Raw genomic sequence first — 57,671 nt, forward strand, 5'->3', positions numbered from 1 at the left:
AAGGCCGTGATCCCCGAGCCGTCCGACCAGCAAGGCCACCGCAAGCGCCGCGGCTCACGCGGCGGACGCCCCGTCGGCCTCGACGCCGCCGACTACAAGGGCCGCAACGTCATCGAGCGCCGCTACTGCCACATCAAGCAATGGCGAGGACTCGCCACCCGCTACGACAAACTCGCGATCACCTACCGGGCCGCTGTCATCCTCAACGCCGTCATCGCCTGGACCCGGCAATTGTCAGACATGCCCTAGGCCCGCGCTCCCGGCGCGCGCGGGATCGGCGGCGCCCCTGGAACGGGCGGCGCACCGGGCACCGGCGGTGTGCCCGGGACCGGCGGCGCACCCGCAGCGGGCGGAACCGGCGCATCCGCGGGCGCCGGCGCCGCAGGCGTCAGCCGCTGCAGCGTGGCGTCGTAGGCGGCCGCGACCAGGGCGACCACGATCGGCTGGAGCAGGATCTCCGGGATCTCGCCCAGCGAGTTGCCGATCGCCAGCCAGAACGTCGCGAAGTCCTGCGGCCCGATGAGGCGCGTGATCGCCCACCACACCGGCACCTCGAGCGCCCCGACGATCGTGAACAGCAGGACGTATCCGCCGACGAGCACGGGGCCCGCGCGCCACATCAGCACGATCGCCTTCCAGATCGGCTCGAAGCGCGAGGTCGTGAGCTTCGACGCGTCACGCACCACGCGCCGGAACGGCGCCCGCAGTGATGCGTAGCGTCGCTTCACGCGGTCGAACCCCATGCCCGAGAGCTCGGGGGCCTTCGCGGCGACGGCGTGGCCGTAGATCGTGCCCGCGACGGTCAGCCAGGCGATCGGCAACAGCACGACGCCGCCCGTCTCGCCGACCAGCCAGACCAGCCCGTCCCACACCCACACGACCGGGAACAGCGCCTCGGCCAGCCACTCGCGCAGGTCGGCCAGCCACACCATCGCGACGCGTCCGGCGATCCACCCGCGCACCGCGTTCAGGATGTCGATCAGCAGCATGAAGGTGAACGTGACCCAGAGGCCCTCGAGGTACACCGTGACGGGGACCAGCCAGCGGCGCTTCTTCGCCCACTCGCGCCCGAGCAGCCACCGCACCGCGAACGCCGCCGCGACGATCGCGATCGACACCGGGGAGAGCACCATCTCGCCGGGGACGTAGTCCCACTCGCGCGGCGCCACGCCGGCCTCCGGTGGGGCGAAGGCCTCGACGGCCGTGATCTCCGTGCGCACCTCCAGCGCACGGAGGATGAACGCCCACATGTCGTCGGTCATGTAGCTGTACGCCGTGTACAGCGCGATGAACGGCAGCATGCCGCCGAGCATCATCCGCCCGAACTCGCGCCGGCGCTCGGCGCGGTCGACGGACCGCGGCACGAGCGCGTCGAGATGGCGCAGCCCGTCGCGCACGACCGCGAACATCGCCACGTACGCGACGAGGCGTGCGATGGGGGCGAGCGGCAGCAGCAGCGCGCCGCCGAGGTCGCTGAAGGCCCCCACCCAGCCCGCGAGCTGGATCGCCGCATAGTGCCCGATCGTGCCCGCGAGGTACCACGCGAGCAGCGCGGGCCAGTGGGCCGCGAGCAGCCGCCCCGTGGTGGCGAGGATCCCGAGCACGGGATCACGGTACCGCGCGGGATCCGGATGGACCGAGGACCGCGCATGGGCACCTCTGCGTCTCGAGACGGCGAGGCGTGCTCAGTCTCCCGTGACCTCGGCGACGAGGCGGCGGCTGCGCGACCCGTCGAGCTCGGCCCACGCGTCGGCGAAGCCGGCCCGGGCGGCCGCCTGCCGCTGCGCGAGCGCGCGATCGAGCTCCGTGCCGGCCGCCGCGGCGCCCGCGTGATCGGCGGCCTCGCGCACCAGGGCCCGCTGCGCCACCGCGTCCTGGTGCGCGCCGAGCACGTCCTGCGGGCGCTTGAGCATCTCGATCAGGGCGTCGCGCGCCTCGGGGTCGGTCAGCCCTCCGAGCCGGTCGAGCAGGTAGCGCAGCTCCTTCGCGCGCTTGCGGAGGGTGTGGAGGTGCTCGGCCGGCGAGGCGTCGTCGATCGCGCGGCCTGCGCGCGCGACCCGCTTCCAGGCGGTCGCGATGCGGCGTCCCGCCACCCGGCGCGCGGACCGCGCGGCGTCCGGGCCGTCGCCGGGCACGGCCAGGTCGCGCCGCCATCCGGCCATCAGCGCGGCGAAGCGCGCCGAGCGCAGGGTCCGCACGAGCGCGCCCCTCGCGCTCGCGCGGCGCCGCACCAGCCGAGCCCGCACGGCGGCGAGCGCGGCGGCGTCCTCGGTCTCCAGGTCGTCGAACCCGGCGAGCAGCACGTCGAGGTCGCGCAGCAGCGAGGTCCGGTCGGCGAGACGCCCCAGCTCGGCCCGGCAGCGGTCGCGCGCCTCCCTGGTCAGCACGCGGCGCCCGGCCCGGACCACCGCGCGGGCCTGGCGCACGGCCACCCGCAGGTCGTGCAGCAGCTCGGGATCCCCCGAGCGGCAGACGCCCTCCGCGGCATCGGCCACGGTGTCGTGCAGCCGCGCCAGGACGTCCGCGAAGGCCTCGCCCGCGGTCAGCGTGCTCGCCATGGGCCCGAAACTACCCGCGTGCCGGGCGGCGGCGCAGCACCCCGGGCCCGGTCGTCCGGAAGGGGTCAGCGCCAGTCGCTGGGCGCGGGACGGCGCGTCGACGGCAGCGCCGCGTGCTCCGCCCACTCGTGCAGCCACGCGGGCACCTCTGGCAGCTCGTCGGGCAGGTCCACCGCCGCGAGGACCTCCTCGAGCGGGACGGTCCCGCCGCTGCGCCGCAGCATCCGAGCCCGGATCACCGCGCTGGCGTAGATCTCGCCGCGCACGACGGCGCGGTGCTCGAGGTAGAGGGCGCGGTCGTCGTGGCCGATCCAGCGCGTCTGCACCTCGAACCGCTGCCAGAGGTTCAGCGACTTGCGGAAGGTCACCGTCTCGCTGCTGACGACGGGGTACCAGCCGCGCTCGTCCATGGTCGCCATGAGGTCGGTGCGGATCATCAGGTCCCAGCGGCCGAGGTCGAACAGGGACAGGTAGCGGCCGTTGTTCATGTGGCGCAGCACGTCGATGTCGGTCGGCAGGGTGGTGAGACGCACGCGTCCCACCGCGGTCATCGGAAGGGGCCCCTCGCGCCGGCGGCGCAGCCGCGCGCGGAGCATGACGATGAGGGTCCGCCAGATCACGTTCACAGGTCGCGATGCTGGCACATCCGACCCGGATCCGGGGCGTCCGTTGTCCGGCTCCGACAAGCGCCCCAGCCCGATCCGGTGGGCGCATGTCTCCGCTCGACGGCGCCGATTTCCGGCCGGGGCGGACGATGCGTAGAGTCTGGCCATGGCGACCGTCACCCCCACCGATCTGCTGATCCGACCGATCCGCGACGTGGACGCCGAGGCCATGGGCCGCGTGCACGCCAAGGTCTGGCACGAGACCTACGACGGCCTCATCTCGAGCGCGACCCTCGAGAACGTCTCACCCCGCCGCATGGCGGAGCTGTGGACGCACTACACCTCCCAGAGCGACGAGATCCGGCACGCCGCCGCGCTCGTGAACGGCGAGATCGTGGGCTTCGCGGCCTCGGGTCCCGCGCGCGATCAGGACGCCCCGGCGCCGCGCGAGTTCTACTTCGTCTACCTGCTGGACTCGTGGCACCGGAAGGGCATCGGCCGCGCGCTGTTCGACGCGGTCGTGGACGACGGCGAGCCGCTGTACCTGTGGCTGGCGGAGCGGTACCCCGGCGCGCGCGACTTCTACGAGAAGCGCGGCTTCCGCCTGGACGGCGCCCGGCGCGACGAGCCGTTCCTCGGTGAGACGCTCACCGAGGTGCGGTACGTGCGCCCCTGACCGTGCTCACGGTCTGGCCGCTGACGGGGATCCCCGAGATCACCGTCGGCACGGACCTGGTCGAGGTCATCGCGACCGCACTCGACGGCTCGGCTGAGCCGCTGCGGGACGGCGACATCCTCGTCGTGACCAGCAAGATCGTCTCCAAGGCGGAAGGCCGCTTCGTCGAGGCCGACGATCGCGAGGACGCGATCACGGCCGAGACGGTGCGCGTCGTCGCGACCCGCACGTCGGAGTCCGGGCACGTGACGAGGATCGTGGAGAACCGACTCGGCATCGTGTCGGCAGCCGCCGGCGTGGACGCGTCGAACACCCCCGAGGGGACGGTGCTGCTGCTCCCCGTGGATCCGGATGCGTCGGCGCGGGCGATCGCGGAGGGCCTGCGCGAGCGGCTCGGTGTGGGAGTGGGCGTGCTCGTCTCCGACACGCTCGGCCGCGCCTGGCGCGACGGCCAGACGGATCACGCCATCGGGGCCGGCGGCGTTCACGTGTTCGAGGACCTGCGCGGCACGACCGACGCGCAGGGCCGGCCGCTGCACGTCACGCTCCCCTGCGTGGCGGACGAGCTGTGCGCCGCGGCGGACCTCGTCAAGGGCAAGGCCACGGGCCTGCCGGTCGCGGTCGTCCGCGGACGCGGCGACCTGGTCGGCCCCCTCGACCTGCCCGGCGCGCGCATCATCCCGCGCACGGGCCCGCGGGACATGTTCCGGCTCGGGGCCGACGAGGCCTACGCGGAGGGCTACGCCGCCGGCTCGGCCGCCGCCGCGGGCGGCCGCTCGAACACCACGTCGACGAAGTAGCTGCTCGCACGGTACGAGCTCTGCGGGAAGCCGCCGCCGTACACGTACCGCCCGTTCGCGGCGCCCGCCGTCAGCGGGCCCGCGGACACGGCACCGCCCGCGAAGTAGTCGGTCGTGACCGCGTACCCGCCCGACGGGGCGAGGTAGGAGACGACGTACGACGTCCCGGCGGACACGGCCACGGGCGTGTCGAAGTACGCGGTCTGCCACCCGATCCCCGCGTCGGCCGGGAACGTGACGGTGGCCAGCGCCTCGCCGCCCGCGCTCCACAGCGTGCCGGTGTGGGGTCCGGTGTTGGCCTCGCCCCGGTAGAACCGCACGCCGGTCACGAGCCCCGCCTCTCCGGGCGTGAACTCGAGCCCGAGCTCGACGCGCGAGCGGTCGCCCGCCGAGGCTGTCGCCGGCCTCTGCCCCGCGAACAGCGTGCACGGGCACCCGTCCGGGGCCGCGGTCTCGAACGTCCAGGTCGCCGGCGGCCCGCCGGTGCCCGTGACGTCGACCGTGTACCGGGTCTTGGCCGCGAGGGGGCCGTCCGGGTCGAACGCGAGCACGCGGCCGTCCGCCGAGACCGAGGTCGCGCCGGGCACCGCTCCGGCGGCGGAGGTCACGGTCAGGGTCGCTCCCGCCGCGACGGGGATGTCGAAGCGCGCCGTCACGACCGCGTCGGCGGCCGCCCCCAGCGCGCCGGACTCGGGCGTCGCCTCGAGCAGCGCCGGGACGGGGTCGTCCGGGTGGAACAGCACGTCGACCAGGTACTGGCCCGCGCCGCGATCGCCCGGGAACCCGCTGCCGTACGTGTAGGCCCCGCCGTTCGCCGGCACGCTGAGGGGTCCGCGCGCGTATCCGGACGCGAAGGTGCCGGCCGTGTACGCGTACCGTCCCGCGGGCGCGCGGTAGGACGCGATGTACTCGACGCCCGGCTGGACGGCGACCGGCTGCGCGAACGTCACGGTCTGCCAGCCCTGCGTGCTCTCGTCCGCAAAGGCCGCCTCCGCGAGTCGCGTGCCGTCCGCCGCCCACAGCGCCCCCGTGTGCGCGCCCGTGTTCCCGGGCCCCTTGTAGAACCGGACCGCGCTGATCCGCCCCGGATCCCGGACCGTGAACCGCACCCCCAGCGTGACGGGACCGGGGTCGGGCACCTCGAGGATCGTCGGCTGCGCGCTCTCGGCGAAGAGCGAGCACGGGCACTCCCCCTCGGGCCGGTCCGCGGGCGCCGTCGTGAACGACCACCCGGCCTCCCCCTGGATGCCCTCGCCGCGCGAGTCCACGGCCTCGAGGGCGATCGTGTACCGGGTGCCGTGTGCGAGCGGCTGGGCCGGCGCGAAGGTCGCCCGGCGGGCGGTCGCGTCGTACGCGACCTGCCCGGCCACCGCGGTGCCGTCCTCGGCCGTCACGGCGATCCGAAGGGTCGCCGGATCCACCGGCTTCGACAGCGTCGCGCCGATCTCGGCGCTCACCGCCACGCTGCTCGAGCCCGGCGGCGGGGTGCGGGAGCCGAGGGTCAGCGGCAGGTCCTCGGGGGTGCTGAACAGCACGTCCACGAAGTAGTGGCTCGATCCGTAGCGGAGCGACGGGTACGCGCCCGGCCACGCGTACACGCCGGCGGCGGGGACCCCGAACCCGCCCGCGACGGTGAGCGGGGGCGCCTCGAGCCCGCGCGACCAGAACACGTCGGCGGCGGCCGAGTAGCGGCCGACGGGCGCGGTGTACGACACGACGTACGCGGCCCCGGCGGTCAGCGGGACGGGCGTCGCGAAGGTCGCGGTCTGCCATCCGGTGGCCGTCTCGTCGCGGAAGGTGACGGCGCTCAGCCGCTCCCCGTCGGCCGACCAGAGCGAGCCGACGTGGCTTCCGGTGTTGCCCGGGCCCTTGTAGAACCGCACGCCGGACGCGTACCCGTCGATGCGCGGCGAGAAGCGGAGACCCAGCTCGACGCCGGAGCTGTCGTCCAGCGCGGGCTGCGCCGGCACCGCGGAGCCGAAGACGCTGCACGGGCAGCGCACGTCCACGTCGACGCGGGCGGGCTCGCCGATGTTCGCGCTGTCGTCGACCGCCCGGGCGAGCAGCGGGACGACTCCGGCGCCCTGCTGGATGTACTCGTAGGTCCACCGGTCGCGGCCGGCCGCCGGGTGCCAGGTCGCGCCGCCGTCGGTCGAGACCTCGACGCCGGCGACGCGCCCGCCGCCCGTGTCGGCCGCGGTGCCCGTCGCGACCACGGCGGTGCCGTTCGCGACATCCTCCCCCGGCGCGGGCGCGGCGATCGCGACCGTCGGGGCGGTCGTGTCCGCGGACGCGGCGGCCCGGACCAGGCCGTCCTGGAGCGTGACGGGCTGGGCGCCCATGTCGGCGAGCAGATTCACGGTCGCCTGCTGCATGCGCGGATCGGCGGGCGCCCCGGCGCCGTCGTGCGTCTGATCCAGTCCCCACGCCCACTGCACGCTCGCGGACGAGAACACCAGGGCGCCGGAGGGCGCGCGGTACAGGGTCGTGTGATGCGTCGTGGATCCGGGCGCGACCCTGCTGCCGAAGTCCTGCAGGTACTCCGGCACGTCACCGACCGTGGTCGACAGGCGGATGAGCCCCTCGGGCCGGAACCCGTTGTCCAGGTCCTCGTTCGACTCGTACCCGACCGTGTGCGGCGCCAGCTGGGCGCTCGTCCCGGGTGGCAGGTCGGCCAGCGGCGTGTGGCGCCACAGCCGCAGGCGCCCCTCGCCCGCCGACACCGTCACCGGCAGGTCGGAGTAGTTGACCATGTAGGCCGTGCCGGTCAGGGCGTTCTCCGGCAGCCCGCCGCCACGCTCGGGCGGCGCGAACCGGGGATCGCGCCAGGTCCCCGTCCATTCCGGCGAGGGGTCGATCTTGCCGCCGCTCCACGTCTCCTTGTACGAGGTCATGGTGCGGTACGGCGGCGCGCCGCCGGGCGCCGCGCTCTCCCAGCGGATGCGCCAGTACGCCTCGTTGCCGGTGAAGAACGCGAGGTGGACGCCGGCGTCCCGCGCGGCCTCGATGTTCGCGCGCTGAGGCCCGGACCAGTACTCGTCGTGCCCGGTCGAGGTGAAGATCCTGTGGTTGCGGATGAGCTCGCCCCGCCGATCCGAGTCGACCCCCGTCGTGTAGCTCACGTCGTACCCGTTGCGCTCGAGGAAGCGGACCATCGCGTACTCGGAGGAGAAGTAGAAGTCGCGGCCGGACATCACGCCCCGCGTCGCGAACGGGCGGTTGTAGCTGACCTGGTACGCCCGGCCGTCCATGCCGCCCTGGTAGAAGCTGCGCCCGCCGTAGGTGTTGTAGGCGTGCCACGTGGTGTCGGAGGTCTGGAACAGGATGTCGGAATCGCTCGCGTCGTCGCGCACGACGAACGTGATGTGGCTCGCCCCGTCCGTGTCGGGCCGATGGAGCTTCGCGACGTACACCCCCGACACCGCGGTCGCGGGGACCTGCCACGTGGCGGAGACCGCCCATGTGCCGCAGTCGTAGAGGTCGGTGGTCTCGTCCGGCGCGCAGTCGGGCTGCCGCTGGGGCAGCGCGGCCGACGGCTCGACCGTCGCGATCTCGCGCGCGCCCCTGCCCTGGTACCACCCGGTCCGGTAGATCGTGATCGAGTAGTCGCGCGCGGTGGTGTCGATCTTGAAGTCGATGCTCCCGCCGACGTTCACGCTGATGTCGGTGGCGAACCCCTGGATGTCGTCGGAGCCCGCGCCGGAGATGTCCCAGACCTCGGGGTCGGTGCCGGGCTTGGAGTTCTCGCACGCGATCTCGTTGCCCTCGGGCCCGCACGGCCCCGATGCGGCCGCGGCGGGCGATGCGAACGGCAGCGCGATCGGCCCCAGGAGCAGGCCGACCGCCAGGATCGCCGCGAGTCGTCGTGACTGCGCTGGTCTCGTCATCGTTCCTCCGCTGTCGAGGGGCCGCGATGGGGCCCGGCCGCCGTGCGCGGCGTGTATCAGGAGCGGCCGCGGCGGCTCCTGATACACCGACATGCGCAGACGAGCCCGCGCCCGCGGGCCGCGCGGAGGGGATGACCGGGATGCCCGAGGCGGACGACGGCACGGCGCGCGGCGAGGCGCACCCGCGCCGCGCCGCCCTGATCCGGCTGGCGGCGGCCGTGGCGATCGGCGCCGCGATCGGCGTGGGGCTCTTCGTGTGGGCCGGCTCGCCCGGGGGCGGCGGCGATCGCCCCGCGGCCGAGGGAACGGGCGGCGCGGAGACGCGCACGGAGGCCCCCGCGGACGAGGGCCGGCCTGCGGACGCGCCTCCGGACGACGTCGCCGACGGTCCCTCGCCGGACGACGGCTCCGCGGATGGAGGCGATCCCGGGGATCCCGGGGACTCGGACGGGGACGAGCCGGGCGCGAACAGCCCGGGCATCGAGATGGCGCCCGAGCCGGATCCGTCCGCGCCCCCGCCCGGCAGCGTCGGCGAGCTGCCGCCGCGCCCGGACCTCGAGATCCCCGCCGGACCGGACATGCCGGTGTCGGAGGTCGACGGCCTGGTGGACGGCTTCCCGGTCGAGGTCATCGCGGTCGCCCGCACCGCCACGGTCCTGTCGTCGTCGGTGTCGAGCGACGGGAGCCGGCTGCACGCCTCGGTCGAGGCGACCGACTCGCGCTCGGTCGCGGAGGTGATGGACGGGTACACGGGACTGCTGGGAGAGCTGGGCTTCACCTGGACCGTGATCGGCGCGACCGACGGCGGCACCGCGATCTCCTTCACGCGCGAGGGCCACATGGTCGTGGTCAGCGCGCGGCCCGAGGCAGAGGGCTCGCTGTTCACCGTCCTGGGCATCCTGGACGAGGCGGGCTGACCCGCATGTACATCAGCCTGCGCGACCGACCGAAGGCGGAGCCCGTCGGGCGCGCCCGCCGCGGGCGCGTCTCGTCCACCGTCGTCACGCTCGGGGTCGTGTCGCTGCTCACGGACGTCTCGTCCGAGTCGGTGGCGGCGGTCCTGCCGCTGTACCTCACGAGCGCCATGGGGCTCTCGCTGCTGGCCTACGGCGTCGTGGACGGGATCTTCCAGGGGGCGAGCGCGGTGGTGCGCATCGGCGGCGGCTGGGTCTCCGACCGCACCGACCGGCCGAAGTGGGTGGCGTTCTGCGGCTACCTGCTGTCGGCGTTCAGCCGCGGCTGGCTCGTCGCGGCGCAGGGCTTCGCGGCGGTGGCCGCTCTCGTCACGATCGACCGGATCGGCAAGGGCATCCGCACCGCGCCCCGCGACGCGATCATCGCGGCGAGCGCCGATCCCGACGACCAGGCGCGCGCGTTCGGCGTGCACCGCGCCCTCGACACGGTCGGGGCGGCCCTGGGCCCGCTGCTCGCGTTCGTGATCCTCGCGGTCGTCCCGGGCGGATACACGGTCGTGTTCGTGCTGTCGCTGGGGTCCGCGGTCGTCGGCGTGACGATCCTGGGGCTGCTCGTCCCGGATCGCCGGCCGCGACGGGAGCGCGCGGCGACCGGCACGCGGCCCGCGCCGTTCCGCTGGCGGCACCTGGCCGAGCCGCGCCTGCGCCGGCTGCTCGTGGTCGTGGGCGCGCTCAGCCTGCTGACGATCGGCGACGGGTTCCTGTACCTGTCCCTGCAGGATCGCGACGACTTCGCCGCGCACTGGTTCCCCCTGCTCTACGTCGGGACGAACGCCGTGTACATCGCGCTCGCGGTCCCCCTCGGGCGGCTCGCCGACCGGTGGGGCCGCACCCGCGTGCTCGTGCTCGGCCACCTCGGCCTGCTCGGCGCGTACGCGTGCGCGCTCGTGCCTGCCCAGGGCGCCGGCCCGACGCTGGCGTGCCTCGCGCTGCTCGGGGCCTTCTACGCCGCCACCGATGGCGTGCTGGCCGCCGTGGCGGGCTCGCTCGTGGACCCGGCCGCGCGGGCGAGCGCGATCGGCGCCGCGCAGACCGTCGTCGCGGTGTGCCGGATGGTCGCCGCCACGGCGTTCGGCGCGCTCTGGTTCGCGCTGGGGCGCACGGAATCCCTGCTCGTGGTCGCGATCCTGCTGGCGCTCGCCGTGCCGTGCTGCCTGATCGCGCTCTCCCGCCTCGCCAGGCGGAGCCGCCCCGCGGAGGCGGCTCCGTGAGCGCGCGGACGCCGGGCGACCGGGTCCGCGGCCTGCTCGTGGCGGCGGTCGTCGTCGCGGCCACGGCCGGCGTCGTGGCGGTCGGCCTCGGCGCCTACGCCGACCACGTCGCGGTCCGCGACACGGCGGCGCCGGTCCCGCGGATGGAGGTCGCGGACGTCGAGGACGGTCCGCGCGTGGTGTTCCGCAGCACGGCGCCGGGGGCGGAGTACGGCAGGGTCGCCATGGTGCCGCTCGCCGATCCGGTCGGGCCCCGCGCATTCACCGACGTGACGTGCGAACGCGTCGACGTCGGCGGCGACCGCGTCGCCTGCCTGCGCACCGAGCGCGGCGTCGTGACGACGTTCGCGGCGCAGCTGCTGGACGAGGGGTGGCGGGTCGCGGGATCCTGGCCGCTCGCCGGCCTGCCCAGCCGCACCCGCCTGTCGGACGACGGCGCGCTCGTCGCGACGACGACCTTCGTGACGGGCCACTCGTACGCCGGATCCGGGTTCTCGACACGCACGGAGATCCGCTCGGCGAGGGACGGCGAGGTCGTGGCCGGCGATCTCGAGGAGCTCGCGCTGCTCGTCGACGGGCGTCCGCTCACGGCGGCCGACCGTAACCTGTGGGGCGTGACCTTCGCGGGCGGCGACGCGTTCTACGCGACCGCGGCCTCGGGCGGGCGGACCTGGCTGGTCCGCGGCGACCTCGCGGAGCGCACCCTCACGGCCGTGCGCCCGGACGCGGAGTGCCCCTCGATCTCGCCGGACGGGACCCGGCTCGCGTACAAGAAGGACCGCGGCGAGCGCGACTGGGGCATCGCGGTGCTCGACCTGGAGACCGGCGAGGAGCTCATCCTGCCGGAGGCCCGGTCCGTCGACGATCAGCTCGAGTGGCTGGACGACGAGACCCTCCTCTACGGCCTGCCGCGGCCCGACGAGCCGGGCGCCGCCGACGTCTGGTCGATCCGCGTGGATCCGTCGGCGGAGCCGCGGCTCTTCCTGCCGCACGCCTGGTCGCCCGCGGTCGTCCGCGGCTGAGCTGCCCGGGCGGGCGGCGGCGGGTGTCCGGGCACCGCACGGAGCACCTTCCCGCGCGCGCATCGCGCTGGATACGCTCGCCGCCATCGGCCGGCGGCGCGACGAGGCGTCCTCCCGCGAAGAGCGGGCCCGGCCGAGCCGGTCGAACCCGGCCGGCTTCGCCCTTCGAACGGAGACAGGGATGAATCGCGAGGTGATCGGAGCTGCGTGCGCCACCGCGCTCGCAGCCGGACTGCTCGGCCTGGCCGGAGCCCCGGCGAGCGCCGCGGGACCGGAGCAGAACTACCTCGTGGTCGGTCCGCAGAGCGGCGGCACCGCCTCGGCCCAGGCCCACGTCAAGGCCGCCGGCGGCACCGTCGTGGCCGCCTACGACCAGATCGGCGTCGTCGTGGCGACGTCCACCGCGCCGGACTTCGCGTCGCGCGTCGGCGGAGGCCTCCAGGTCGCGTCGACCGAGGGGCTCGGCACCCCGCTCGACGACGAGGAGACCACGGCGGTCGACCCGGCGGCGCTCACGCCCGGCGACCCGACGGCCGAGCCGCTGTGGGGCCTGCAGTGGGACATGACCCAGATCGACGTCGACGACGCGCACGCCGTGACCACCGGCGACTCGTCGATCGTGGTGGGCGTGCTCGACTCGGGCATCTCGCCCACGCACCCGGACCTCGCCTCGCAGATCGCGGCCGACCAGAGCGCCTCCTGCCTGGGCGGCGTGGTCGACACGAGCGTCGCCGCGTGGAGCCCGACGACCTCGGATCACGGCACGCACGTCGCCGGCACCATCGCGGCCGCGATCAACGGCGTCGGGATGGCGGGCGTCGCGCCCGGCGTGAAGGTCGCGTCGGTGAAGGTCGTGAACGACGACGGCTTCATCTACCCGGAGGCCGCGATCTGCGGGTTCCTGTGGGCGGCCGACCACGGCATGCCGATCACCAACAACAGCTACTTCATCGATCCGTGGGAGTTCAACTGCGTGAACGACCCGCGCCAGCGCCCGGTGTGGCTCGCGGTGCAGCGCGCGATCGCGTACTCGACCGCGAAGGGCACGCTGACGATCGCGTCGGCCGGCAACAGCAACGTCGACCTCGCGCACACGTTCACCGACTCGCACAGCCCGAACGACGGCAGCTACCCCGTCGAGGACCGCACCATCACCGGCGCGTGCCGCGACCTCCCCGCCGAGGCGCCCGGCGTCATGACGGTGTCGGCCGTCGGACCCGCCGAGCTGAAGAGCTACTACTCGTCGTAAGGCATCGGCGTGGTCGACGTGGCCGCGCCCGGCGGCGACAGCCGCTGGCGCAACCCGGCGGTGTCGAACCCGGCGGACGCCATCCTGTCGACCACGTACAACGCGGCGACCGGCGTCAACGGCTGGGGCTACAAGCAGGGCACGTCGATGGCGAGCCCGCACGCCGCCGGCGTCGCGGCGCTCGCGCTGTCGGCGAACCCCGGGCTGTCGGCCGGACAGCTCAGCGCGCTGGTGGAGAGCCAGGCGACGCCGCTGCCGTGCCCCGAGGGCGTGTACGACCCGCGCCCGGGCCTGCCGCAGTACCAGGCCGAGTGCCAGGGCGGGGCCCGCAACGGCTTCTACGGAGCCGGCAACGTCGACGCCCTCGCGGTCGTCGACTGATCCCCGCTGCGGAGGCGCCGGGCGCGCGATGCCCGGCCCCTCCGTCGTCCCCGGGCGGCGTCGGCGCCCCCGAACGAGACTGGTCCCGGGCGACGAGACTGGTGTCGGCGACACCAGTCTCGGGCCCCGGGACCAGTCAACGCACGTGCGCCGAGCGACCGCGCGCCCCGGACCTCAGCGGTGCCTGAACTCGGGAGCGCGCTTCTCGCGGAAGGCGGCCATGCCCTCCTTCTGGTCCTCCGTGTCGAACATCGCCGCGAACAGGTGCTTCTCGAGCCGCAGCCCCTCGCGCAGCGGCACCTCGAGAGCTCCGTCGAGCGCCTCCTTCGCCGCGTAGACCGCGGTCAGCGGCTTGCCGGCGATCGCCTCGGCGAGCTTCCCGGCCTCGGCGAGCAGCTCCGCGGCCGGCACGATGCGCGACACCAGGCCGATGCGCTCGGCCTCGGTCGCGTCGATGATGCGCCCCGACAGCACGAGCTCCGCCGCCTTGAAGTAGCCGACCGCGCGCACGAGGCGCTGCGTGCCGCCCATGCCCGGGATGACGCCCAGCGTGATCTCCGGCTGGCCGAACTTCGCGGTGTCGGCCGCGAGGATGACGTCGCACATCATGGCGAGCTCGCACCCGCCGCCGAGCGCGTATCCGGAGACGGCGGCGATCACGGGCGTGCGGACGTCGGCGAACGTCTGCCAGCCCTGGAAGTGATGGCCCACGGCGACGTCGCGGCCGTGCAGGCCCTCCATCTCCTTGATGTCGGCGCCGGCGGCGAACGCGCGCTCGGAGCCGGTCACGACGATCGCGCCGATGCCCTCGTCGGCGTCGAACGCGAGCGACGCGTGCACGATGTCGCGCATCACCTGCGCGTTCAGGGCGTTCAGGGCCTCGGGACGGTGGACCGTGATCCATCCGACGCGGCCGCGCGTCTCGACCCGGATCGTCTCGTACGGGGTGTCGGTCATCGTGCCTCCTCGCTGAGTGTGCGAGTCCAGCATGCCCCACGGACCGCCCGCCCGGATCCGTGCCGTGTCGCGTCGTTCACCTCGACGAAACCTCCGGGACGTAAGACTGGACACGCGCGTCCGATCGGTCGCGCGTCACCCCACCCCCGGAGGACCGCGATGCCATCTTCCCTCAGCCGCCGATCGCCTCTCGGCCGCCGCCTGCTCGCCACCACGGCCGCCGCCGCGACCGCCGGCGCCCTTGCGCTCGTGCCGTTCGCCGCGCACGGTGCGACCGGCGAGGACGACATCACCGAGGTGAAGGTCCTCACCATCAACGACTTCCACGGCCGCATCCAGGCCAACCGCGACGAGGCCGGCGCCGCCGTGCTCGCCGGCGCGGTCGCCCAGTACCGCGCCGCGAACCCGAACACGCTGTTCGTGTCGGCGGGCGACAACATCGGCGCCTCGACGTTCACGTCGTTCATCGCCGACGACGAGCCCACGATCGACGCGCTGTCGGCCGCGGGGCTCGACCTCAGCGCGGTGGGCAACCACGAGTTCGACCAGGGCTACGACGACCTGATCGACCGGGTCATCCCGAGCTACGGCGGCGGGGACTACGCGCTCGGCGCGAACGTGTACCACCGCGGCACGACCGACCCGGCGCTGCCCGAGTACGCGATCCGCGAGGTCGACGGCGTGCGGATCGGATTCATCGGCACCGTCACGTCCGACACCGGCACGCTGGTGAGCCCCGCCGGGGTCGCCGACATCGAGTTCGGCAGCCAGCTGGAGGCGGCGAACCGCGTCGCCAAGGAGATCGACAAGCAGACCGACGTCATCGTGCTGCTGTCGCACTCGGGCGCCGAGAGCACGGACTGCGCGGGCATCGCGACCGAGCAGTCGGATTACGGCGACCTGGTGCGCGAGGCGTCGCACCGCATCGACGCGATCGTGTCGGGCCACACGCACCAGCTGTACGCGTGCGAGATCGGCGACCGCCCGGTCATCCAGGCGCACCAGTACGGCACGACGCTCGGCGCTCTCGACATCGTCGTGGACGCGAAGAAGAACAAGAACAAGCTCGTCTCGATCACGGGATCGACGATCGATCTGGTCGGCGGCGGCACCGTGTACCCGGCCGACCCCGAGGTGCAGGCGATCGTCGACGCGGCCGTGGCCGAGGCCGAGGTGCTCGGCTCGGTCGAGGTCGGGAAGATCTCGGCGGACATCCTGCGCGGCGGCGACCCCGCCGGCTCGGACCGCGGCGTCGAGTCGACCATGGGCAACCTGGTCGCCGACATCTACCTGTGGGCCACGAGCGAGTACGAGAACTACGGCGGCACCGTGCCCGCGCAGATCGCGCTCATGAACCCGGGCGGCCTGCGCGACGACCTGCGGTTCGAGGGCGACGGGACCGTCACCTACGCGGACGTCGCGGCCGTGCAGCCGTTCGGCAACACGCTCGTGACGCTCACCCTCACGGGCGCGCAGCTCGAGCAGGTGCTCGAGGAGCAGTGGCAGCCGGGCAGCGAGCGGCCGAAGCTGCACCTGGGCGTCTCCGAGGGCTTCTCCTACGAGTACGTCGAGGACGCGCCCGCGGGCGAGCACATCGTGTCGATGAGCTACCAGGGTGCGCCGATCGCGCCGACCGACGAGTTCGTGATCGTCACCAACTCGTTCCTCGCGGCGGGCGGCGACGGCTTCGCGACCCTCGCGGACGGCGCCGGCACCGCCGACTCGGGCCTGGTCGACCTGTCGGCCACGGTCGACTACTTCGAGGCGAAGCAGGTCGTCGACCCGGCGCCGCTCGGTCGCGCGATCGTCAGCGGGACCACGGCCCCGTGACACCGCTCCTGCGTCGTCGACAGGGGGTCGCGCCTTCGGCGCGCTGACGACGCAGTGGTCCGGGTGAGGCACTCCCCGGACGATGAGGCCCCCGCCGTTTTCGGGTGACGGCGGGGGCCTTTCCCTGTCCTGCGGCTCGGCCCGTCAGCGGGTGGGGCGCATCCGGACGTCGCCGAAGCGCTGCGCGATCGGGGCGATCAGCCGGTCCCGCGCAGCGATCCATCCGGCGGCCATCGCGAGCAGCGACAGCACGAAGATCCAGAAGCCGGTCCAGTTCACGGCGTCCTGGCCGCCGTACATGGTGTTGAGGTTGCGCAGCGCGTCGGTCGCGAGCACCAGCCCGACGTGCACGATCACGAAACCGACGAAGAACAGCATCACCGGGAAGTGCAGCGCCTTGGCGAGGTCGAACGGGATCGCCCGGTTGAGCCTCTCGGCATCGCGCGGCCAGAACGCGCTCAGGCGGAAGCCCGTGATGATCGCGAGCGGCGACGCCACGAACACGATCGCGAAGTAGAAGAGCTGCTGCAGGCCGTTGTAGCCGGTCCATCCGCTGTGCGTCGGCCAGTCCAGCGACGTGTACTGGATGAGCGCCGACAGCGCGTGCGGGAAGACGTCCCAGCTGGTCGGGATCACGCGCACCCAGGCCCCGGTCGCGAACAGCAGCACGACGTACAAGAGCCCATTGGCGATCCAGAGCAGGTCGATCATGATGTGGAACCACATCGTCAGGCTCATCCGGCGCTTCTTCACGCGGCGAGACGTCCACAGCCCGCTCGGGGTCTTCTCGCCGCGGATCCGGATGCCGGACCGGATGATCAGCAGCAGGAAGAACCCGTTCAGGAAGTGCGTCCACGACAGCCAGGCCGGGATGCCGACGCCCATCCCCTCGGGCATCGGCGCCGTGCCGGGGTACGCGGCGAGGAACGCCTCGACCGGCTCGAGCGAGGCGATCCAGCGGGTGAGGAACACGACGACGAAGGCGCCGAGCGCGAGCGTCGCGGCCCCGAAGAGCCCGTAGACGACACGCAGCGGCATCGGAAGGCGGACGAGGGTCACCAGAGCATCATGCCAAGCCGCGCCCGTGAGCACGGTGCGACCGCGACACAGGACGACACAACGTGGTTCAGGCGGCGCGGGGCTCAGGCCGTGGTGGCGGCCGCGGCGGCGGCCTGGTCCTCCTCCGTGGCGACCAGCTGGCCGCAGGCGCCGTCGATCTCCTTGCCGCGTGTGTCGCGGATCGTGGTGGGCACACCGGCGTCGTTGAGGCGGCGCACGAACTCCTGCTGCACCGAGCGCTCCGACGCATCCCACACCGAGCCCGGCGTCGGGTTCAGCGGGATCGGGTTGACGTGCACCCAGCCGCGGCCGCGCGCGTTGAGCTTCTCGGCGAGCAGGTCGGCGCGCCACGCGTGGTCGTTCATGTCGCGGATCAGCGCGTACTCGATCGAGACGCGACGCCCGGTCTTGTCGAAGTACTCGCGCGCGGCGTCGAGCACCTCGTCGACCTTCCAGCGCGAGTTCACCGGGATCAGCTCGTCGCGCAGCTCGTCGTCGGGAGCGTGCAGCGACAGCGCGAACGTCACGGGGATCTGCTCGTCCGAGAGCTTCCGGATGGCCGGGGCCAGGCCCACGGTCGACACCGTGATGCCGCGCGCGCTCATCCCGAGCCCGTCCTTCTTGTCGACCATGACCCGCACGGCGTGCATAACGCGCGCGTAATTGGCGAGGGGCTCGCCCATGCCCATGAACACGATGTTGGTGACGCGCTCGTCCGCGTGCTCGCGGCGCCCGAGCTCGCCGTTCGCGATCGCCCGGTTGGCGCGCACGATCTGCTCGATGATCTCGGCCGACGACATGTTGCGCGTCAGCCCCGCCTGGCCGGTGGCGCAGAACGGGCAGTTCATGCCGCATCCGGCCTGCGACGACACGCACAGCGTGATGCGGCCGGGATAGCGCATGAGAACGGACTCGACCAGCGCGCCGTCGTGCAGGCGCCACAGGAACTTGATCGTGTCGCCCTTGTCGGTCTCGAGCCGGCGCACCTCGGTGAGCAGGTTCGGCAGCATCCCGGCGACGAACTCCTCGCGGCCCGCGGCCGGCAGGTCGGTCATGTCGGCCGGGTCGCTCGTCCAGTGCTGGAAGTAGTGCTTCGCCAGCTGCTTGGCGCGGAAGCCGGGCAGGCCGAGCTCCTTCACCTTCTCGACGCGGGCCTCGGGCGTGAGGTCGGCGAGGTGCACCGGCGGCTTGCCGCGCTTGGGGCTCGCGAACTGCAGCAGCGGGCGGCCGGTCTCGTCCTTCTTCTGCTGCCAGCCCTCCGTCTGCGGCCGGACCTGACGGACGCCCGTGGCGCGCACGGCCGTGTTCGCGGGGCGGATGGGGGCGTCGCTCATGCGTCCAGCGTAGAGCGACGCCCCTGCGAAGCGCCTGCGCCCGGCGTCAGGACCCGACGGGCCGCCAGCCCGCGCCGCCGGCGGCGCTGCGCTCGACGGCCTCGAGCACGCGCTGCACGTACAGGCCGTCCTCGAACGACGGCAGCGGGTCGGATCCCTGGGCCACGGCGCGGGCGAACGTCACAACCTCGTGCGTGAACGTGTGCTCGTACCCGAGCCCGTGCCCCGCCGGCCACCAGGCGTCGACGAACGGATGGTCCGGCTCGGTCGCGAGGACGCGGCGGAAGCCCGCCTCGGCACCGGGCAGCGTGTGATCGTGGAACTCGAACTCGTTCATCCGCTCGAAGTCGAACGCCACCGAGCCGCGCGACCCGTTCACCTCGATGCGGATCGCGTTCTTCCGCCCCGCGGCGAAGCGGGTGGCCTCGAAGGTCGCGAGCGCGCCGCCGTCCGTGCGCCCGATGAACACGGCCGCGTCGTCCACGTCCACGGTGCCCGTGCCGGTCCCCGCGGTCGCCGCCAGGGCGCCCGAGGCCGCGGGAAGCGGCCGCTCCTTGACGAACGTCTCGGTCAGCGCGCTCACGCCCGTCAGCCGCTGGCCCGTGAGGAACACGGCCATGTCGATCACGTGCGCGCCGATGTCCCCCAGGGCCCCCGAACCCGCCTTCTCGCGCTGCAGCCGCCAGACCAGCGGGAACTGCTCGTCGGTGATCCAGTCCTGCAGGTAGGTCGCCCGCACGTGCCGGATGGTCCCGAGCCGCCCGTCGTCGATCAGCGCCTTCATGGCGCCCAGCGCCGGCGTGCCGCGGTAGCTGAACCCCACCATGGACCGCACTCCGCGCGAGCGCGCCTCGACCGCCGCGTCGGTCATCCGCTCCGCGTCGGGGACCGAGTTCGCGAGCGGCTTCTCGCAGAGCACGTGCTTGCCCGCGGCGAGCGCCGCCAGCGTGATCTCGGCGTGCAGGTCGCCGGGCACGCAGATGTCGACCGCGTCGATCTCGGGGTCGTCGACGGCGGAGCGCCAGTCGGTCGTCGTGCGGCGGATCCCGAACCGCCGCGCGAAGTCGCCGAGCGCGGCCGCGTCGCGGCCGACGGCGAGGTCCACCCGCGCGTCGACGTCGAAGAACCGCGCCGCGGTCTGCCAGGCCTGGGCGTGGATCCGCCCCATGAACGAGTATCCGATCAGCGCGACGCGCATCCCCTGTCCTCTCCGTGGCTCCATCAGCGCGCCCCCAGATCCGTCAGCGGCACCGGCTCCGGGCGCTCGCACGTGCTGCCGACCGCGACGGCCTGCCCCTCCCGCGCGGCGCGCAGCAGCGACTCCATGACGTCGAGGGCGTGGAACGCGAGCTCCCCGCTCGCCCGTGGCCGGCCGCGCGTCGCGGCGAGGTCCTGCAGGCCGATGCCGCGACCGCCCTCCAGGTAGCCCGCGGACGCGGCCAGCGGCTCCCACGCCTCGCCGCCCAGCCGCCACAGCGCGACCTCGCCGTCGAAGCGGTTGGGGTCGGGCACCACGAGGGATCCGTCGGTGCCGTGCACCTCGATGTTCGACGCCCGCGACGCGACCGCGTCGAACGACATCACGAGCGTCGACAGGGCGCCGGACGCGTGCACGAGCACCCCGGTGACGTGCGTGTCCACGTCGACCACGGGGATGACCTCGCCCGCTCGGGCACCCGATCCGATCGTGCGCGCGTCGCGCAGCGCGCTCGCGGCGCCCACGGCCGACACCACGGGCCCCAGCAGCGTGATGAGCGCCGACACGTAGTACGGCCCCATGTCGAGCAGCGGCCCGCCGCCGGGCCGGTAGTAGAAGTCGGGGTTCGGGTGCCAGCGCTCGTGACCCGCGGTCACCATCGTGGCCGACGCGGCCACGGGCCGCCCGATGAGCCCGTCGTCGATCGCGCGCCGCGCGGTCTGCGTCCCGGCGCCCAGCACCGTGTCGGGCGCGCACCCCACCGCGACGCCCGCGGCGGCGGCCGCCTCGAGCACCTCGCGCCCCGATGCCGTGTCGGCCGTGAGCGGCTTCTCGCCGTACACGTGCTTGCCCGCGCGGATCGCCCGCATCGCGATCTCGTGGTGCGCCGCGGGGATCGTCAGGTTCAGCACGACGTCGACGTCCTCCGCCGCCATCAGCTCGTCGACCGAGAGAGACCGCGCGCCCGGCACCCGCGCGGCCACGGCCGCGGCGCGCTCCGCGTCGAGGTCCGCCGCGGCGACGAAGCTCACGTCGTCCAGCCGCGGCAGGGTCTGCAGGTACTGCTCCACGATGTGGCCGCAGCCCACCACCCCCACGCGGATCGGCCCCTCGATCCGGTTCACCGGCTCGCCCACAGCATCCCCCGCTCGATGATCGTGCGGACGTTCGGGTCCTCGAGCACGTCGACCGAGTGACCCGGCGTGGCGACGAAGATCCTCCCCCGGCCCCACAGCCGCGTCCACACGGCCGGCGACGTGATGGGGCGATGCCAGGGGTGGTACGGCTGCGTCGGGTGGGTGGTCGTCGCGAGCACGTCGATCAGGTCGTCGTGCAGCACCCAGTACTGCTCGGTGTCCAGCTCGAAGTCGTCGATGCCGGCGGTGATCTCGTGCGCGCGCCCCAGGTCGGTGATCTCCACCGTGTACGGGAGGTAATTGTCCTCCTCGTTCCCGGGTCGCTCATCGGGGTGCCGGCCCGGGTGGGTCGCGAACTGCCCGCCGATGAGCTGCAGGTAGTCGGAGCTGCTGCGGTACGAGTCCGCGATGCCCCCGTGCCATCCGGCCATGCCCGTGCCCGCCTCGATCGCGGCGCGCAACCCCCGCAGCTCGTCCTTCTCGATCGTGTTCATGGTGTTGCACTGCACGATCAGGTCGGTCGCGGCCATCGCGTCGTCGTCGGCGTAGACCGCCGGCGACTCTTCGACGCGCACGTCGAAGCCCTGGTCGCGCAGGAAGGGGATGAACAGCTCGGTCGCCTCGACCGGGTGGTGTCCGTCCCACCCCCCGCGCACGATCAGGGCCCGGCGCTGTGCCGTCTGCGTCATGTCTTCTCCTCTTCCGTGGTCACTTGCTGAATCCGGCGGTGAGCCCGCTCAGGAGCTGACGGCGTCCCACCGCGTACAGCACGACGAGCGGCAGGGTCGCGAGCACGACGCACGCGAGGACCGCGGGGATGTTCACGCTGAACTCCCCCTGAAACGTCCACAGCGCCAGAGGCAGGACGCGCAGGTCGGGGCTCTGCGTGAGCACGAGCGGCAGCAGGAAGCCGTTCCACACGTGCAGGCCGTTGTAGATCGCGACCGTCACGATGGCGGGCTTGGTGAGCGGGAGGGCGAGGCGCCACAGCGTCTGCCACTCGGAGCAGCCGTCGAGCCGCATCGACTCGAACAGCTCGTTCGGGACGTCCCGGATGAAGTTCGCGAGGATCAGCACGCTCAGGGGGATCGCGAACGCGATCGACGGCAGGATGATCGCGAGCAGGCTGTCGTAGAGGTGCAGCCGGATGATGATCAGGTAGATCGGGATGATCGTCGCCTGCAGCGGGATCGCGAGCCCCATCAGGAAGACGCCGTTGACCATCCGGAGGAAGCGGCCGCGGCCGCGCACGATCGCGTACGCGGCCATGAACGAGATCGCGAGCGTCGGGATCACGGTTCCGACCGTGATGATCGCGCTGTTGAGGAAGTAGCGCGCGAAGTCCGCCTGGAGCACGGCCGCGTAGTTCTCGAAGGTGGGCTCGGCCGGCAGCGCGAGCGGGTTCTGGGCGAAGTACTCCGACTGGCGCTTCAGGCTCGTGATCACGACGTAGTAGACCGGCAGCACGATGATCGCGAGCCAGACCCAGCCCGCGAAGCCGCCGAGCAGGTTCGGGCTGCGGCGCGTGGTCACCGAGAGCTGCCGGCGACGGCGCGCGTCCGGCACGACGATGGCGGTGGTGGCGGTCATGTCAGGCCCCCTCGAGCTGGCTCGCGCTGCGATCCCGACCGCCCAGGCGCTGCAGCAGGAGCGCCAGCGCCAGCCCCAGCAGGACCAGGATCACCGCGATCACGCTGGCCGGCCCCATCAGGCTGGCCCGGAATCCGGTCAGGTACATCTCGAGCGCGAGGATCCGCGTCGCGTTGCCAGGGCCGCCGGCCGTGAGGACGAAGATCAGGTCGAAGTACGTCAGCGATCCGACCGTCATGAGGGTCGACGACGTGATGATCGTGTACTTCAGCTGCGGCAGGGTGATGTGGAAGAACTGCGCGACGCGACCTGCCCCGTCGATCTCGGCCGCCTCGTACATGCTGCGCGGGATCTGCCGCACGCCGCCCTGGTAGATGAGGGTGTGGAACGGCACGAACTGCCACGCGATCACGAACACGACCACGCCGAACGCGAGGGCGGGGTCCCCGAGCCAGTCCTGCGCGAGTGCCGGGATGCCCAGGCCCGCTGCGAGTCCGAAGTTCGGATCCAGCAGGGCCTTGTACGCCACCGCCACCGCGGCCGACGAGAGCAGCAGCGGCAGGAAGTACAGAACGGCCAGCACCGCGCGGTAGCGCTGCGACCCGGCCGTGAAGACGCCGAGCAGCAGGCTGATCGGCGTCTGGACCGCCCAGGAGAGCACCATCACGAGGAACGTCAGCCAGAGCGCCCGGCCCAGACCGGGGTCGGCCAGCGTTCCCAGCCAGTTGTCGAGGCCGGCGAACGTGATGGCGCCGATCCCGTCCCAGTCGGCGAAGCTGAGCGCGAACACCCCCGCGAGCGGGACGAGCGCGAAGGCGACGAAGTACACGAGGGCGGGCGCCGCGAGCCACGGGAGAGCTCCCGTGGCCCGCGCGCCCCGCGCCGTGGCGAGCGCGGGCGTCGTCACCGTCACTCCCCGATGGTCTCGTTCATGTTCGCGGCGAACTCCTCGGGCGTGATGGAGAGCGCGAAGAGCTGCTCGATGTTGTTCAGCAGCTCCTCGGCCGCGGCCGGGCTCAGCGCCTGATCCCACGACTGCTGGAAGTTCGGCGCATTCGACGCGAGGTCGTACACGAACGTCGTGTACTCGGCGTCGGGTGTCGAGGCCAGCTTGTCCTCGATGCCGTTGACGACCGGCACGGCGCCGCTGCCGATCAGGGCGTCGACCTCGGCCTCGGTCGAGAGGCCCTCGGCGAGGTAGGTCAGCGCGGCCTCCTTCGCCTCGTCCGAGGCGGCGGAGCTGACCGACAGGTACGCCGCGGGGTTGCCCACGGCGTTGGCCGGATCGCCCTTGCCGCCCTCCACGACGGGGAACGGCACCCACCCGAGGTCGCCGCTCGGGACGAAGTCGCCGCCGTCGGCCTTCATGCCGCCGTACGTCCACCCGCCGTGCAGCATCATGGCCGCCTTGCCGGTGTAGAGCAGCGCCTGATCGGCGTTGGAGTCGGCGGCGATCGATCCGAAGCCCTTGACGAAGCCGTCGGCCCGCACGAGGTCCTGCGCCATCTCGAGCGCCTGCAGCGCCGCGGGGTCGGACCAGGCATCCGGCTCGCCCGCGAAGATCGCGTCGAAGACCTCGGGCCCGCCGACGCGGTCGAACAGGTACTCGAGCCACATCATCGAGGTCCACCGCGACTGGCCGCCGAGCGAGAACGGGGCGATGCCCTCGGCGTTGAACACCTCGACGAGCGCCATGAGGTCGTCCCACGTCTCGGGCGGCTCGACGCCGGCCTCCTCGAACACCCTCTTGTTGTAGAACAGCACGATCGGGGTGACGTCCTCGTAGGGCATCGCGTAGATGCGGCCGTCGACCGTCGCCGCGCCGAAGGCGCCGGGGAACAGCCGGTCCTTCACGTCCGGGTTCTCGGCGAGCCAGTCCGTGAGGTCCTCGACCTGCCCGGCGTCCACATACGACTTCAGCGTGCCGCCGCCCCATCCGTAGATGAGCGTCGGCGCCTGCCTCGCTCCGATCGCGGTGCGGATCTTGGTCTTGTACGCGTCGTTCTGGAAGAACGTGAGCTCGAGCGCCTGGTCGGGATGCGCCTCGTTGAACGCGTCGACGCTGTCCTGCCGGATGCCCTCGACCGGCTGGCCGGAGAGCGCCCAGATCGACGCGACCGCGGCGCCGTCGCCGCCGGCCCCCTCCGCCGGGGCCGGGCCCGCCGTGCCGCATGCCGTCAGGGCGAGCGCCGTGGTGATCAAGCCGGCGAGCGCGGCCGTGCGGCGGCGGCCGATCCTGCGGGGTGTGCTGACGTCCATGTCCTGCCTCCTGTTCCCCGCTCACCGTTGAGCGGTCGGATGAAAGAAAGTTTTCTAGAAACTTATTCCCCGCGGCGAACATAGCCAGGCCCTGGTTCCGGTGTCAACACCGGGAATTGACACGGACAAGCACGGCATGCAGACTGAGCTGCTGAGAAAATTTTCGCGATCGGGAGACCGCAGATGAGCCGGACGGACCTCGCCGCCATCGCCTCGCAGGCGGGCGTCTCCATCTCGACCGTGTCGAAGGTCATCCACGGACGCGCGGGCGTCGCGACCGCGACGCGCGACCGGGTCCGCCGCCTGCTCGCGGAGACCGGCTACGTGTCTCCCATGCAGCGCCGCGCCAGGGAGACGGGGCCGACCATGGTCGACCTCGTGATCGGCGGCGTGAGCGCGGGGTACACCATGGAGGTGCTGCAGGGCATCCTGTCGGCCGCGCAGACGATCGACGTCGACGTCGTGGTGTCGAGCGCGACGCCGGGAGACCTGCATCGCATCGACGCCGACGCGTGGGCGACCCGGATGAACGACTCCGGACGCACCGGCCTCATCCTGGTGACGTCGCAGCTCACCGCGACGCAGCGCGCCGCCTTCCGCCAGCGCGGCCTCCCGGTGGTCGTGATCGACCCCCTCGGGCCGGCCACCAACGACCTGGCGAGCGTGGGATCCACCAACTGGGCGGGCGGCAAGGCCGCCGCCGAGCACCTGATCGCGCTGGGGCATCGGCGGATCGCCTACATCGGGGGCAGGACCGACGCGGAGTGCAACGTCGCGCGCCTTCACGGGCACCTCGCCGCGCTGATGGGCGCGGGCATCGACGCGCGCCCGGAGTACATCTACGACGGCGGAACGTTCGGACGCGAGGCGGGCGTCGCCGGGGCCACGGCGCTGCTCGAGCTGCCCGAGCCGCCCACGGCGATCTTCGCGTCGAGCGACTCGATCGCGCTCGGCGTGCTCGAGGTGGCGCGAGCGAAGGGCCTCGACGTCCCCCGCGACCTGAGCCTCGTGGGCTTCGACGGCCTGCCGCTGGCGGAGCAGACCCTGCCGCCGCTCACCTCGGTCGCCCAGCCGCTGCGCGACATGGGTCGTGCGGCGCTCCGCTCCGTGCTGCGCCTGGCCGCGGGCGAGCAGCTCGACTCCGCGCGCATCGAGCTCGCGACCGAGCTCGTCGTGCGCGGGTCGACCGGCGCCCCCGCCCGCTGACCGCTACCAGCGCCCGCCGTGCAGGCGGCGCGTGCGCTGCTCCTGTCCGAGCTCCCCGTACGGATAGTCGGCGACGCCGGGCTCGCTCGCCGCGTCCAGCGCCGCGCGCTCCTCGTCCTCCAGCACGAGCCCCACGGCCGCGAGGTTGTCGTCGAGGTGCGCGAGCGTGCGGGCGCCGAGGATCACCGAGCTCACGCCCGGCCGCCCGGCGAGCCAGGCCAGCGCCACGCGGCCCTGCGGCACGCCGCGCGCGGCCGCGATCTCGCCGAGCGCGTCGAGCACCGCCCAGGTCCGCTCCTCGGAGCGGCGACGCTCGAGCCCGTTCATGGCTCCGGGCGCCGCGCCGTGGCGCGCGTCCGCCGGAACCGTGTCGCGCGTGTATTTGCCCGTCAGCCATCCGCCGGCCAGGGGCGACCACGGCAGCAGCCCGAGGCCGTTCGCGAGCGCGGCGGGGACGACCTCCCACTCCACCTCGCGCGCCAGCAGGTTGTACTGCGGCTGGATCGTCACGGGGCGGATCAGCCGCAGGAACTCGGCCACGTCGACATAGCGCTGCAGCTGCCAGGCCGTCACGTTGGACAGGCCCACGTAGTGGATCCTGCCCGCCGCGCGGGCCTCCGTCAGGAACTCGAGGGTCTCCTCGATCGACGTGTGCGGGTCCCAGGAATGCAGCTGGTAGAGGTCGATCGTCTCGACGCCGAGCCGCGACAGCGAGCCCTCGAGCGCCGCCGCCAGGTGCTTGCGCGCCAGTCCCAGCTGGTTGGGCCCCGGCCCGGTGGGGAAGCGCGCCTTCGTCGCCACGACGAGGTTCTCTCGCGTGGCGGCGTCCGCCCGCGCGAGCCAGCGGCCGACGATCCGCTCGCTCTCGCCGTCGCCGTACATGTCGGCGGTGTCGATGAGGTTGCCGCCGGCCGCCACGTAGCGGTCGATCATCCGGTGGGACTCGTCCTCGGTCGCCTCGCGGCCGAAGGTCATCGTCCCGAGCGCGAACGCCGAGACCGATGCGCCGGACGAGCCGAGCGTGCCGTATTCCATGGGGTCTCCTTGTCAGGCGACGGTGCGCACCGCCGGGCGAACCCGACGGTGCGCACCTCCGACGCGGGCGCTCAGTGCGCGGGCGCCGGCGCCTCCAGCTTCTCTTCCTCGAGCAGGTCGTCCGCCTTGGCGCGGAAGAACTTCGTCCCGGCCATCATGGCCGCCGCGAGGAACGCGAACACGCCCAGGGACACGACGCCCCACACTCCGCTGTCCGTCGGCATCGCCTCGTTGAAGGCGGTGCGCATCAGCGGCGCGACGAAGCCGCCGAGGTTGCCGAGCGAGTTGATCAGGCCGATGCCGGCCGCGGCGGCCGTGCCCGTGAGGAACGCGGTCGGGAACGACCACGTGATCGGGCCGACCGAGAGGAAGCTCGCGACGGCGATCGTGATGCACAGGATGCCGAGCACCGGCTGCTGCGCCGCACCGGCCCACGCCGATCCGAGGATGAACACACCCGTGAGGATGTAGAAGAGCGCACCCCAGTTGCGACGCCGCTTGATGGTGTTCGCCTTGTTGCCGAAGTAGTAGCAGGCGAACAGGCCGACGAGCCACGGGATGGCCGCCACCAGGCCCACCTGCCAGCCGACGTCCTGGCCGATCAGGTTCGACACCTGCTGCGGCAGGTAGAAGGTCGTGCCGTATACGGCGATCTGGAGGCAGAAGTAGATGACCGTGAAGTACCAGACCTTCCAGTTCGCCATCGCGCGCCAGACTCCGGTGGGCCCGTCCTCCTGGCGCACCGCGTCCTCGCGTGCCATCACCTCGGTGAGCGCGGCCTTCTCGTCCGCGTCGAGCCACTTCGCCTTCTGCGGGCTGTCGGTCAGGAGGAAGATCGCCGCGATGCCGGCGACGACGGCGAGCATGCCCTCGACGAAGAACATGACCTGCCAGCCCGCCCACGGCGTGTACTGCTGGCCGAAGCTGATGAGCCCTCCCGAGAGCGGCGCGCCGAGCATCTGCGAGAACGGCTGCGCGAGGTAGAAGATGGCGAACATCCGCACGCGCACCTTGTTCGGGAACCACTCCGCCAGGAACATGATCACGCCCGGGAACAGGCCCGCCTCGGTCACGCCGAGCAGGAAGCGCAGGATGACGAACATCGTCTCGTCGGTCGTGAACGCGAACGCCGAGGCCACGAGGCCCCAGGTGATCGCGATGCGCGCGAGCCACCATCGCGCGCCGAACCTCTTGAGCATCAGGTTGCTCGGGATCTCGAAGATCGCGTAGCCGATGAAGAAGATGCCCGCGCCGAGCGCGAACGCGCCGGCCGAGATGCCGCGCTCCATCGCGAGCGCGTCCTCCGCGAAGCCGACGTTGGTGCGGTCGAGGAAGGCGACGAAGTACAGGATGACGAGCATCGGCATGAGGTGCCGAGTCGCCTTTCGGATGGCGCCGGCGAGCGGCTCCGTCCGCAGGGTCGTGGTGTCCGCCATGGCGGGAACTCTCCTTTGAGTCGGGGGATCGATGGGTGTGCGGTCAGGGGGTGGGTCGTGCTCAGCCGCCGACGAGGGCGGGCGCGATCTGCCAGATCCCGAAGCCGACCAGGACGATCCCGACGGCGAGGAACAGCAGACGGCTCTTGGACCAGGTGCGCATGTTCATCAGTGACTCCTCTCAGTGCATGTAGGTGCCGCCGTCGATGTTCAGGGTGTGGCCCGTCACATATCCGGCGTCTTCGCTGATGAGGTAGGCGATCCCCGCGGCCACGTCGCGCGGGGTGCCGATGCGGGGGAGCACGCCGTCGGCGGCCATGACCGCCTTGCGCTCCTCCGTGAGCGTGCCGCCCATGATGTCCGTGTCGATCGGCCCGGGGGCGATCGCGTTGACGGTCACGCCGTGGCGGCCCAGCTCGCGGGCCACGGACCGGGTGAAGCCGATGACCCCGGCCTTGGCAGCCGAGTACACGGTCTTCGAGAACGTGCCGCCGCCGCGCTGCGCCGAGATGGACGACAGGCTCACGACGCGGCCGACGCCGTTGCGCGTCATGGTCTCCACGGCGCGGCGCGTGGCGTAGTGCACGCCGTTGAGGTTCACGCCGATCACCCGGTTCCACTCGTCGGGCGTGACCTCGAGGTACGGGTCGGCCGACGAGACGCCCGCCAGGTTCACCAGCGCGACGAGCTGGGGCAGCTGCGGCTCGAGCGCGTCGAACGCCCCGCGCACCTGAGCCTCGTCGGCGACGTTCGCCCCGGCACCGGCCGCGGTCACGCCGTGCTGCGCGGCCACCTCGTCCGCGACGCCCTGGGCGGCGTCGGCGTCGAGGTCGATGATGCCGATGTTCCAGCCGCGCTCGGCGAGGTGGTGCGCGGTGGCGCGGCCGATGCCGCGCGGGGAGGCGGCGCCGGTCAGGATCGCGGTGCGCTGTGCGGGGAAGGCGGTCATCGGGCGGTCTCCTCTTCGAGTGCGGGGGCGGGGTGGATGGGTGCCGGGCCGAGCTCGTCGAGCAGCTTCTGCATCGCCACGTACGCCTTGTTGCGGTACGCGACGAGCTCGGGGGTGCGCTCGGCGGGCACATCGAGGTAGCCGGCGCCCGACTTGGTGCCGTACTTGCCGGCGTCCACGAGCTCCTGCAGCGAGGCCGGCGTCGCGAACCGCTCGGGCCAGCGCGTCTGGAGCGACGCGTAGCAGAACGCGTACACGTCCAGTCCCGCCATGTCGGCGATCGCAAACGGCCCGAAGAACGGCAGGCGGAAGCCGAACGTGGTGCGCACGATCGTGTCGATGTCCTCGGGGGAGGCGATGCCCTCCTCGACGATCTGCGAGGCCTCGTGGAACAGCGCGTACTGCAGGCGGTTGAGCACGAAGCCGGTCGCGTCCTTCACGACCGCGGTCTGCTTGCCCGTCGCGGCGACGATCTCCTCGACGAACGGGACGAGCGACAGGTCGGTGCCCTCGTGCGGGATGAGCTCCACGCCGGGGATGAACGGGGCCGGGTTCGAGAAGTGCACGCCCAGGAAGCGCTCGGGGCGCTCGACGGCCTCCGCGAGCGACGCGATCAGGATGGTCGAGGTGTTGGATCCGATCACCGCGTCGGGACGGGCGGCCTGCGAGATGCGGGCGAGCGTCGCGTGCTTGATCTCGATCTTCTCGGGCACCGCCTCCTCGATGAAGTCCGCGTCCACGACGGCGGCCTCGATCGACTCGGCGGCCGTGATCCGCTGGGTGACGCGCTCCACGGCGTCCTCGGGGAAGAGCCCGTCGGCCGCGAACTGGCCGGCCTCGGCGATGAGGCGCTGCAGGCTGCTCGCGGCGATCTCGGCCGAGACGTCGGCGATCCGCACGTCGTAGCCGGCAAGCGCGAGCACCTGGGCGATGCCGCCGCCCATGTATCCCGAGCCGACGATGGCGATGGTGGTCACAGGGTCACTCCCTCGAGCTGGTCGGACGTGGTCTGGGCGCGCTGCGGCAGCGGCTGCTCCGTCTTGGGCAGCAGCGTGCGCAGGTAGCGCTGGTTGGTGGCGCAGACGCCGAGCGAGTCGCCGCCGTACTGCTCCATCAGGAAGATGCCGCGGAAGCCGAGCGCGACCGCGTCGCGCACCACCTGGCGGTAGTTGATGAGGCCGAGCTCCATGGAAGTGGGCACCGAGGTCGCCCACGATCCGTCGCCTGCCTCGTCGCGCGTGTAGTTCTTGACGTGCCAGTAGTTCGCGTACGGCAGGGTCTTGGCGAACATCTCGCGCCAGTCCTCGATCTCGCGGTGCAGGCGGATCAGGTTGCCGATGTCGGGGTTGAGGCCGACGTTGTCGAGCCCGATGTCCTCGATCAGGCGCACGGCGCTGTCGGCGGTCCCGACGTACGTGTCCTCGTACATCTCGAGGGACATCTGCAGGCCGACCTCGGCGGCATGGCGGCCGAGCTCGCGCAGGCGCGTGACGGCGGCGTTCCACACCTCGGGGTCGTCGGGGTCCTTGGGGCCCTGTGCGGTCCAGAACCAGAGGGCCTTGCGCTGCGCCTCGGTGAACGGCTGGTGCAGGCCGGTCGAGAAGACCTCCATGCCCCACTCCGCTGCGGCGTCGATCGTGCGGTGCGCGTACGCGAGGTTCTCCTCCTCGCGACCGGGCCAGATCACGCTGCGACGCTGCAGGTGCACGCTCGGCAGCCGCACGCCGTGCGAGGCGGCGATCGACAGCAGCTCGTCGCGGCGACTCGGCTCCAGGTCGGCCGGACGGACGTGGCTGTCGGCGAGCTCCGCCAGCGTGAAGCCCACGTCCTCGATCTGCTCGAACATGTCGTCCCAGACCTCGGCCGCGGCGTCGTGCAGGGCCGTGCCGTCCTTGCCGACCACGGGGAAGCCGTGAAGGCAGGTCGCGATCGGCCACCCGTCCCGGGTGTACTCGTACGAGGCAGTCGCCATAGGTGTGTGCTCCGTTGCGTGTCATGCGCCGTCGTGGCGCTTCGTCGATCCTATAGGATCCATGGTTAGCGAAGTCAAGCGGCCGACCTGAACGGGGCGCCCCGCGTGGACGTCGCGGGCCGAGGCCCGCTGAGCGAGCGCGTGCCGCGGCTCAGCTGCGGTCGGTCGGGGCGGCGCTCTTGAGCGAGCGGCCGCGAACCTTCTCGATGTGGCTGCGCATGCACTCGACCGCTGCGTCGGCGTCGCCGCGCTCCACGGCGTGCAGCACCGCCTCGTGCTCCGAGACGGCCTCGCGCACGTCGTCGGGGCCGGCGAGCACGGCCTGGCGCATGCGGTGCGTCAGCGCGCCGAGTCCGTCGTACATGTCCAGCAGATAGTGGTTGCCGGCGGCGAGGAACAGCTGCCGGTGGAACTCGCCATCCGCCGCGAAATAGCTCTTGGTGACGCCGAGCGGAACGCCCTCGTCCGTGTGATCGTCGATCACCCGCTGCGCCGCCGCCTCGTGCGCGGCGTGGGCGGCGCGCAGCGCCTCGACCGCCCGTGGCCCGCCCTTCACGGCGCCGCCCGCCGCGGCGCTCTCGATCACGAGCCGCGCGTCGAACAGCTGCGCGAGCTCCTCGGGGCCGAGCGGCGGCGCGACGCGATAGCCGCGCAGCGCCTCGCGCGTGACGAGCCCGGTGCGCTCGAGCTGCACCATCGCCTCGCGCACGGGGGTCGGCGAGACGTCGAGCAGTCGCGCCATCGAGTCGATCGACAGCCGCGAGCCCGGCTCGACCTCGCCCGTGAGGAGCATCTCGAGGATGAGGTCGTACACGCGGTCGCGGAGCCCGCGACGCTCGATCTCGACGACGCGGCCGAGCGGAAGACTGGTCATGGCGCGCTCCTCTCGCAGCTCACTGCTTCGTCGAGGATACGGCCGAACGCCTCCGGATCATGCGCGAACCGACCCAGGAACAGGCCGTCGGCGGCGTCCGCGATCCGGGTCAGCAGCCCGGGCCCCGCGCTGCCGCCGTAGATGACCGCGGAGTCCTCCGCCACCCCCGGCCGACGCAGCGCCGCGCGCAGCGCGCGACACACCGCGCGGATGTGGTCGGCGCCCGCGGGGTCCGCCGCGCCGATGGCCCAGACGGGCTCGTAGGCGATCACGACCCGCCCCGTCAGCCCGGCCGCGAGCGCAGGCCCGATCGACGCCTCCAGCTGCCGCACGCAGGCCTCGGCCGCCGCCTCCGCAGGTCCCTCCGCCTCCTCGCCGACGCACACGAGCGGCACGAGTCCGGCTCGCAGCAGGGCCGCGACCTTCTTCGCCACGGTGTCGTCGGTCTCGCCGAACATCCTCCGGCGCTCGGCGTGACCCACCTCGGCCATCCGCACCCCGAACTCCGCCAGCTGCGTGGCGGAGACCTCGCCCGTGTACGCGCCCTCGTCCCAGAACACGTCCTGGGCGCCCACGAGCAGCGGTCCGTCGCCCGCCAGCTCGGCGACCTCGGGGATCGAGAGGAAGCTCGGGATCGCGAACGGCTCGACGAGACCCGACGTGACGGCCGGGTGCGCGCGGCAGAGCTCGTCGATCGCCCGTGACCAGGCCATCGTGCGCTCGCGCCCGAAATAGAGCTTCAGGCTCGCGCCGATGACGAACCGCGCCATGCGATCAGACGCCCTCGTACGCGCAGATGTCCTGCACCTTGTCGTTCGACGCGCTCGTCTCGTCGAACGTGTACGTCAGCCACTCCTTCGCCAGGCGGCGCGCGAGCTCGACGCCCACCACGCGCTGGCCCATGCAGAGGATCTGCGCGTTGTTCGACAGGATCGAGCGCTCCACCGAGAACGAGTCATGGGCCGTCACGGCACGGATTCCCGTGACCTTGTTCGCGGCGATCGCCACGCCGAGCCCGGTTCCGCAGATCAGGATCGCGCGGTCGGCCTCGCCGCGCGCGACCCGCTCGGCGGCCTCGATCGCGACCTTGGGGTACGACGTGTGGCCGTCGGCGTCGACACCGACGTCGAACACGCTCTCCACGAGGTCGTGCTGCTCGAGATCGGCCTTGATGATCTCCTTGTACTGGTAGCCGGCGTCGTCGCTGCCGACGATGAGGCGCAGGGCCATGACGTTCTCCTCCTACTCCGCGCTGACGCGGTTCTGATCGTGGTCCTCGGGCGCGACGCGCTCCGAGAGGATGCGGTGGACCGTGCGGCACACGAGGGCGAACGACACCGCGCCCGGGTCCGGCGTGCCGATGGACTTCTCGCCGTGCGAGCGGGCGCGGCCGAGCGTCGCGACGAGCGCCGCCGTGGCCTGCGCGGCCTGCTCGGACGCGGTGGTCGCGAGGTCCCAGGCCTCGGTGAGCGCGCGGCCTCCGGCGACGTGCTCGGCCAGGCCGTCGGCGAACGGCACGATCGCGTCGACCATGGTCTTGTCGCCGACCTTGGCCTTGCCGAACGCCATCACTGCGTCCTTGGCCGCGGTCACGCCGCGGGCCACTGCCTCCGCGTCCGCGGGCTGCTCATCGCCCAGCGCCGCGCCCACGGTGCGCAGGATCTGCGCCCAGATCGCGCCCGACGTGCCGCCGGCGCGGTCGCTCCACGCCTCGGCGGCGTGCTCGAGCACCGTGCGGGCGCCGGCGCCGCCGTCGACCGCGCGGCGCGCGGCCTCCTGGGCCGCGTGCGAGCCGCGCTGCATGCCGATGCCGTGGTCGCCGTCGCCGGCGATCCGGTCCATCCGGCCCAGCTCGTCGGCCGCGTCGTCGAGCGCGATCGCGACCGCGTCGAGCACGTCCGCGGCCAGGCGGCCCACGGCGCGCGAGTCGTCGCTCGCGGGGCCGATCGGGGCCTCCCGCTCCTCGAGCGCGTCGACGTCGACCTCGACGGGGCGCTGGGCGGCCACGGAGCCCTTGCGGTAGCCGGGGGTGTCCGCGGGCGCGGACCACAGCATCTCGAGCTCCTCGTCGAGCCACAGCAGGGTCAGCGAGCAGCCGGCCATGTCGAAGCTCGTGCAGAGCTCGCCGACCTCGGGCTCCACGATCACGAGCCCGCGCTCGCCGAGCAGGCGGTGCACGGCGCGGTAGACGACGAAGAGCTCCTCGTACTTGACGCTGCCGAGACCGTTCAGGATGGGCACGACGCGCGCGCCCTCGAGGTCGACGCCGTCGGGCAGCTCGTCGATGAGGCGATCGACGAACATCGCCGCGAGCTCGTCCGCGGTCGGGATGTCGACCTCGTCGATGCCCGGCTCGCCGTGGATGCCGAGGCCGACGGCCATCCGGCCCTCCGGCACGTCGAACAGAGGAGCGTCGGCGCCGGGCAGCGTGCAGCCCGAGAAGGCGACGCCGAACGAGCGCGTGCGGGCGTTCGCGAGGCGCGCCACGCGCTCGACGCCGTCGAGGTCGTAGCCGGCCTCGGCCGCCGCGCCCGCGATCTTGAACACGGCGAGGTCGCCCGCGATGCCGCGGCGCTGCTCGATGCGGTCCTTCGGCGCGCTCCAGATGTCGTCGGTGACGAGGACCGTGCGTACGTCGTGACCCTCGGCGTTCAGGCGGTCCTGCGCCTCGGTGAAGTGCAGCACGTCGCCCGCGTAGTTGCCGTAGCTGAGCAGCACGCCCTTGCCCTGATCGGCGGCCTTCGCGACCGAGTACACCTGGTGGGCGGAGGGCGACGCGAAGAGGTTGCCCATCGCCGCGCCGTGCGCGATGCCCGGGCCGACCAGCCCGCCGAACGCCGGGTAGTGGCCGCTGCCGCCGCCGATCACCAGCGCGACCGTCGTCTCCTCGGCCGCGGTGGATCGCACGACGCCGCCGGGCACGCGCTGGACCCAGCGGGATGCCGCCGCGGCGAAGCCGTCGATCATCTCGTCCGCGAACTGCGCGGGCTCATTGAACAGTCGCGTCATTGCGCCTTCTCCTCGAGGTCGTGGTTCCCACATCCTATAGGATCGAGTATCAACGGCGCGAGAGTGCCTCCAGGACGGGTCTCTGCCCCTTCACGAGCAGCGTGCGCGCCGCGCCGACGGCGACCCAGCGGGCCTCGTCCACCTCGGGGAACTCCTGCATGCGCCCGGATCGCGGCGGCCACTCGAGCGCGAACGTGCCGAACGACAGCGGGCCCGGCTCCCACCCGGCGCCGTCGAGCGCGAACACGCGGATGCGCTTGCCCGACGCGTACGCGAACTCGCCGAGATCCGCCACGTCTCCCCGAGGCGGGTCGACGCCCAGCTCCTCCACGAACTCGCGGCGCGCGGCCGCGAGCGGCTCCTCGGTCGCCGGGTCGCACTCGCCCTTCGGGATCGACCAGGCGCCCTCGACGCGGCGCGCCCAGAACGGCCCGCCCATGTGCGCGATGAACACCTCGACGCCACCGGGCGACGCCCGGTGCAGCAGGATCCCCGCGCTGAGGACCGGCATGTCAGCCCGCGGCCTCCTCCGGCCGGTCGATCGTCTCGTCGTGCGCGGCGTCGGGCACGTAGCCGGGGATGTGCCGCTCGTCGGGCCCACCGTACGCCGACAGCGGGCGGATGAGCGCGTTCGACGAGAGCTGCTCCATGACGTGCGCGGTCCATCCGGTCACGCGCGACGCCACGAACAGCGGCGTGAACGTGAGCGTGTCGAACCCGATCAGGCTGTACGCGGGGCCCGACGGGTAGTCCAGGTTCGGGTAGATGCCCTTGCGGCCCACGAACTCGCGCTCGAGCGTGTCGTACAGCTCGGCGAGGTCGGGGCGGTCGTAGTGCTCGACGAGCGTGTCGAGCGCGGCCTTCATGGTGGGCACGCGCGAGTCGCCGCGCTTGTACACACGGTGCCCGAAGCCCATGATCTTGCGCTTCTCGGCGAGGGCCGCGTCGAGCCACGGCACGACGTGCGCGGCGTCGCCGATCTCGTCGAGGATGTGCATGACGGCCTCGTTCGCGCCGCCGTGCAGCGGCCCCTTGAGCGCCCCGATCGCGCCGACGACCGCCGAATACAGGTCGCTGAGGGTCGAGGTGATCACGCGCGCCGTGAAGGTCGAGGCGTTGAACGAGTGCTCGGCGTACAGGATCATCGACCGATTGAACGCGTCGACCACGACCTCATGCGCCTCCTCGCCGAACGTCATCCAGAGGAAGTTGGCCGAGTAGTCGAGGTCGTCGCGCGGCGGGACGGGCTCCTGGCCGCGGCGGCGGCGCTGGCCGTACGCGACGATCGCCGGCAGCTGCGCGAACAGGCGGACGCTGCGCTCGAGGTTCTGCTCGGGCGTGCCGACCGCGTCGAGCACGTTGTCGATGCCGGCGGTCTCGATCGCGCCGATCACGCTGACGGCCGTGCGCACCTCGTCCATCGGATGCGCCTCCACCGGCATGAGGTCGATCGCGGCCTTCACCTCCGGGGCGAGGGCACGGTGCGCGCGCTCGGTCTCGCGCAGCTCGGCGAGCTGCGCGTCATCCGGCAGCTCCCCGTGCCAGAGCAGGTGCGCGACCGCCTCGAACGGCTGGGTCGCGGCGAGCTCCTGCACCGGGTAGCCGCGGTACAGAAGGCTGTTGGTCTCGGGGTTGACCTTCGAGATCGCGGTCGTGTCGACCACGACCCCGGCCAGTCCCTTGCGGATCTCCTCCGGCATGCGTGCTCCTTCGCGACGTGCGGCTTGTGGCCGATCCTGCCCGATCGCCGATCAGCGGTCGATGGTGAAGTCGAAGACGCCCTGGTCGAACCGGCTGTAGCCGGAGTAGTCGATCAGGTCGTAGAGGTCGGCGCGATGCTGCATCTCGCCCAGCTTGCCCGTGAGGCGGCCCTCGCCGATCAGCTCGTCGAGCCCGCGCTCGGCCGCCCCCATCGCGAGGCGCAGCAGCGAGACGGGCCAGATCACGATCCGCACGCCCGCGTCGCGCAGCTGGTCGACCGTGAACAGGTCGCTCTTGCCGAACTCGGTCATGTTGGCCAGGATCGGCACGTCCACGGCCTTCGCGACCGCCTCGAACTCGGCGAGGTCCGCCATGGCCTCGGGGAAGATCGCGTCGGCGCCGGCGTCGACCAGCGCCTTGGCGCGATCGACGGCCGCGTCGAGACCCTCGACCGCGCGGATGTCGGTGCGCGCCATGATCAGCAGGTTCGGGTCGCGCCGCGCGTCGGCCGCGGCCCGGATGCGCTGCAGCGCCGTGCCCTCGTCGACCACCTGCTTGCCGTCCAGGTGGCCGCACCGCTTCGGGTTGACCTGGTCCTCGATGTGCAGGCCCGCCAGCCCCGCGTCCTCGAGCGTCTGGACGGTGCGGGCGACGTTCATGGGCTCTCCGAAGCCCGTGTCGGCGTCGACGATCGCGGGCAGGTCGGTCATCCGCGCGATCTGCTGGGCGCGCGCCGCGACCTCGGTGAGCGTCGTGAGGCCGATGTCGGGAAGGCCGAGATCGGCCGACAGCACGGCGCCCGAGATGTAGACGCCCTCGAAGCCCTTCTGCGCGATCAGCCGCGCCGAGAGCGGGTTGAACGCTCCGGGGAACCGGAGCAGGTCGCCCGAGTCGAGCCGTTCGCGGAACAGGCGGCGCTTCTCGTGGGCCGGGACCTGGGAGTAGAGCATCGGGACGCCTTTCGGTCAGAACAGGCCGCGCGGCGCCGGGATCGCCTCGAGCAGGCCGGGCTTCGCGACGATCGTGAGCGCCGCGACCTCCTCGGCCGTGAGCTCGGGCAGGCGCTGCGCGAGGTCGAGGAACCGCTCGATCTCCGCGGCCTCGAGCACGGGCTCGGCCAGCACGCGGAACTTGCGCACGTAGTCCTCGCGCGCGAACGGGTGCGCGCCCAGCGGGTGGGCGTCGGCCACCGCGATCTCCTCGACGGTGCGGGTCCCGTCGGTCAGGGTGATCTCGGCGCGGCCGCCGAACGCCTTCTCGTCGGGGTCCTCGGAGTGGTAGCGGCGCGTCCACTCCGGGTCCTCGGCCGTCGTCACCTTGTGCCAGAGCGCCACGGTGTCGGTGCGGCCGGCGCGCTCGGGCGCGTACGAGTCGACGTGGTGCCACGCGCCGTCCTGCAACGCGACCGCGAAGATGTACGGGATCGAGTGGTCGAGCGTCTCGCGCGACGCGTTCGGGTCGTACTTCTGCGGGTCGTTCGCGCCGGAGCCGATCACGTAGTGCGTGTGGTGGCTCGTGTGCAGCACGATGCTCTCGACGTTCGCGGGGTCGCGCAGCTCGGGCCGCTCGGCGCCGAGGCGGCGGGCCAGGTCGATCCAGGCCTGCGCCTGGTACTCGGCCGAGTGCTCCTTCGTGTACGAGTCCAGGATGGCGCGCTTGGGCTCGCCGGCGGCGGGCAGCGGCACCTCGTAGCGGGCCTCGGGGCCGCCGAGCAGCCAGGCGATCACGCCGTCCTCGCCCTCGTAGATCGGCGACGGGCTGGTCTGGCCGCGCATCGCGCGGTCCACCGCCTCGACCGCCATCTTCCCGGCGAACGCCGGGGCGTGGGCCTTCCACGTCGAGATCTCGCCCTTGCGGCTCTGCCGCGTCGCGGTCGTGGTGTGCAGCGCCTGCGACACCGCCTGATAGATCACCTCGGGCTCCAGGCCGAGGAGCGTGCCGATGCCGGCCGCGGCGCTCGGGCCGAGGTGCGCCACGTGGTCGATCTTGTGGCGGTGCAGGCTGATCGCGCGCACGAGGTCCATCTGGATCTCGTAGCCGGTCGCGATGCCGCGCAGCAGCGCGCGGCCGTCGGCGCCGACGTGCTGCGCGACGGCGGTGACCGCCGGGATGTTGTCGCCGGGGTGGGAGTACTCCGCGGCGAGGAACGTGTCGTGGTAGTCCAGCTCGCGCACCGCGACGCCGTTCGCCCACGCGGCCCACTCGGGGCTGGTGTGCGCGTCGAGCGCGCAGCCGAACACCGTGGCGCCGGATCCGCCGCGCGAGACCGGGTGGTCGAGCGCCTGCGCGCGCGCCGAGACGACGGGGGCGCGCGTGAGCGAGGCGGCCGCGACCGCCGCGTTGTCGATCACGCGGTTGATCACCATGTCGGCGACGTCGGCCTCGACCTCGACCGGGTCGGCCGCGACCTGGGCGATCTTCCAGGCGAGCTGGTCCTCGCGGGCGAGGTTCTCGTCGCTGCGATAGGTGCGGACGGCGTGGACGACGGTCATCGGGGTCCTTCCGGGGTGGGGGCTTGTGGCCTGCGGTGAGTCTATTTCTTCAGGGAGGTGGGGACGGTCGTTCTCTCGTGGTCGTTGAGCGAGCGAAGCGAGTCGAAACGGACTGAGCGAGCGAAGCGAGTCGAAGCCTCGCCCCATCGGTCAGTCGAGGAACACGTCCGGGTACAGCTCCTCGTCGGGCGTTCCCGGCACGGCCGCGTAGCCCGACAGGTCGGTCACGCCGGCCTCGGCGAGCACGTCCTCGACGATCAGGGTCTGGCCGCTGCGCTCGGAGGCGGGCCGCGACAGCACGAGGTGCGCCGCATCCGCGTAGATCTCGGGCGTGCGGCTGCGGGCCATCAGCCGGTCGCCGCCGATCACGTTCTGCACCGCCGCGGTCGCGATCAGCGTGCGCGGCCAGAGCGTGTTCGCGGCGATCCCGTCCCCGGCGAGCTCGGCGGCGATCCCGAGCGTGGCCATGGTCATCCCGAACTTGGCGAGCGAGTAGCCGGGGTGGGCGCCGAGCCACCTCGGCGTGACGTTGAGCGGCGGCGCGAGCGACAGGATGTGCGGGTTCGGGCTCTCCCGCAGCACCGGGATGGCCGCGCGGCTGAGCATGAACGTGCCGCGCACGTTGACGTCCTGCATCAGGTCGTACTTCTTGGGCGAGAGCGCCTCGGTGCCGGACAGATCGATCACGCTGGCGTTGTTCACCACCGCGTCGATGCCGCCGAACTCCCCCACGGTGGCGAGCACCGCATGTGCGATCGCGTCGTCGTCGCGCACGTCGCCCACGATCGGCAGCGCGCGGCCGCCGGCCTCGCGGATCCACTCCGCGGCCGTGTGGATCGTGCCCTCGAGCTTCGGATGCGGGGTGTCGGTCTTCGCGAGCAGCGCGATGTTGGCGCCGTCGCGCGCCGCCCGGATCGCGATCGCCAGGCCGATGCCGCGGCTGCCGCCGGACATCAGGATCGTGCGCCCCTCCAGGGGTCGGGTCGCGTCGACGGGACGGTCCGCGGGGTGTGACATCCGTGCTCCTCCTGCCCGCGCGCCATCGCGGGGGCTCCCGAAAGCCTACGCGGGGCCGACCCGGGCACCGCCCGCACGTCCTCCGCCCCGGCGCGCGGGCACGCCCCTAGACTCGGGCCCGGGCCGCTCACAGCGGAATCCCAGGTTCCGATCGAGGAGGACGGATGAGCACGCAGGAGACCGAGAAGCCTCGCTGGAGGATCATCGGACCCGGCCTCGTCGTCGCCGCCACGGGCGTCGGCTCGGCCGACATGGTGGCCACGCTGGTCGCCGGCTCCAACTACGGGTACATGCTGCTGTGGGCGGTGATCCTGGGCGTGATCCTGAAGATCGTGCTCGTCGAGGGCGCCGGCCGCTACACGGTCGCGACCGGCAACACGATCTTCGAGGGCTGGCGCTCGCTCGGCCGCTGGCCGGTCTGGTACTTCGCGCCCTACATCGTGATCTGGGGCTTCGTGTACGCCGCCTCGGCCATGAGCTCGACCGCCCTGCCGATCGCGGCGCTGTTCCCCGAGGGGACGTTCTTCGCCCAGGTGTGGCCGTGGGCCATCGCGATGGGCCTGCTGGGCTTCGTGCTCGTGTGGTTCGGCCGGTACCGCTTCTTCGAGCGCATCACGGCGTTCCTCGTCGGCCTCATGTTCGTGACGATCGTCATCCTGGCGGTCATCGCCGCACCGAACTTCCTCGAGACGATCGGCGGCCTGGTGCCGATGATCCCCGAGGGCGGCGTGTTCAACACGCTCGCGCTCGCGGGCGGCGTCGGCGGCACCATCACGCTCGCGGCATACGGCTACTGGCTGCGCGAGAAGGGCTGGGACAAGCCGCGCTTCCTGCGCGTGATGCGCATCGACAACACCATGGCGTACGTCATGACCGGCATCTTCGTGATCTCGATGCTGATCGTCGGCGCCGAGGTCGTCCGCGCCGCCGGCGTCGCGCTCGCGGCCGGCGACCAGGGCCTGCTCGAGCTCGACGGCGTGCTGCGGGAGCGCTACGGCGACTTCATCGGCGTCTGGTTCCTGATCGGCTTCTGGGCCGCCGGCTTCTCATCCGTGCTCGGCGTGTGGAACGGCGTCTCGCTGATGTTCGCCGACTTCATGGGCAACGTCACGGGCAAGGGATCGGACCACCCCGACTCCCGCCTGAACGGCAAGTGGTTCAAGGTCTACCTGCTGTGGCTGACCTTCCCGCCGATGCTCATGCTGTTCCTGAACCAGCCGATCTTCCTCGTCCTGCTGTACGGGTTCCTCGGCGCGCTGTTCATGCCGTTCCTCGCGATCACGCTGCTGCCGATCCTGAACACGGATCGCGTCCCGCGCGAGTACCGCAACAAGTGGTACCTGAACGTCGCGCTCGGCATCACGGCGCTGCTGTTCATCGTCCTGGGCGTCTACCAGGCGGTGCAGGCGATCACCAAGGCGTTCGGCGGCTGACGGCCGTCCTCGCCGCGCGGGCCCCGACCTCCCGTCGGGGGCCCGCGTGCGTCGGGGCATGGACGGGGCATGCCTGTCCCCGCGAAGGAGACGCCCGGGCCGGCGCGGGTGCGCGGCCTGAGCCGACCTCAGGACGGGCCGACGATGAAGTTCCACGAGCCGGTCGCGATCGCCACGGCGACCGCGGTGAGGCCGATCCCGGCGCCGGCCGCGAGCAGCAGCCACTCGCGCGCGCCCCACGGCGAGACCCGCGCCCAGGTGCGCTCCGCGTGAGCGCCGAAGCCGCGCGCCTCCATGGACGTCGCGAGCGCCGAGCCGCGCCGGATGGCGAGCACGATCAGCGCGAAGGCCATTCCCAGCACGCGGCGCAGCCGTCCGGTGTCCGCGACCCCGCGCGCGCGGCGCGCGACCTCCAGCTCCCGCCAGTCGTCGACCAGCAGCCCCACCAGGCGCAGGCCGCCCAGCGCGCCGAGGACGAACCGCGCGGGCAGCCGCGCCCGCTGCGCCAGGCCGTCGGCCAGATCCGTCGGATCGACCGTCGCGAACAGCACGACGCTCGGCAGCGCGAGCGCCAGGATGCGCAGGACGGTGGCCGCGGCGAGCGCGAGAGAGCCGTCCGAGATGCGCACGAAGAGCCAGTCCAGGTGCACCGTGCCCGACGTCTCGCCGTAGAGCGCGATGGTCACCCCGGTGAGCGGAGCCGCGATCCACACGGGCGCCGTGCGCGCCCAGAAGCGACGCCATCCGAGACCCGACATCGCCAGCAGCGGCACGGACAGGAGCAGCGCGACGGCCGCCGACACCCAGTCGATCGTGAGCACCAGCGGGGCGGCCATGAGGAGCGCGGCGCCCAGCTTCGCGACCGGGTTGACGCGGGCGAGCGGGCCGGCGGGGACCAGCGGGGTCGGAAGGATCATGTCCCGACCGCGGCCGTGAGGCTGAGGCGGCGCGCGTGCAGCGCCTCGAGCACATCGGCGTCGTGCGTGATCGCGACGACGCCCGCCCCGGGCGCCCCGTCGCGGCCGTCGCGCAGCGACGCGATGATCGCGACCAGCTCGGCCCACGTGCGCGCATCCTGGCCGAACGTCGGCTCGTCGAGCACGACCACCCTCGGACGCGTCGCCAGCATCGCGGCGACGGTCAGCCTCCGCTTCTCGCCGCCGGAGAGCGTGTGGGGGTTGGCCTCGGCGAGATGCGCGAGCCGGAGCCGCTCGAGCAGCTCGTCGACCCGCGCCGCGATCTCGCCCTCGGGCAGGCGCAGGGCGCGGGGACCGACCTCGAGCTCGCGGCGGACGGTGGTGGAGAGCAGCTGGTGATCCGGGGACTGCAGCACGGTCCCGATGCGCGTGAGCAGCTGCCGCGACGACCAGCGGATCGGCGCCTCGCCGATCCCGCCCGCGAGCGCCGGCCCGGCGACGACCCGGCCTCCCGCCGGCGGAAGCAGCCCGGCCAGCGTGCGGCCGAGCGTCGACTTGCCCGCGCCGTTCGGCCCCACGACGCCGAGGACCTCGCCGGCGCGCACGTCCACGTCGAGCGGGCCCGCCACGCGGCGGCCGCGTACGCGCGCGACCTCGAGCGCGCGTCCCGACAGCAGGACCTCGCCGGGCGCCGCGGCCGGCGGCGCCGGGTGGCGCGGCGCGATCCCGGGCACCCAGACGCCGAGCGCGGCGAGCTCGGCGCCCCGGTCGCGCAGCACGTCGGCGACCGGGCCGTCCGCGATCACGCCCGCGTCCCCCGCGCCCAGCACGATGATCCGGTCGACGATCGGCAGCCACACGTCCACGCGATGCTCCACCACGACGAGGGTCGCGCCCGTGCGGTCCAGTACGCGGCCCACGGCGTCACGCACCGCGATCGCGCCCGCGGGATCGAGGTTGGCGGTGGGCTCGTCGAGCAGCAGCAGCCCGGGGCGCATGGCGAGCGCCCCGGCGAGCGCGAGGCGCTGCTTCTGTCCGCCGGACAGCGCGGTCGTGGACCGGTCGAGCGGCACGTCGAGGCCCACGAGGTCCAGCGCCTCGCCGACGCGCGGCCAGATGTCGTGCCGCGGCACCCCGAGGTTCTCGCAGCCGAACGCGACGTCGTCGCCGACGCGGTGCAGGACGGCCTGGGTGTCGGGATCCTGCTGCACCAGCCCGGCGCGACCGCGGACCGCCGCGGGCGGGTGCCCGTCGATCGTCAGGGTGCCGGCGTGCTCGCCCTCGTCGTCGCCGCCCAGCACGCCCGCGAGAGCGTGCAGCAGCGTGGACTTCCCCGAGCCGCTCGCGCCGAGCAGCAGGACGCGTTCGCCCGCGTCGATCCGCAGGTCGATGCCGGAGGCGGCCCACGCGCGGCGGCTGGCGTAGCGCCATCCCCAGCCGCGCGCCTCGACGGCGGCCGGGGACACGGCCCCGGTCGCCGGAGAGGCCGTCACGTCAGACGCGCCTGGCGACCGCGCGCCCGGCCGCGAACCGGTTCAGCGCGCCGGTCGCCGCGAGGCCGCGGACGATCGCCCAGCCGCCGAGCCCCGCGATGACCGCGCCCGACACCGTGGTCGAGGCGATGTACACGGTCGTGAACAGCGCGTCGGCGCCCGCGTACCAGAGGACGCGGTCGTTGATGCCGGCCGCGAGGCCCGCGCCGGCGCCCGCCAGCACCGCGACCGGCAGGCGGAACGACCTGTACAGGAAGATCGCGAGGATGATCTCGGCGCCGAGGCCCTGCACGAGGCCCGACACGATCGTCAGCGCGCCCCACTGGTTGCCGACGAGCGCGGAGATGACCGCGGCGAGCAGCTCGGTGTAGAGCGCGGCGCCCGGCTTGCGGATGACGAGGCCGCCGATCACCCCGGCGATGAGCCAGGGGCCGGTGAGCAGGCCGCCCAGACCGGGCAGCAGCGGCGCGAGCAGCTCGCTCGGGCCGATGTAGGCGACGTTCCAGACGAGGAACACCACGGCGCAGGCCACGGCGATGACGCTGGCGACGACGATGTCGACGACGCGCCAGGTGAAGCGGCGGGTGCCCGGGGTGGCGGGTGCGGACGTGTTCATCTCTCTCCTCCCTGCGCCGGCATGATCCGGATCAGGTTCGACGGTCGAAGCGCGGGTCGCTTCCTCTCAGCCCGGCTCGCCGGACTCCCGTGGTGTGTGAGGGACATTCTAGGGCGATCCGGCGGGTGAGGTTCGCCGCCGGGGCCCGCGATCTCCGGCTGGCTCCCGGCATCCGCGGGTACCGTAGGCGGGTGGCAATCGACGACTCCCCCCACGACGATCTCCGCGAGGATCTCCGCGGCTCGATCGACGATGCGTCCGTCGCCACGGTGCCGGTGGCAGCGACCCCCGTCGCCGAGGCGCCGCGTCGCCCGCGCCGCGCGGTGACGGCGCACGACATCGACCCCCTGCCCGAGACGCCCGTGGTGCCCGAGCAGCCCGCGATCCGTCGCGGCATCGGCTCGCTGTTCGACCAGCGCACCGCCGATGCGCCCGTGACCGAGGCGGCCACGGCCCTGGCGGGCGCCGCGCTGACGGATGCGCCCCCGGCGGATGCTCCGACCGGGGCCGAGGCGCTGGCCGTGCCCGCACCGGAGACCCCGACGTCGCTCGAGGAGGCCGCCGGCGCCGCGGTCGAGGCGCCGCACGCAGCGGTGGCGGACGCGCCCCGCACCGACACCGCCGCTCTGGCCTGGATCGACCCGGCCACCGTCGCCCCCAAGCCCGAGGCGGCCCCCGCGCCGTCGCCCGCGTTCGACCTGGTCCCCACCCGCCGCGAGAGGCGCCCCTCCGTCGCGGCCCCGCTGATCACAGCCGGCGTCCTCGCACTCGGCTACGTGGGCGGCTGCGCCTTCTGGCCGCTCGCGAACGTCGCCCCCGCGGTCTCGGCCGCGACGGTCGACCCGGCGCCCGGTCATCCGCTCGCCGTGACCTGGCCCGCGGACGGCTCCGCCGCCGTCGGCGCCGAGGGCCTCGGCACGGTCCCGGCCTCCAGCGCCGCGCGCGCGCCCATGGCCAGCATCGCCAAGGTCGTGACCGCGCTCATGATCCTCGAGAAGGCGCCGCTCGCGGTGGGCGAGCAGGGGCCGTCCTACGCGTTCGACTACGCCGACAGCCAGGAGTACTGGCAGTACCGCGTGGCGAACGAGTCGGCGCTCGACGTGCCCGTGGACGGCACGCTCACGCAGCGGCAGCTGCTCGAGGGCATCCTGATCGGCTCGGCCAACAACTACGTGGATCGCCTGACGACGGAGCTGTGGGGCTCGAAGGACGCGTTCGCCCTCGCCGTGCCGGAGTGGCTCCAGGCGCACGGCCTGTCGGGCATCACGATGGTCGACCCGAGCGGCATCGACCCGGACAACACGGCGACCCCCGCGTCGCTGGTCACCCTCGCGAGCCTGGCGCTGGCGAACCCCGTGATCGCGGAGATCGTGGCGATGCCCGAGACGGAACTCCCGGGCGCCGGCGTGGTCGAGAACAGCAATCCGCTGATCGGGGACCCCGGCGTCGTCGGCATCAAGACCGGCACCCTGTCCGAGTGGTGGATCGAGTCGTGGAACCTGCTCACGGCCAAGGACGTCACGATCGGCCAGACCACCGTGCGGCTGTACGCCTCGGTGCTCGGCCAGCCCGACGAGGAGACCCGCGCGAGCGTCAGCCGCACGCTGCTCGAGCAGGTGGAGCAGTCCCTGCAGCCCGCCCCGACCGTCGCATCCGGCACCACCGTCGCGAACGTCACGACCGAGTGGGGCGAGCCGGTCGAGGTGGTCACGGGCGACGACGCCGAGGTCGTGCTGTGGGACCGCGGCACCCCCGAGGTCCAGTCGGACTACGAGGTCGAGGTCGGCACCGCGTCGGGCGCGGAGGTCGGCACGCTCACCGCGACTGGGCCGTTCGACTCGGCCACGGTCCCCCTGGTGCTCGAGGGCGACCTCGAGGGCCCCAGCCTGCTCTGGCGGCTCTCGCACCCGCTCGACCTGCTCGGCCTGCAGTAGCGCGCCGCCGCACGCGCCCGACCCCGCCCTGGCGCGAGGAGAAATCCCCGATCCAGGACGAATGCCCATGAGATCGGCCTCGCGCGTGGATTTCTCCTCCGCGGAGGTCGGCGTTCAACGGCGGATGCGGTGCAGCCCCTGCGCGATGGCGGTCACCACGAGGTCCTGCACCGCGGCCCAGTCGTCCATGATCTGCCAATAGCCGATCCGGATGACGTGGTAGCCCATCAGGCGCAGGCGAGCGTCGTGCTCGTTGTCGCGCAGGCGCTGAGCGTCGACGTGATGACCGCCGTCGATCTGGATCACCAGCCGGTCGCCGATGAGGAGATCGACGGGCCGCGCGGCGATGACCACCTGGCGCCGGATCGGCAGCCCCAGCCGGAGGAGGCGCAGGCGCGAGAACACGATCGACTCGGTGCCCTCATCCGCGAGCGGCCGCGCATCCGCGAGCAGCCGTCGGGCGTCGGGCGGCAGCGGCAGGCCGCGCAGCACGTCGAGGTCGACGAGGTGCCTCCGGATGGCCGCCTCCCACGCCGCAAGGCCGGCCTCGTAGGGCTGGCACGTCGCGAGGATCACCAGCGCGTTGATCAGCGAATCCTCGAGAGCGTCGGGGTCGCGCGGGATGACCGGGGTCGCCCAGTGCACGTGCGCGGTCGTCTCGCGCTGCAGCTGTCCGTTCGGGCGGATGGCGACGTGCGGTTGCGTCACGGTATCGGTCCAGAGCCCGCGCCGCTGCGCGACCGTGACGCACGAGAGCACCACGCCGACCTCGACCGCCGAGCGCCAGGCCGGGTCGACGGAGGGCAGGCACATCCAGCCGTGGCGGGGTCGCTGCACCGCGCCGCTGTGCAGCGCGCCGCGCAGCGCGTGCCGCGTGACACCGAGCCTGTGGAGCGCGGGGGTGCGCGCGATGCCTCCGAAGCGGGCGAGCGCGGTGACGGGATCCATGCGCCCATGCTGGCCACCCGGCCCGGTCCCGCGGTCGGCCTGACTCGCCAAGATGAGCAACCGGGCCATCCCTGGGCCTGTGGACGACGCCGGCCGGAGTGGTGACCGCCTCCAGCCGAGGAGGAATCCACCTGCGAGGAGCGGAGCGCCGGGTTCCGCCCTCGGAGGTGGATCTCTCTTCGGCTCAGGTCGCGTCAGGCCGTGGGCTCCTCCGGCGCGCCCGCGGCCGCGGGCACCTCGACGGCCGCGGTGTCCGTGGCCGCCTCCTGCGCCTCGACCGCGTCGAGGTCGACCGCGGCATGCTCGAACTGCGACCGGTACAGGCGCCAGTAGGCGCCCTCGCGGGCGATCAGCTCCTCGTGCGTGCCCTGCTCCACGATGTCGCCGTGCTCCATCACGAGGATGAGGTCGGCGTCGCGGATGGTCGACAGGCGGTGCGCGATCACGAACGACGTGCGGCCCTTCCGCAGCGCCGCCATGGCGTGCTGCAGCAGCTGCTCGGTGCGGGTGTCGACCGAGCTGGTGGCCTCATCCAGGATCAGCACGCTCGGCTGCGACACGAACGCGCGCGCGATCGTGATCAGCTGACGCTCGCCGGCCGACACGTTGGCCGCGTCCTCCTCGAGCACCGTGTCGTACCCGTCGGGCAGGGTGTGCACGAACCGGTCGACGTAGGTCGCCTTGGCGGCCGCGATCACCTCGTCGTCCGTGGCGCTCTGCCGGCCGTAGCGGATGTTCTCCCGGATCGTCCCCGAGAACAGCCACGGGTCCTGCAGCACCATGCCCGCCCGCGCGCGCACGTCGTGGCGGGTCATCTCGGAGATGTCCTGGCCGTCGAGCAGGATGGCCCCGCCGTCGAGCTCGTAGAACCGCATGATCAGGTTCACCAGCGTGGTCTTGCCGGCGCCGGTCGGCCCCACGATCGCCACGGTCTGACCCGGCTCGACCCGGAAGGACAGGTCCCGGATGAGCGGGCTCTCGGGCGTGTACGAGAACGACACGTTGCGGAACTCGATCACGCCGCGCCCGTCGGGCGCCGCGGGGGCGTCCTCGGCGTCGGGCTCCTGCTCGGGCTCGTCGAGCAGCTCGAAGACCCGCTCGGCCGAGGCCGTGCCGGACATGACCGCGCTGGTCATGCCGCCGAGCTCCATGAGCGGCTGGGTGAACTGCTGCGAGTACTGCACGAACGCCTGCACGTCACCGATCCGGAGCTGCCCGCTCGCGACCATGACGCCGCCGAGCACCGCGATGCCCGCGTAGGTGAGCGAGCCGATGAACTGCACGCTCGGCATCATGAGGCCCGAGAAGAACTGGGCCCGGAACGCCGACTCGAACAGGTCGTCGTTCTCCTTCGCGAACGCGTCGGAGTTCGACTTCTCACGGCCGTACACCTTGACCAGCGCGTGGCCGGAGAACGACTCCTCGACGCGGGCGTTGAGGCGGCCCACCTTGGCCCACTGCGCCTGGAACGCCTTCTGCGAGCGCGGGCCGATGACGCCGAAGATCACGGCCATCAGCGGCAGCGCCACGAGCGCGACCAGCGCCAGCTGCCACGAGATCGAGAACATCATGATCAGCACGCCGACCACCGTCAGGATCGACGTGACGGCGCCGGACAGCGACTGCTGCAGCGTCTGCGTCATGTTGTCGATGTCGTTCGTGACGCGCGAGATGAGCTCGCCGCGCTGCACCTTGTCGAAGTACGCCAGGGGCAGGCGGTTGATCTTCTCCTCGACGCGCTGACGCACGCGCCACATGGTCTTGACCATGATCACGTTGATCACGTAGCCCTGCACCCACTGCAGCAGCGCCGAGACCACGTAGAGCGCGAGCACCCAGCGGATCACCACGGCCAGCGCCGCGAAGTCGATGCCGCGCCCGAGCTCGAAGTGCTCCATGGCCGCGATCGTGTTCGCGAAGTCGGTCTGACCCGCCTGGCGCAGCGCCTCGACGACCTGCTCCTGGCTCATCCCGGCCGGGAACTGCGCCCCGAGCACCGACGACATGAAACCCTCGAACACGATGTTCGTGGCCTCGCCGAGCACCTTCGGCGCGGCGATCGACAGGATCACGCCGGCGGCACCCAGCACCATGACCAGCGCGAACACCCACTTGTACGGACCGAGCAGCCCGATGAAGCGGAGGAAGCTGGGCCCGAAGCTCTTGGGCTTGCCCGGCGGCGGGGCGTCCCAGCCGCCGCCCTGCTGGCGCGCCTTCTCGGCGAGCTCGGCCTCGATCCGGGCCTGCTCCTCGTTCACGGTCTCGTTCTCGACGGCACTCACAGGAACGACTCCCCTCGGAGGATGCGGGCGGAGAACTGCGCCGACGTCCTCGGCATCACCACGCGCCTCATGCCTCGACCCCCAGCTGCGAGTCCACGATCTCGCGGTACGTGTCGCTGCTCTCGAGCAGCTCGTCGTGCGTGCCCACGCCGGCCACGCGGCCGCCGTCCAGCACCACGATGCGGTCGGCGTCAGTGATGGTCGACACGCGCTGCGCGACCACGATCTTCGTCACGCCGGGCAGCTCCCGCCACAGCGCCTGGCGCAGGCGCGCGTCGGTCGTGAGGTCGAGCGCCGAGAACGAGTCGTCGAAGATCAGGATGTCGGGCCGGCTCACGATCGCGCGGGCGATCGCCAGCCGCTGGCGCTGACCGCCCGAGACGTTGGTGCCGCCCTGGGCGATCGGCTCGTCGAGCCCGCGCGGCTTCTCGCGCACGAAGTCGGCCGCCTGTGCGATCTCGAGGGCGGCCCACAGCTCGTCGTCGGTGGCGTCCTCGCGGCCGAACCGCAGGTTGGACGCGATCGTGCCGTTGAACAGGAAGGGCCGCTGCGGCACCAGGCCGATGCCGGCCCACAGCGCGTCCAGGTCGGCCTCGCGCACGTCCACGCCCGCGACCTTCACCGATCCGGCCGTGACGTCGTAGAGCCGCGGGATGAGGTTGATCAGCGTGGTCTTGCCCACCCCGGTGGACCCCACGATCGCGACGGTCTCGCCCGGATCCGCGCGGAAGCTCACGCCCTGGATGACCGGCTCGTCCGCGCCCGGGTACGTGAACGCGACGTCCTCGAGCACGACCTCGCCGCGCCGCGGCAGGTGCGACACCGCCTCGGCCGGCCGCTGCAGCGAGCTGTCGACAGCGAGCACCTCGCCCACGCGGTCGGCCGACACGGCGGCGCGCGGGATCATCACGGTCATGAACGCGGCCATCATCACGCCGCCGAGGATCTGGCCGACGTACTGCATGAACGCGAACAGGGTGCCGATCTCGACGCTGCCCTCGTCGACCTCGAACGCGCCGAACCACACGACCGACACCACCGTGACGTTGAGCACCAGCATGACGAGCGGGAACATCAGCACGAACAGCGATCCGACCTTGCGGCCGACGATCATGATCTCGTCGTTCGCGGCGCCGAAGCGCTCCTCCTCGATCGGCTCGCGCACGAACGCGCGCACGACGCGCACGCCCGTGAGCTGCTCCCGCATGACGCGGTTCACGCCGTCGAGCTTGGTCTGGTAGCTGCGGAACAGCGGCACCATGCGCCAGATGATCAGGCCCATGAGCACGAGCAGCACCGGCACGGCGACGCCGATGATCCAGCTGAGGCCGACGTCCTGACGGACCGCCATGATGATGCCGCCGATCGCCAGCATCGGCGCCTGCACGAGCATGGTCGCGCCCATCATCGCGAGCATCTGGATCTGCTGCACGTCGTTGGTGTTGCGCGTGATGAGCGATCCGGACCCGAACTGCGAGACCTCGCGCTCGGAGAACGAGCTGACCCGCTCGAACACGGCGCGGCGGATGTCGCGGCCGGCCGCCATCGCGGACCGCGCGGCGCAGGCCGTCGCGATGATCGACGCGACGATCTGACCGAGCGAGACCGCGAGCATCACCAGGCCGGTGCGGATGATGAAGCCGGTGTCGCCCTCGGCGACTCCCTCGTCGATGATGTCTGCGTTGAGGGACGGAAGGTACAGGGCGGCGAGGGCCGCGGCGAACTGGAACACCAGCACGCCGGCGAGCAGCCATCTGTATCGCCGGAGATATCGGAACAGGAGCTTGCCGAGCACAGGGGCCTCCACGGGGAACTCCCCGCGCGTGCGCGCACGGGACCCATAGAGACTGCCACCGACCTCCGACATCCTCCAGTCGCGGACGGCCCTGTCCGCTGACGGCGGAATCCCAGGCCATCCCGCACTTCCGGCGATCCGGGAAATCCGTCGCGCGACGGATGCGCGCGCGACCGCGAGGGGATAGAGAAGGCCCCGGAGATCCGAGTCGATCGGCTCTCCGGGGCCCGTGCTGGTGGCGGGGACTTGCCAGTGGCGCTCCCACTCGGGCAGCGCACGACGGGTGAGCGCCTCGAGGGAGAAGTATTCGCCCCACAGCGAGCCCTCGTCGGCGCCGATGCCGCGCGGGAACTCGCCTCGTGGTTCATCGCGAAGCCGTACACGCTCCGCGCCTCGCCGCGGGCCCAGCGCGACTCGTCGAACGCGCCCTGTTCGGTCGCGCCGCGCAGCGGCTCACCGGTCTCGGCGTCCCAGTCCGTGGGCCGCTCCGGCCTCGGACGGGCCTCCGGGGCGTCGAGACGATGTCGCCGGGCTCCAGGGCTCCAGGGCTCCGGACTCGTCGCGCGCGCCGCGCCCTCGGGGTGATCGTTCGCTCAGGCGGGTGCGGGCTCGGACGCGGCGGGCGCGTCCTGTGCCCGGAGCTGCGCCTCGAGCCGGCGCAGCAGCGGCACGAGCTGCTCGCGCGCGGTGTCGGGGTGCTCGGGATGCCACTGCACACCAGTGACCGGCGCGGCGGCGTGCACGACCGCCTCGACCACGCCGTCGGGCGCGCGGGCGACGACCTCGAGGCCGGGCGCGAGCTCGCCCACCGCCTGGTGGTGCGTGCAGCGGCCCGGCGCGGCGGGATCCACGTCGCCCGCGAGGGCGTTCGCGATCGTCAGGCGCGTGCGCACGTACGGATCCGGCGCGTCCGGCAGGCGGTGGCCCGCCATGTCCTGGATGAGGGTGCCGCCGAGCGCGACGTTCATGACCTGCAGGCCCCGGCAGATGCCCAGCAGGGGCTTGCGGATCCGGATGGCCTCGCGGACGACCGCGATGTGCGCCTCGTCGGCCGCGGGCACGTGGTGGCCGCTGCCGGGGTACTCGGCGGCGCCGCCGTAGCGCGACGGCTCGACGTCCTCGCCGCCCATCAGCAACAGGACGTCGGCGCGCTCGACGGCGTCCAGGCTCGCCTCGACCGGATGCTCGGCCGAGTACACGACGTCGGCCTCCCAGCCGAGCTCGTCGATCGCGGCGCGCAGCCCGCTGTCGAGGTGGTCGAGCAGGGCCTGATAGCCCGGGGCCTGCGGCCGCTCGCGCCGCAGATGGAACACGCCGATCCGCATGCGTCCAGAATCCCACGGGCGGGGGGGCGGATGCGCTCAGCGCGTGAGGGTGAGCGCCTCGGCGAGCTGTTCGAGCGCGCCGAGCGGGTCGTCGCCGAGGGCCTGCGCGGCGACGTGATCCGCGCCGGCGTCCAGATGGGCCCGCAGGCCGGCGACGGCCGCACCGGCCGTAGGGTTCGCGGCGACCAGGTCGATCAGCTCGTCCGAGCCGCCGTCGGCGAACGCGGCCTCGCCGACGCCGAAGCGCCGCAGCGCGCCGACGTAGTTCTCGAGCGAGAAGTAGCGGCGCAGGTAGCGGCGCGCGACCGCGCGCGCCTGCTCCCGGTCGTCGGAGATCACGACCTTGAGCTCCGGGGCGAGCAGCGCCCCGGGACGAGCCGCGTCGAGGACGCCGCGCGCGTGCCGCGTGTGCGCCGGGACCGTGAGATACGGATGAGCGCCCAGCGAGCGCTCCGCGGCGAGCGTGAGCGTGCGGTCGCCCAGCGCGGCCAGGAGACGCCGGTCGCGCCCGACGCCCTCGGCGTCCAGCACGTCGAGGTACGCCGTGAGCGCGGCGAGCGGACGGACGCGGTGGGGTGTCGCCTCGCGATGGCCCGAGCCGATGCCGAGCACGAAGCGACCCGGATGGCGCTCCTCGATCCGGCGGGCCGACCGGGCGATGCTTCGCGCGTCGTCCTTCCAGATGTTCACGATGCCGGTCGCGACCACGATCCGCTCCGTCGCGTCGAGGAGCTCCTCCACGATCCCGAGGTCGCCGCCCGGCGAGCCGCCGACCCAGAGCGTGCCGAAGCCGAGCCGCTCCACCCCGCGCGCGAAGTCCGCGTCCAGCGCCGCCGCGCCGCGCCAGACTCCGTACGTCCCGAATCCCGCCGTGCTCACCATGCCGCCAGTGTGCCAGCGCGAACCCACCCTGTGGTCGTTGAGCGGTGCGAGCGCCAGCGAGCGGAGTCGAAACGTGTCCAAACCCTCCCTGCCGACCAACCCACCGCTCGTCCACAGGATGCCCCCGCGAGGACTTCTCCACAGATTCGGTTTGAATCGCTGATCTGCGCTTTCCGGCCCGGTGAATGTCGGTGGCCCGGAGGAGAATCGGGCCATGACGGCACAGGCGACTTCGACCCGGTGGGCTCCCACCCCGGCCGAACGCGCCCGCACGTCGGAGCTCGTCGACGATTACCTGGAGCAGCAGGTCATCATCGCCCAGGCGCATGCCCGGCAGGCGCGGATCCTCGCCGAGGGCCGCGCGATCGCCGAGGCCCAGACCCGCCGGGGTGGGACGGGTTCGGAGTTCGAGCACCCGCTGAGGTCCATGGCCGCGGAGTTCGCGGTCGCCGGGCGGATGTCAGACCGCACGATCAGGGCCCGGATGGAGTGGGCGGTCGACCTGGTGGACGGGTTCCCGGCCACGTTCGCCCTGTTCGAGGAGGGCCGGATCAGCGAGGCCCATGTCCGCGCGATCGTCGACGCCGGCAGTCGCCTCGAGGATGACGACTCCCGGGCGGAGTTCGAGCGGATCATCCTGCCGCGGGCGGAGAAGCTCACCGGCGGACAGCTGGGCTCCGTCGCGCGGAAGCTCGCGGACGACATCGAGCCGCTGCCGCTGGAGGAGCGGCACGAGGAGGCCATGGCCGAGCGTGGGGTGAGAGCGGCACCGCTTCCGGACGGGATGGGCGAGCTCACGTACATCGGTCCGGCGGTGACGGTGTACGCGATGCATGACCGGGTCACTCAGATGGCGCGCACGATCTACCGCACCAAGGATGAGACCGACGAGCGGACGTTGGATCAGATCCGGGCGGACGTGTTCGCTGAGATCGCCCTCGCCGGGCTGCCGACGGCGGAGCTGATCGACCAGCACGGCGGCGACGCCCTGATGAAGATCAAGGCCACGGTTCAGGTCACCGTCCCGTGGCAGTCACTGACAGGTGTCGGCGACGAGTCCGCGTTCCTCGCCGGCTACGGACCCATCCCCGCGGAGGCCGCCCGACGCCTCGCAGGGGAGGCCGCCAAGTGGACGCGCCTGTTCCAGAACCCGGACACCGGGTGCCTGAAGACCGTCGACACCTACACGCCCACGAAAGCGCAGCGGCGCTTCCTCATCGCCCGGGACGAGCACTGCCGCTTCCCCGGCTGCCGGCAGCCCGCCATCCGCTGCGAGGACGACCACACCATCCCGTACTCCCACGGCGGCCCCACCACCGTCCGCAACCTCGCCAACCTCTGCCGCGCCCACCACGTCCTCAAACACAACTCGAACTGGGACTTCCGTCACGGCCCAGGCGGCGTCATCGAGGTCATCAGCCCCACCGGCAAGGCCTACAAGCACAAACCCACACCGGTCGTGAGGTTCAAAGCATCAGCCGAGATCGCCCGCGCCGATCTCGGCACCGACCCGCCGCCCTTCTAGGTGTACTCGGTCATGAGGTTGGTGACACCCGGCTGATCGGGGGTCGGCCGTCGCAGGCGGTGTGTGGTCGAGCGTAGTTGTAGTGCTCGAGCCAGGGCGCGAGCGCTTCGGCGCGGTGCTGGTTGGAGACGTAGGGGGCGCGGTAGGCCCAGTACTCCTGCATGGTGCGGTTGAAACGCTCGGCCTTGCCGTTCTGCCAGGGACAGTGCGGCCTGGTCGTGATGTGCTTCGCGTCGAGCGCGGCCAGTTGCCCTTGGAACGCGGCGGAGACGGTGTAGTTCTTCGCGTTGTCGGTCATGACCTCGCGGATGTGGATGCCGTGGCGGGCGAAGAACTCCGCCGCGGCGGCGAGGAACGCCGCGCAGGTGGTGCCCTTCTCATCGGGGAGGATCTGCGCGAACGCGAGCCGGGAGTGGTCGTCGACGGCGACGTGGACGTAGTCGAACCCGAGCTTCACCCGGCGGTCCCGGCCGTGGTTGTGATCGATGAAGTCGGGACCCTGGGAGCGCCAGCCGCCGCCTTCGGGGATGCGGCCGAGCTTCTTCACGTCGATGTGGATCAGATCTCCCGGGGCGTCGCGTTCGTAACGGACCTGGGTGCGCCGCGACGCTCGCAACGCGATCCCCGTGACCGGGTCCAGCTCATGCAACGCCGGAAGGCCCGCCCTCGCGATCAGCCGGGAGGCGGTGCGCGGGCTGACCCCGCAACGGCGGGCAACGTCGTCGCGGCCGAGCCGCTCGCGCGAGCGCAGCTCGACAACCGCGGCTGCTGTCGCCGCGGGAGTCGCCCTCGGCGACGAAGCGGGGCGAGAGGACCGGTCGGACAGCCCGGCCTCACCCACGGCGCGGTACCGGGCCAGCCAGCGGTGAGCGCACTGGCGCGAGATGCCCATCTCCTTCGCGACGTGCGCGACAGGACGGCCGGCGAGGACCCGGCGCACGAGAATCAGACGGCCCGCGACAGTGAGCCGCGCATTACGGTGGACCAAGAGAAGGCCTCCACTTCGGTGACGTTAGACACCACCAATCGTGGAGGCCTTCTCCCTACCCGAGTGTCACCAACGTGCCGACCGGGTACATCTAGGTAGGGCGATGGGTCAGTCGAACAGGGGCCGCTGCACGTGGAACGTGAACGCCGCGCCGACGACCTCGGGCGACACCTCCGCGATGGACGCCGGGTTCCACTTCGGCGAGCGGTCCTTGTCGACCAGCTGCGCCCGGATGCCCTCGGGCATGTCCGGCTGCGTCGCCATGAACCACGAGACGAGCGCGAACTCCTGCTCGAGCGCCGGGCGCAGCCCGCGGAGCGCGCGGGCGGAGCGCACCGCGCCCAGCGTCACGACGAGCGCGACGGGCGACCGCTCCGCGAGGGCCTCCAGTGCGAGCGCGGGGCTGACGGGCTCACCCTCTCCGACGCCCCGGTCGCGCAGCGACTGCAGGCGCTCGACGATCTCGGGGAGGGTGTCGGCCGCGAAGGCCTCGTCGATCCACTCCCGCGCCCGCTCGATCGGCCCGGCCTCGAGGGTCTCGTCGAACAGCAGCACCAGCTCGGTCGGCGTCGAGGGATCGGCGCGGGTCGTCAGCGCCTCATGCAGCGACGGCAGGTTCTCGGCGGGCACGAAGTGGTCCGCGAGACCCGCGTGGATCGCGTCCGCGGGCCCCATGACGGTGCTGGTCAGGGCTAGGAACTCGCCGAGGCGACCCGGCGCGCGGCCCAGCAGCCAGGATCCGCCGACGTCGGGCGTGAATCCGATCCGGGTCTCGGGCATGGCGAGCTTGGAGGTCTCGGTCACGATCCGGATGTCCGCGTGCCCGGCGATCCCGATCCCGCCGCCCATCGTGACGCCGTCCGCGAAGGCCACGACCGGCTTCGGGTACTCGTCGATCGCCGCGTTCATGGCGTACTCGTCGCGGAAGAAGCGCTCGGCCTCCGCCAGATCCCCCTGCACGATCGCCGAGTGCAGGCGCCGCACGTCTCCGCCCGCGCAGAAGCCCCGGTCCCCCGCCGCGTCGAACAGCACGACCTGCACGTCGGAGTCGTCCCGCCACGCGTCGAGGACGCCGTGGATGGCATGGATCATGCCGAGGTCGAGGGCGTTGATGGC

47 protein-coding genes, 2 pseudogenes and 1 riboswitch (1 of these 50 running past the window's edge) are annotated in these 57,671 nt (G+C 72.5%); of the genes and pseudogenes, 12 read left to right on the plus strand and 37 right to left on the minus strand.

Features of this window, described 5'->3' with window-relative positions; genetic code table 11:
* Positions 1-249, plus strand: a pseudogene (locus B5M43_RS09200) (IS5/IS1182 family transposase); the annotation flags it as partial.
* Here the strand turns inward: B5M43_RS09200 and B5M43_RS09205 are convergent.
* From B5M43_RS09205 to B5M43_RS09215, 3 genes are all read right to left on the minus strand, one after another.
* Positions 246-1,604: a hypothetical protein gene (locus B5M43_RS09205; RefSeq protein ID WP_167626821.1), complete on the minus strand. Its 1,359-nt coding sequence runs from the start codon at positions 1,602-1,604 to the stop codon at positions 246-248. The pseudogene B5M43_RS09200 and the gene B5M43_RS09205 sit on opposite strands and share 4 nt — an antisense overlap.
* An 81-nt stretch (positions 1,605-1,685) precedes the next feature.
* Positions 1,686-2,558 carry a CHAD domain-containing protein gene (locus B5M43_RS09210; protein WP_134746892.1) on the minus strand — a complete coding sequence of 291 codons (873 nt, stop codon included), beginning with the start codon at positions 2,556-2,558 and terminating at the stop codon, positions 1,686-1,688.
* 65 nt (positions 2,559-2,623) lie between these two features.
* Positions 2,624-3,184, minus strand: a complete 561-nt coding sequence (locus B5M43_RS09215; RefSeq protein ID WP_134746894.1) for a thioesterase family protein — start codon at positions 3,182-3,184, stop codon at positions 2,624-2,626.
* Positions 3,185-3,329: 145 nt separating this feature from the next.
* Between B5M43_RS09215 and B5M43_RS09220 the strand changes: the two genes are divergently transcribed.
* Together B5M43_RS09220 and cofE are read left to right on the plus strand one after the other, a co-directional pair.
* Entirely contained in the window at positions 3,330-3,839 is a 510-nt protein-coding gene (locus tag B5M43_RS09220) for a GNAT family N-acetyltransferase (protein WP_134746896.1), read from the plus strand.
* Positions 3,840-3,841: 2 nt separating this feature from the next.
* On the plus strand, positions 3,842-4,639 hold the full coding sequence (cofE, locus tag B5M43_RS09225) for a coenzyme F420-0:L-glutamate ligase (protein ID WP_134746898.1): 798 nt from the start codon (positions 3,842-3,844) through the stop codon (positions 4,637-4,639).
* On the opposite strand, the gene B5M43_RS09230 is transcribed toward cofE, so the two are convergent.
* Positions 4,579-8,526 carry a DUF4082 domain-containing protein gene (locus B5M43_RS09230; RefSeq protein ID WP_134746900.1) on the minus strand — a complete coding sequence of 1,316 codons (3,948 nt, stop codon included), beginning with the start codon at positions 8,524-8,526 and terminating at the stop codon, positions 4,579-4,581. The genes cofE and B5M43_RS09230 overlap by 61 nt on opposite strands.
* A gap of 140 nt (positions 8,527-8,666) precedes the next feature.
* On the opposite strand from B5M43_RS09230, the gene B5M43_RS09235 reads away from it, so the two are divergent.
* The 4 genes and pseudogenes from B5M43_RS09235 (at position 8,667) to B5M43_RS09250 (ending at position 13,363) form a co-directional block, all read left to right on the plus strand.
* On the plus strand, positions 8,667-9,443 hold the full coding sequence (locus B5M43_RS09235; protein WP_134746902.1) for a hypothetical protein: 777 nt from the start codon (positions 8,667-8,669) through the stop codon (positions 9,441-9,443).
* A 5-nt stretch (positions 9,444-9,448) separates the two neighbouring features.
* Positions 9,449-10,711 (plus strand): MFS transporter, encoded by a 1,263-nt coding sequence (locus tag B5M43_RS09240; RefSeq protein WP_134746904.1) that lies wholly within the window; start codon positions 9,449-9,451, stop codon positions 10,709-10,711.
* The gene (locus B5M43_RS09245; RefSeq protein ID WP_055993473.1) at positions 10,708-11,733 is read left to right on the plus strand and encodes a PD40 domain-containing protein; all 1,026 of its coding nucleotides are present in this window, start codon (positions 10,708-10,710) and stop codon (positions 11,731-11,733) included. Before B5M43_RS09240 ends, B5M43_RS09245 begins: the two co-directional genes overlap by 4 nt.
* A gap of 562 nt (positions 11,734-12,295) precedes the next feature.
* Positions 12,296-13,363, plus strand: a pseudogene (locus B5M43_RS09250) (S8 family serine peptidase).
* Between the two features lie 174 nt (positions 13,364-13,537).
* On the opposite strand, the gene B5M43_RS09255 reads toward B5M43_RS09250, so the two are convergent.
* Positions 13,538-14,320, minus strand: coding sequence for an enoyl-CoA hydratase-related protein (locus tag B5M43_RS09255; RefSeq protein WP_134746906.1), 783 nt, complete (start codon positions 14,318-14,320; stop codon positions 13,538-13,540).
* A gap of 159 nt (positions 14,321-14,479) precedes the next feature.
* Between B5M43_RS09255 and B5M43_RS09260 the strand changes: the two genes are divergently transcribed.
* Positions 14,480-16,150 carry a bifunctional UDP-sugar hydrolase/5'-nucleotidase gene (locus tag B5M43_RS09260; protein WP_055993467.1) on the plus strand — a complete coding sequence of 557 codons (1,671 nt, stop codon included), beginning with the start codon at positions 14,480-14,482 and terminating at the stop codon, positions 16,148-16,150.
* Between the two features lie 144 nt (positions 16,151-16,294).
* Here the strand turns inward: B5M43_RS09260 and B5M43_RS09265 are convergent, their stop codons facing one another.
* From B5M43_RS09265 to B5M43_RS09300, 8 genes are all read right to left on the minus strand, one after another.
* Positions 16,295-17,209, minus strand: coding sequence for a cytochrome b/b6 domain-containing protein (locus B5M43_RS09265; protein WP_230667887.1), 915 nt, complete (start codon positions 17,207-17,209; stop codon positions 16,295-16,297).
* A gap of 83 nt (positions 17,210-17,292) precedes the next feature.
* The gene (rlmN, locus tag B5M43_RS09270; protein WP_134746080.1) at positions 17,293-18,543 is read right to left on the minus strand and encodes a 23S rRNA (adenine(2503)-C(2))-methyltransferase RlmN; all 1,251 of its coding nucleotides are present in this window, start codon (positions 18,541-18,543) and stop codon (positions 17,293-17,295) included.
* A gap of 46 nt (positions 18,544-18,589) precedes the next feature.
* On the minus strand, positions 18,590-19,741 hold the full coding sequence (locus B5M43_RS09275; RefSeq protein ID WP_230667890.1) for a Gfo/Idh/MocA family protein: 1,152 nt from the start codon (positions 19,739-19,741) through the stop codon (positions 18,590-18,592).
* Positions 19,742-19,764: 23 nt separating this feature from the next.
* Positions 19,765-20,877 carry a Gfo/Idh/MocA family protein gene (locus tag B5M43_RS09280; protein WP_230667893.1) on the minus strand — a complete coding sequence of 371 codons (1,113 nt, stop codon included), beginning with the start codon at positions 20,875-20,877 and terminating at the stop codon, positions 19,765-19,767.
* On the minus strand, positions 20,862-21,566 hold the full coding sequence (locus tag B5M43_RS09285) for a ThuA domain-containing protein (protein WP_134746078.1): 705 nt from the start codon (positions 21,564-21,566) through the stop codon (positions 20,862-20,864). Before B5M43_RS09285 ends, B5M43_RS09280 begins: the two co-directional genes overlap by 16 nt.
* A gap of 19 nt (positions 21,567-21,585) precedes the next feature.
* The gene (locus B5M43_RS09290) at positions 21,586-22,467 is read right to left on the minus strand and encodes a carbohydrate ABC transporter permease (protein ID WP_134746077.1); all 882 of its coding nucleotides are present in this window, start codon (positions 22,465-22,467) and stop codon (positions 21,586-21,588) included.
* Between the two features lies 1 nt (position 22,468).
* Positions 22,469-23,380: a carbohydrate ABC transporter permease gene (locus B5M43_RS09295; RefSeq protein ID WP_205829501.1), complete on the minus strand. Its 912-nt coding sequence runs from the start codon at positions 23,378-23,380 to the stop codon at positions 22,469-22,471.
* A complete protein-coding gene (locus B5M43_RS09300) occupies positions 23,377-24,726 on the minus strand; it encodes an extracellular solute-binding protein (protein ID WP_134746076.1) in 1,350 nt (449 codons plus the stop codon). Before B5M43_RS09300 ends, B5M43_RS09295 begins: the two co-directional genes overlap by 4 nt.
* Before the next feature lie 183 nt (positions 24,727-24,909).
* Here B5M43_RS09300 and B5M43_RS09305 point away from each other — a divergent pair, with 183 nt between their 5' ends.
* Positions 24,910-25,932: a LacI family DNA-binding transcriptional regulator gene (locus tag B5M43_RS09305; RefSeq protein ID WP_134746075.1), complete on the plus strand. Its 1,023-nt coding sequence runs from the start codon at positions 24,910-24,912 to the stop codon at positions 25,930-25,932.
* Positions 25,933-25,935: 3 nt separating this feature from the next.
* Here the strand turns inward: B5M43_RS09305 and B5M43_RS09310 are convergent, their stop codons facing one another.
* The 14 genes from B5M43_RS09310 to B5M43_RS09375 all read right to left on the minus strand — a co-directional run bounded on the left by B5M43_RS09310 (position 25,936) and on the right by B5M43_RS09375 (position 40,417).
* Entirely contained in the window at positions 25,936-26,967 is a 1,032-nt protein-coding gene (locus B5M43_RS09310) for an aldo/keto reductase (protein WP_134746074.1), read from the minus strand.
* Positions 26,968-27,038: 71 nt separating this feature from the next.
* Complete coding sequence (locus tag B5M43_RS09315) at positions 27,039-28,403, minus strand: MFS transporter (RefSeq protein WP_134746073.1); 1,365 nt, start codon at positions 28,401-28,403, stop codon at positions 27,039-27,041.
* A gap of 181 nt (positions 28,404-28,584) precedes the next feature.
* The gene (locus tag B5M43_RS09320) at positions 28,585-29,352 is read right to left on the minus strand and encodes an SDR family NAD(P)-dependent oxidoreductase (protein ID WP_134746072.1); all 768 of its coding nucleotides are present in this window, start codon (positions 29,350-29,352) and stop codon (positions 28,585-28,587) included.
* Entirely contained in the window at positions 29,349-30,329 is a 981-nt protein-coding gene (locus tag B5M43_RS09325) for a 3-hydroxyacyl-CoA dehydrogenase family protein (protein WP_134746071.1), read from the minus strand. Before B5M43_RS09325 ends, B5M43_RS09320 begins: the two co-directional genes overlap by 4 nt.
* A complete protein-coding gene (locus B5M43_RS09330; RefSeq protein WP_134746070.1) occupies positions 30,326-31,324 on the minus strand; it encodes a sugar phosphate isomerase/epimerase in 999 nt (332 codons plus the stop codon). Before B5M43_RS09330 ends, B5M43_RS09325 begins: the two co-directional genes overlap by 4 nt.
* A gap of 151 nt (positions 31,325-31,475) precedes the next feature.
* Positions 31,476-32,198 carry a GntR family transcriptional regulator gene (locus B5M43_RS09335; protein ID WP_134746069.1) on the minus strand — a complete coding sequence of 241 codons (723 nt, stop codon included), beginning with the start codon at positions 32,196-32,198 and terminating at the stop codon, positions 31,476-31,478.
* Positions 32,195-32,968, minus strand: a complete 774-nt coding sequence (locus tag B5M43_RS09340) for a triose-phosphate isomerase family protein (protein WP_134746068.1) — start codon at positions 32,966-32,968, stop codon at positions 32,195-32,197. Before B5M43_RS09340 ends, B5M43_RS09335 begins: the two co-directional genes overlap by 4 nt.
* Before the next feature lie 4 nt (positions 32,969-32,972).
* Complete coding sequence (locus B5M43_RS09345) at positions 32,973-33,428, minus strand: ribose-5-phosphate isomerase (protein ID WP_134746067.1); 456 nt, start codon at positions 33,426-33,428, stop codon at positions 32,973-32,975.
* A 12-nt stretch (positions 33,429-33,440) separates the two neighbouring features.
* Entirely contained in the window at positions 33,441-35,207 is a 1,767-nt protein-coding gene (locus tag B5M43_RS09350; protein ID WP_134746066.1) for a dihydroxyacetone kinase family protein, read from the minus strand.
* Positions 35,208-35,256: 49 nt separating this feature from the next.
* Entirely contained in the window at positions 35,257-35,718 is a 462-nt protein-coding gene (locus B5M43_RS09355) for an NUDIX domain-containing protein (RefSeq protein ID WP_134746065.1), read from the minus strand.
* 1 nt (position 35,719) lies between these two features.
* Positions 35,720-36,907, minus strand: coding sequence for a bifunctional 2-methylcitrate synthase/citrate synthase (locus B5M43_RS09360; RefSeq protein ID WP_055993458.1), 1,188 nt, complete (start codon positions 36,905-36,907; stop codon positions 35,720-35,722).
* A 51-nt stretch (positions 36,908-36,958) separates the two neighbouring features.
* Complete coding sequence (gene prpB, locus B5M43_RS09365; RefSeq protein ID WP_055993456.1) at positions 36,959-37,858, minus strand: methylisocitrate lyase; 900 nt, start codon at positions 37,856-37,858, stop codon at positions 36,959-36,961.
* A 15-nt stretch (positions 37,859-37,873) separates the two neighbouring features.
* Positions 37,874-39,400, minus strand: coding sequence for an MmgE/PrpD family protein (locus B5M43_RS09370; RefSeq protein WP_134746064.1), 1,527 nt, complete (start codon positions 39,398-39,400; stop codon positions 37,874-37,876).
* Positions 39,401-39,550: 150 nt separating this feature from the next.
* Positions 39,551-40,417, minus strand: a complete 867-nt coding sequence (locus B5M43_RS09375; protein WP_134746063.1) for an NAD(P)-dependent oxidoreductase — start codon at positions 40,415-40,417, stop codon at positions 39,551-39,553.
* Positions 40,418-40,581: 164 nt separating this feature from the next.
* Between B5M43_RS09375 and B5M43_RS09380 the strand changes: the two genes are divergently transcribed.
* Positions 40,582-41,850 (plus strand): Nramp family divalent metal transporter, encoded by a 1,269-nt coding sequence (locus B5M43_RS09380; RefSeq protein WP_055993450.1) that lies wholly within the window; start codon positions 40,582-40,584, stop codon positions 41,848-41,850.
* 128 nt (positions 41,851-41,978) lie between these two features.
* Here the strand turns inward: B5M43_RS09380 and B5M43_RS09385 are convergent, their stop codons facing one another.
* The 3 genes from B5M43_RS09385 to B5M43_RS09395 all read right to left on the minus strand — a co-directional run bounded on the left by B5M43_RS09385 (position 41,979) and on the right by B5M43_RS09395 (position 44,876).
* Positions 41,979-42,767: an energy-coupling factor transporter transmembrane protein EcfT gene (locus tag B5M43_RS09385; RefSeq protein ID WP_134746062.1), complete on the minus strand. Its 789-nt coding sequence runs from the start codon at positions 42,765-42,767 to the stop codon at positions 41,979-41,981.
* On the minus strand, positions 42,764-44,260 hold the full coding sequence (locus B5M43_RS09390) for an ABC transporter ATP-binding protein (RefSeq protein WP_205829500.1): 1,497 nt from the start codon (positions 44,258-44,260) through the stop codon (positions 42,764-42,766). The genes B5M43_RS09385 and B5M43_RS09390 overlap by 4 nt, the downstream gene beginning before the upstream one ends.
* 1 nt (position 44,261) lies before the next feature.
* A complete protein-coding gene (locus B5M43_RS09395) occupies positions 44,262-44,876 on the minus strand; it encodes an ECF transporter S component (RefSeq protein WP_055993446.1) in 615 nt (204 codons plus the stop codon).
* A riboswitch (TPP riboswitch) is annotated at positions 44,868-44,977 on the minus strand. Its footprint overlaps the gene before it by 9 nt.
* A 90-nt stretch (positions 44,978-45,067) precedes the next feature.
* On the opposite strand from B5M43_RS09395, the gene B5M43_RS15345 reads away from it, so the two are divergent.
* Positions 45,068-46,810 carry a D-alanyl-D-alanine carboxypeptidase family protein gene (locus B5M43_RS15345; RefSeq protein WP_134746061.1) on the plus strand — a complete coding sequence of 581 codons (1,743 nt, stop codon included), beginning with the start codon at positions 45,068-45,070 and terminating at the stop codon, positions 46,808-46,810.
* Between the two features lie 114 nt (positions 46,811-46,924).
* Here B5M43_RS15345 and B5M43_RS09405 read toward each other — a convergent pair whose 3' ends face one another.
* The 5 genes from B5M43_RS09405 to B5M43_RS09425 form a co-directional block, all read right to left on the minus strand.
* Positions 46,925-47,758 (minus strand): endonuclease domain-containing protein, encoded by an 834-nt coding sequence (locus tag B5M43_RS09405; RefSeq protein WP_230667896.1) that lies wholly within the window; start codon positions 47,756-47,758, stop codon positions 46,925-46,927.
* 194 nt (positions 47,759-47,952) lie between these two features.
* Positions 47,953-50,040 (minus strand): ABC transporter ATP-binding protein, encoded by a 2,088-nt coding sequence (locus tag B5M43_RS09410; RefSeq protein WP_134746060.1) that lies wholly within the window; start codon positions 50,038-50,040, stop codon positions 47,953-47,955.
* 67 nt (positions 50,041-50,107) lie between these two features.
* Positions 50,108-51,835, minus strand: a complete 1,728-nt coding sequence (locus B5M43_RS09415; RefSeq protein WP_134746081.1) for an ABC transporter ATP-binding protein — start codon at positions 51,833-51,835, stop codon at positions 50,108-50,110.
* Between the two features lie 593 nt (positions 51,836-52,428).
* On the minus strand, positions 52,429-53,160 hold the full coding sequence (locus B5M43_RS09420; protein WP_055993440.1) for a gamma-glutamyl-gamma-aminobutyrate hydrolase family protein: 732 nt from the start codon (positions 53,158-53,160) through the stop codon (positions 52,429-52,431).
* A 36-nt stretch (positions 53,161-53,196) separates the two neighbouring features.
* On the minus strand, positions 53,197-54,042 hold the full coding sequence (locus tag B5M43_RS09425; RefSeq protein ID WP_134746059.1) for a TIGR03620 family F420-dependent LLM class oxidoreductase: 846 nt from the start codon (positions 54,040-54,042) through the stop codon (positions 53,197-53,199).
* A gap of 214 nt (positions 54,043-54,256) precedes the next feature.
* Here B5M43_RS09425 and B5M43_RS09430 point away from each other — a divergent pair, with 214 nt between their 5' ends.
* Positions 54,257-55,567 (plus strand): HNH endonuclease signature motif containing protein, encoded by a 1,311-nt coding sequence (locus B5M43_RS09430; protein ID WP_230667899.1) that lies wholly within the window; start codon positions 54,257-54,259, stop codon positions 55,565-55,567.
* A gap of 10 nt (positions 55,568-55,577) precedes the next feature.
* Here the strand turns inward: B5M43_RS09430 and B5M43_RS09435 are convergent, their stop codons facing one another.
* Together B5M43_RS09435 and B5M43_RS09440 are read right to left on the minus strand one after the other, a co-directional pair.
* Positions 55,578-56,555: an IS481 family transposase gene (locus B5M43_RS09435; RefSeq protein ID WP_134747273.1), complete on the minus strand. Its 978-nt coding sequence runs from the start codon at positions 56,553-56,555 to the stop codon at positions 55,578-55,580.
* A 108-nt stretch (positions 56,556-56,663) separates the two neighbouring features.
* Positions 56,664-57,671, minus strand: partial view of an enoyl-CoA hydratase/isomerase family protein gene (locus B5M43_RS09440; protein WP_134747275.1) — the 3' portion only. 81 nt of this gene lie beyond the right edge of the window; only the last 1,008 of its 1,089 coding nucleotides appear in the window; its start codon lies off the right edge, out of view; the stop codon is at positions 56,664-56,666.

This window comes from Microbacterium sp. MEC084, from assembly GCF_004514465.2.
In the GTDB taxonomy this organism is placed as follows: domain Bacteria; phylum Actinomycetota; class Actinomycetes; order Actinomycetales; family Microbacteriaceae; genus Microbacterium.

Excerpts from the sequence above, each read along its gene's own strand:
- B5M43_RS09340 (WP_134746068.1), bottom strand. The coding sequence starts at position 32,968 with ATGGCGCGGTTCGTCATCGGCGCGAGCCTGAAGCTCTATTTCGGGCGC.
- B5M43_RS09210 (WP_134746892.1), bottom strand. The coding sequence starts at position 2,558 with ATGGCGAGCACGCTGACCGCGGGCGAGGCCTTCGCGGACGTCCTGGCG.
- B5M43_RS09300 (WP_134746076.1), bottom strand. The coding sequence starts at position 24,726 with ATGGACGTCAGCACACCCCGCAGGATCGGCCGCCGCCGCACGGCCGCG.
- B5M43_RS09380 (WP_055993450.1), top strand. The coding sequence starts at position 40,582 with ATGAGCACGCAGGAGACCGAGAAGCCTCGCTGGAGGATCATCGGACCC.
- B5M43_RS09395 (WP_055993446.1), bottom strand. The coding sequence starts at position 44,876 with ATGAACACGTCCGCACCCGCCACCCCGGGCACCCGCCGCTTCACCTGG.
- B5M43_RS09425 (WP_134746059.1), bottom strand. The coding sequence starts at position 54,042 with ATGGTGAGCACGGCGGGATTCGGGACGTACGGAGTCTGGCGCGGCGCG.
- prpB (WP_055993456.1), bottom strand. The coding sequence starts at position 37,858 with ATGCTCTACTCCCAGGTCCCGGCCCACGAGAAGCGCCGCCTGTTCCGC.
- B5M43_RS09330 (WP_134746070.1), bottom strand. The coding sequence starts at position 31,324 with ATGGCGACTGCCTCGTACGAGTACACCCGGGACGGGTGGCCGATCGCG.
- B5M43_RS09355 (WP_134746065.1), bottom strand. The coding sequence starts at position 35,718 with ATGCCGGTCCTCAGCGCGGGGATCCTGCTGCACCGGGCGTCGCCCGGT.
- B5M43_RS09345 (WP_134746067.1), bottom strand. The coding sequence starts at position 33,428 with ATGGCCCTGCGCCTCATCGTCGGCAGCGACGACGCCGGCTACCAGTAC.
- B5M43_RS09285 (WP_134746078.1), bottom strand. The coding sequence starts at position 21,566 with ATGACGCAGACGGCACAGCGCCGGGCCCTGATCGTGCGCGGGGGGTGG.
- rlmN (WP_134746080.1), bottom strand. The coding sequence starts at position 18,543 with ATGAGCGACGCCCCCATCCGCCCCGCGAACACGGCCGTGCGCGCCACG.
- B5M43_RS09370 (WP_134746064.1), bottom strand. The coding sequence starts at position 39,400 with ATGACCGTCGTCCACGCCGTCCGCACCTATCGCAGCGACGAGAACCTC.
- B5M43_RS09335 (WP_134746069.1), bottom strand. The coding sequence starts at position 32,198 with ATGACCAGTCTTCCGCTCGGCCGCGTCGTCGAGATCGAGCGTCGCGGG.
- B5M43_RS09375 (WP_134746063.1), bottom strand. The coding sequence starts at position 40,417 with ATGTCACACCCCGCGGACCGTCCCGTCGACGCGACCCGACCCCTGGAG.
- B5M43_RS09360 (WP_055993458.1), bottom strand. The coding sequence starts at position 36,907 with ATGCCGGAGGAGATCCGCAAGGGACTGGCCGGGGTCGTGGTCGACACG.
- B5M43_RS09430 (WP_230667899.1), top strand. The coding sequence starts at position 54,257 with ATGACGGCACAGGCGACTTCGACCCGGTGGGCTCCCACCCCGGCCGAA.
- B5M43_RS09350 (WP_134746066.1), bottom strand. The coding sequence starts at position 35,207 with ATGACGCGACTGTTCAATGAGCCCGCGCAGTTCGCGGACGAGATGATC.
- B5M43_RS09290 (WP_134746077.1), bottom strand. The coding sequence starts at position 22,467 with ATGACCGCCACCACCGCCATCGTCGTGCCGGACGCGCGCCGTCGCCGG.
- B5M43_RS09385 (WP_134746062.1), bottom strand. The coding sequence starts at position 42,767 with ATGATCCTTCCGACCCCGCTGGTCCCCGCCGGCCCGCTCGCCCGCGTC.
- B5M43_RS09405 (WP_230667896.1), bottom strand. The coding sequence starts at position 47,758 with ATGGATCCCGTCACCGCGCTCGCCCGCTTCGGAGGCATCGCGCGCACC.
- B5M43_RS09230 (WP_134746900.1), bottom strand. The coding sequence starts at position 8,526 with ATGACGAGACCAGCGCAGTCACGACGACTCGCGGCGATCCTGGCGGTC.
- B5M43_RS09310 (WP_134746074.1), bottom strand. The coding sequence starts at position 26,967 with ATGGAATACGGCACGCTCGGCTCGTCCGGCGCATCGGTCTCGGCGTTC.
- B5M43_RS09320 (WP_134746072.1), bottom strand. The coding sequence starts at position 29,352 with ATGACCGCCTTCCCCGCACAGCGCACCGCGATCCTGACCGGCGCCGCC.
- B5M43_RS09260 (WP_055993467.1), top strand. The coding sequence starts at position 14,480 with ATGCCATCTTCCCTCAGCCGCCGATCGCCTCTCGGCCGCCGCCTGCTC.
- B5M43_RS09235 (WP_134746902.1), top strand. The coding sequence starts at position 8,667 with ATGCCCGAGGCGGACGACGGCACGGCGCGCGGCGAGGCGCACCCGCGC.
- B5M43_RS09420 (WP_055993440.1), bottom strand. The coding sequence starts at position 53,160 with ATGCGGATCGGCGTGTTCCATCTGCGGCGCGAGCGGCCGCAGGCCCCG.
- B5M43_RS09315 (WP_134746073.1), bottom strand. The coding sequence starts at position 28,403 with ATGGCGGACACCACGACCCTGCGGACGGAGCCGCTCGCCGGCGCCATC.
- B5M43_RS09305 (WP_134746075.1), top strand. The coding sequence starts at position 24,910 with ATGAGCCGGACGGACCTCGCCGCCATCGCCTCGCAGGCGGGCGTCTCC.
- B5M43_RS09220 (WP_134746896.1), top strand. The coding sequence starts at position 3,330 with ATGGCGACCGTCACCCCCACCGATCTGCTGATCCGACCGATCCGCGAC.
- B5M43_RS09275 (WP_230667890.1), bottom strand. The coding sequence starts at position 19,741 with ATGCGCGTCGCGCTGATCGGATACTCGTTCATGGGGCGGATCCACGCC.
- B5M43_RS09255 (WP_134746906.1), bottom strand. The coding sequence starts at position 14,320 with ATGACCGACACCCCGTACGAGACGATCCGGGTCGAGACGCGCGGCCGC.
- B5M43_RS09240 (WP_134746904.1), top strand. The coding sequence starts at position 9,449 with ATGTACATCAGCCTGCGCGACCGACCGAAGGCGGAGCCCGTCGGGCGC.